Origin of the sequence: Francisella salimarina (genome assembly GCF_007923265.1) — a bacterium.
GTDB classification, from domain to species: domain Bacteria; phylum Pseudomonadota; class Gammaproteobacteria; order Francisellales; family Francisellaceae; genus Francisella; species Francisella salimarina.
On sequence record NZ_VOJA01000003.1, the window covers coordinates 576,715 to 634,385 of the forward strand.

Consider the following 57,671-nt stretch of genomic DNA (forward strand, 5'->3'; position numbering starts at 1 on the left):
AAACTTAGTTTTTTTAGTTTGATTTTGAAAGCTTCTAAGGTGTGTCGTCATTTTTAGAGCTATCTCTACAGCACAAGATCCATCACTTGCGTATAAAGTTTTATCCATACCTGTCAAATTACAAATTCTTTGACTAAACCTATCTATTTCATCATTTGTAGTATTTGCAAATATTGTATGCTCATATTTATCCAGTTGTGTCTTAAGCTTATCTATTATGTATGGGTGTCTATGTCCAAGAGACTTACACCACCAACTTGATGTAGCATCAAAAAGCTTTCTATTATCTTTAGTGTAGATATATCTCCCTTCAGTTCTATAAACATTCATAGGAGGTGATTTTTCAAAGTCTTTCATTTGCGTACATGGATGCCATATATTTGAACTATACATATTGTAAACCTTTTATAGAATATTAAGTTGACATAAATTGTACACAAGATATAAAATACTTTACAACTTTAAAACAATTTTTTATAAAAAATGACATTAGAACAAATCAAAGAAATTTACTCAAGACCATTAACAGAATTAATTTTACAAGCCTTAGAAATTCACAACAAAAACTTTGGTAATGATATTGAGTTATGCTCACTAAAAAGTATCAAAACTGGTACTTGCCCAGAAGACTGTAAATATTGTCCTCAAAGTGGCCATTACAATACTAGTATCGAAAAGCATAAACTATTAGATAAAGATAGTATATTGGCAGAAGCGAAAAATGCGAAAGATGCTGGATCCAAAAGATTCTGTATGGGTGCTGCTTGGAAGCACATTCCCAAAAAAGACTTTGATCAAGTAGCTGAGATCATCACTGAAGTCAAAAATCTTGGCTTAGAAACATGTGTAACTCTAGGAAGTATCAACGCTGAGGAAGCTACTAAATTAAAAGAAGCAGGATTAGATTATTATAATCATAATCTTGATACTTCAAGAGAATTTTATCCTGAAATAATTACCACACGCAAATTTGAAGAAAGAATTGAAACTATAAGAAACGTTGCTAACGCCGATATAAATGTCTGTTGTGGTGGTATATTAGGTATGGGCGAATCTCTAGATGATAGATTTAATTTATTACTTGAGCTATTACAATTACCCGCTGCTCCAAAAAGTATTCCTATCAATACATTAATACCTGTTAAAGGAACGCCTTTAGGAGATAAGTATACAGATGCTCAAATTGATAGTTTTGAATTAGTAAGATTTATAGCAACTACAAGAATACTATTTCCACAAGCACGCTTGAGATTATCAGCAGGTAGAGAGAATATGTCTTTAGAGACTCAGACTCTATGTTTTCTTGCTGGCATTAACTCAATATTTTATGGTAATAAGCTATTAACAGAGAATAATGCTACTGTTAATTCTGATAATTTTTTATTAGCTAAGCTTGGTTTGGAATCAAATGTCGAATTATGTTAAACCTACAAGACAAATATACTCAATATCAAAAGGATAATTTATTAAGAGAGTTAACTCCTTTTGTAAAGGATGATTCTACTATTGATTTTACAACTAGCGATTATTTAGATCTATCATCAGCACACAATCTCAAAGATGCCATAGTAACTGGCTTTGATAAGTATGGTTTTGGAAGTAAGGGATCTAATATAGTCTGTGGTTACACCGATGAGACACAGCAATTTGAATATGAGTTTGCAAAGTTTGCTAACTATCCTAGAGCTATATTTTTTAGTTCAGGGTTTATGGCAAATCTTGCAATTTATTCAACACTATTTAGTAAGCATGATAGTATCTTTGCAGATAAGTATATACATGCGTCTATTATTGATGGAATCAAACTTTCACAAGCTAAACTAAAAAGATATAAACATCAACAATTAGGTCACCTTCAAGATATATATGATGGCAGAAGCTTCACTACTACAGAAGGAGTCTTTAGTACCTCAGGTTCAATTACTCAACTTGATAAATTAGCTAAAATCACACCAGAAAAGCTTATAGTTGATGAGGCTCATAGTTTTGGAGTTTTAGGTAAAAATGGTCGTGGTGCGATCAACAGCTTTCAAATAGGTTATAAAAATTGTCCTATCTGTATTTTTCCTCTTGGTAAAGCATTTGGTGGAGTCGGTGCTGTAGTTTGTACTACAGAAGCAATTGCAGAATACCTAATACAATTTGCACGTAACTATATCTATACAACAGCATTACCACCAATGATATTAAAAGCTGCTTTGATACAACTAAAAAACCTTGAAAAGGCTAATGATAATCGAGCAAAACTTCAACAAAATATCATTTTTTTTAATGAACTTTGTGATGATAAAGATCTTGAACTAGTGTCTAAAGATTTATCACCTATTAGAAGTATCCAACTAAATGATGCTAATCTAGCGATTAGATTAAAGGATAAGCTCTTTGAAAATAAAATAATAGTGTCTTGTTTTAGATATCCTACAGTACCTAGAGATCAAGCTATATTGAGATTTTCACTGCATAGTAATAATACCTTTGACCAAATTCATCAGGCTTTAGAAATTATCTCAAAAGAGGTCAAATATGAACATATATGATCAAGTTAAAAGTAACTTTGCAAAAGCTACAGATTACTCTAAAAACTCAACTATCCAAAATCAAGTACGCCAATTACTTTTAGAGCAGACACTAAACTACTCAAGACTAGTCAGCTATAATCATACTAATAATATTCTAAATTTAGGAGTACGCGACTTATCAGAGCCATTAGAACTTAATAGGATATTTTCAGCAAAGCAAATAGATGCTTGCGATATTGCTTTAACAAAAAACTCAAAATATACAAATATAAACACACTAAAACTTAATTTTGATACAGATCTACGTCTGCTTAAAAATAGCTATGATTTAATATTTTCAAATATGTCATTTCAATGGAGTCAAGATATAGAAACATTAATTAAAAATCTAGCAAAAAAATTAAATAATCGTGCAATTTTAGCCTTTAGCACTGTTTTGGATAACAATTTTCATCAGGTAAAAGACATACTAAGAATAAATAAAATGCACAGTAGTTCTAGCATTTTAGAATTTATCAGAAAATCTGACTTAAATTGTCTACATCATGAAGATTTATATTTAGATATTAAATTCAATAACTTTAAAGAACTAACAAATCACCTAAAATCTACGGGAGTTAATACTTATACAGGAAGCAATAATAAACCTAGCTTTTCAAATATCAAAAAGTTTCTTACAAATACTGACCGTATAAACCTTAGTTATCATATTGGTTTATTTATATGTTTTAAGGAATAGTTTATGAAAAAGTTTTTTATAATTGGTACTGATACTGAAGTAGGCAAAACATATATCTCGACCAAACTCATTGAAGCTTGTGAGTATGAAAATATTAAATCACTTTGTTTGAAACCTGTAGCGTCTGGACAAAGTCAATTTTCAGATCTGTGTGAAGATGTAGAGAATATTCTAAATGCTTATAAGAACAAATTTACAGCAGATGAAGTAAACCTAATTTCATTCAGTGAAGCTGTAGCTCCACACATAGTAGCAGCAAAATCAAAAGTAGATATTTCAATTGAAAATCTCAAACAATTTATTGAAGATAAGTATACTCGTCGAGATTTAGATATTCTTTTTATCGAAGGAGCTGGTGGATTATTAACTCCATACTCAAATCATGCTACCCAGTTTGATCTAATAAAGGCTCTGCAAATACCAGTACTACTAGTATCCGCTATAAAAGTTGGTTGCATAAACCATACCTTACTAACTATAAATGAGTTAAATCGTCATAATATTAAATTAGCTGGTTGGATTGCTAATTGTAATAACTCAAATATCAAATACATTGATGAACAAATAAATACTATGGAAGAGCTATCAGGATATAAGTGTAGTGCAAAAATTTCTCAAAATGCTGATTATTTAGATTTTATAGATTTATCCAAGATACTAATATCGCCAGAAGAAAATGAATAATTCCCTTCACTACTCTTAATAAGAATTTCGCCATTATTTGCTAGGCCAACATAGTTACAGTTATTATAAGTTTTATCAACTAAAGCCAATGAAAACTCTTTATCTCTTAGATAATTAAGTGATTCAAATTCATTTTTAAAATATGTAAAACCTTTATTAATAAAAACTGCTAAATCTTCTTTAATAGCCTTGATAATTTGTATAGTTAGGTTAGTTCGATTAGCATGGCGTTGAGATTGTAACTTTATTGATGTCCAATCTTTAGAAATTTCTTCATTATATTGCATATTAACATTTATACCAAAACCTATAAATAGCTTCGCTCTACCATTAATTTCGGCACTAACATTTATAATAATACCAGCTATCTTTTTATCATCTACATAGATATCATTAGGCCATTTTAATTTAGCATCTAAATTAATATTTTTTAGAACTCTTGCAATACTGATTCCAACAACTAGGGATAATCCATTAAGTTTCGATATGTCTAACTCAACTATTTCAAGCATAGTACAGTAGATATTTTTGCCAAATGGTGAAATCCATTTACGTTTAAATCGCCCAAATCCATCTGTTTGGAATTCTGAGATGAAAATTGCATTCTCACTATACTTAGCTTGATTTTCTATTGCATATTTTGAAGTGGAGTCTATAGAATAAAAATAGTTTATATCTTTAAAAACTTTGATTAATTCATCAACTTTGATTAGATCTAATTTTTCTTGGAGTCGATATCCAACCCTGGAGTTAGAAGATACTATTATTTGATAGTTATCCTTAAGTGCTTTGATATTTTTTGAAATTGCTGCTCTTGATATACATAACTTTTGGGCAATATCTTCACCACTTACATATTTTTTATCATCTAAAAAGGTTAATATTTGCTGTTGAGTTTTGTTCATTTAACCTTGCTCTTTTAACAAAATCATAAATTGCTACTTCTATCCAAATAAACAGCTGCAGCACCAAAAACTTGGAAGTCACCTTCCGTTTCTGACCATTCTATTTTAATTTTTTTAGCTGACTGAGTAAAGGCAAATGTTTTAATCTCATCCCACATTGCTTTTTCAAAATACTCTCTAGCTGACATTATTGATCCTGCAATTATTATCACCTCTGGATCTAAAGTATACATTATAGACTTTATTGCTACTCCAAGATGTTTACCAAATTGCTTATAGATGTCTATAGCATCGCTATCATTATTTCTTGCTCGTTTAAGGATCTCAACACCTTCAATACCTATCTTTTTTATAAAGAATTGGCCACTACAATAATCCTCCAAGATTCCATCTAAATATGGCAACATGCCAAACTCTCCTGCTCCGCAATTAGAGTCTTTTAGTAAAGAGCCTTTATTGATAATACCGCCACCAATACCCGTGCCTATTGTAATACCAACAAAATTTTCATGCTCTTTGCCCTTGCCATATAGTCTTTGACCTATAGCAAAACAATTAGCATCATTATCTATAAAAACTGGTACTTTAAACTTTGCCTCTAGTATTTCTTTTAGATGAATCTCTTGCCATGATTTGATATTTTGCACATCGTATACAATTCCCTTTTCTCGATCTGCAACACTAGGAATACCAACGCCTATGCCCTCTACTTCAGAAGTGATAACTTTTGCTATAGTATCTATGACAACATCAATAACAGATTGAGCATTATGTTCTGCATCTGGCGGAATTTTGCTCAAGTAAGAGTCTAATAAATTTTCTCCACATACCCTACCAGCATTGACTTTAGTGCCACCGATATCAACACCAACCACAGTTCTATTCTTAATTTGAATTTCTTTACTCATATCACTTCAACTTATTTTTTAAATAATTCTGTTAGCTTTATAGTTTTATTGTCAATTAATGGCTTAGCTGTTATGGCTACATATAAAATATATATTATAGTTAGATATACAAAACACATTCCTATTCTTAAGCCTAAGATATCTCCAATATTACCAACCACTAATGGCACTATAGCACCACCAATTATCCCCGTACAGAATATTCCTGATACTGTTCCATGATGTGATTTTAGAGAATTCATTCCTAATGAGAAAACCCCTCCGTACATTATCGATGTTAAGAAACCACAAACAGGGAAAAATATCAAAGCCATAGTAGCCGTTCCAAATAATGCTAGAGACAATGATATTAGTTGTAAGATTAGAAATACTTTCAAAATATTTTTGACATTATATAGTTTCAATAAAACTATACCTAAAATACCGCCAACACATTGCATGATCCAGAATAATGCTACAGTAGTATTGCCTACAGTTTCGGTATTAAAGCCATGATAGTCACTCAAGAATTTAGAAATCCAGACACTAATTCCTTGTTCTTGACCAACATAAGCAAAGATCGCTAAAAAATATATTATTACGACTTTATTTTTTAGAAGATGTAATACAGTAGCAAAACCTTCTAATTTCTCATCTTCCTTCAACTGAACTTTTGGAAACTTAATTAAAGCAATAAATATTACTAGCAAAAACATTACAATTGCATTGAACCAATAAATAGCAACCCAACTAAAGTTTGTCCCTGTTAGCTTATTAAAAAATAGTAAAAAATAATTACTATCTCCAGAATATGGAAGATTCATAACTAAATAAGAAAGTACAAATGGACTAACAAATGATGCCCCACCAAAAAATACTTGCTGTAATACAGAGAAAAATGAGTAATTCTCCTCTCCACCAGCAACTCTTAATAAAGGCCAAAATGCTACCTGTAAAATAGTAGCCGCTGTCCCAACAGTAAATAAACTTACGATATAAGTAAGATAGCTAACTTTTAGACAGAATAAAATTGAACCCAGAGAGCCCAATAAAAAAGCAAATAAGATCATCTTTTTAGATCCATATTTCTCTAGCGCATAACCTGCAGGAATAGAAATAATATATGCTATAAAAAATGCAAAAGGTAATACCCCAGCTTGCGAAAGTGTCAAATGCAGATCGTTAGTTGCATCTGGGATTATAGGTCCTAAAATATTAGTCACAAATGATACAGCAAAAAAGCCAATCATCACCACAGATACTATTAAATAGTTTTTTTTCATAAAATTTGCCTCAAAAAATTTCTAAGTATGAACCCGTTGCCTTAAATTACCACTTAATAAAATTATAAGATAATCAAAAGCTTACTTTTAACAAATATAATACATAATTCAAGTTTATACTATTAAATAGATATTTTTATAGAGTATTTTTAATTCAAAAAATGGTAAATATACTTTTTAATCAAACATCTTTGAGTTATTACTATTACTAAAAAAAATATTAAAGCTTATAATATTAACTGGAACAAAAACAATTCTGGAGATCTAAATGAAAATAGAAGATGTTAAAAAAAATGTTTTTTCGATGCCGCTAGTATCACCTACAGCAAATAGAATAGCTTATAAATTCACTAATAGAGAATATTTCATAATCGACTATATGGCTGATATAGAAATCCTAAAAAAATATGTACCAGAGCCTCTTAAGCCAACTGGTCTTGTAAAATTTGAATTCATGAAAATGCATGATGCTAATGGTTTTGGTAGTTTTAATGAAGCTGGACAACTTATCGAAGTTGAATTTGAGGGTAAGAAAGGCTTATATTCTCACATCATGCTATTAGATAATTTACCATCAATTGCAGCTGGTCGTGAAATATGGGGCTTTCCAAAAAAATATGCTCACCCTACCCTTACAGTAGATTCTGATACATTATTAGGGACAGTAAAATATAATAGTGTTGATGTGGCTTTTGGAACAATGGGATATAAATATCAAGAGCTTAATAAAGATGCTATCAAAAAATCGCTAGAAGAAACCCCTAACTTCTTACTTAAAACCATACCTCATGTTAATGGTAGAGATGTAAGTATTTGTGAACTTGTTAAATACCATGTTAAAGATGTAACTGTAAAAGGTGCATGGACTGGGCCTGTAGATTTACAAGTATTTAACCATGTTCAAGCGGCTCTTCATCATTTACCAGTTTTAGAAATTGTCAAAGGCTCTCACTTTATCGCTGATGTTACATTAGGTTTTGGTGAAGTAGTTTTTGATTATCTTAAGTAGTACTTTCCTAGATTCTTTTTAAAATTGTTCTTATATTTTTTGATAGTATTATTATTGTAGCTACTATGACTATACCTATGACAGTATAAATTAATCTAGATAAGCTTATCTCATACCCGGATAAATGTGCTAATTTTAAGAGCATCGCAATAAATATTGTCAGAAAGAATACATAGCTTCCATAATGCTTAATAATACAACATATAGTAAAAAATGTTGTTATAAACAAAATCATCCAAATGGTATAAGCATTTGATAGATATATAGCTAAAGGTATAGCAAATAATGATCCTATTATAGTACCTATCAAACGATGTTTAATAGCTGTAGATGATCTAATTACATCCGGTTTAAATATTAATAAAACTGTCATAGGTACCCAGTATCCTATTTCAATGTCAAAGTAAATCGATATAAAGTTACCTATAATTAAACCAAGTGATAAACTAACCGCATAAATAGTAGAATCTATATCAGGCAGTATTCTTATACTTCTATAATTATCATCAAAAGTATCTTTTATACTTATTTTTTTTAGAATAAATACCAAAACTATTATAAATACTAATGCTCCTATTAGTGTAAATAATCCTATGAGTATTGAATCTTTAACATTAGCATTAAATCCAGTTCCTATGACATACATATCAGCAATAAAGAGAATGCCATTAGCAAAAACCAAATCTGATTTTGCAGTATAGCCAATCAAAAAAGAAAATCCTAATAGTATAAGTGAACTTGTAATTAAATCATGTGAATAATAACTACCTAAAGATATTGCTATACTCATACAAAATATAAATAATACTCCTGCATATAGCCTAAATTTAATACTATGATTGCGTATTGAAACTTGATGAAGTGCTACTACAAAACATCCTAATGCTGCAAATAAGCCGTAAATATTTTGTAGGTCTAAGACAACTTGTAAAACTGTAAAAAAACCTATTACCAAAGAGGCAGTAATGCCTAAGATAATACTGTTCTTTTTAAGACATATATATTTTGACATAAAGCATCGTTGATCTAAAATAATATAAATTATATATATGATTACTACTATTAATCTATTATTTTTTATTTATATGTCATATATCTGATGATTAGTGATATATAATAACATTATGTAATTAAAATATTTTTGTTAGGAGATTTTTATTATGTCAGTTAAAAATAAAGTGACTTTAATTACCGGAGCTGCATCAGGTCTTGGACTAGGTATGGCGACAGAATTTGCAAAACAAGGAGCTAAAGTTGTAATTGCAGATTTGGATTTAGAAAAGTCGCAAGAAGTAGCTATAAATTTATCATCAAAATATGATGTAGAAACTATGGCTGTACAAATGGATGTAACAAATGAAGACCAAGTAAAATCAGGTGTAGATCAAACTGTTAAAAAATTTGGTCGTATTGATACTGTGATTAATAACGCAGGTATTCAAATAATATCACCTATAGTAGATTTTAGTGTATCAGCTTGGAAAAAATTATTTGATATTCATATGACTGGTACATTACTTGTAACTCAAGCAGCTATGAGGCATATGATTGAACTAAAAACTGGTGGTAGAATTATAGTTGTAGGTTCTGTTCACTCAGTTCTTGCATCAAAAAATAAAGCTGCGTATGTAGCAGCAAAGCATGCTCAAGTTGGCTTTGTCAGAGCTCTTGCTAAAGAAGGTGCTGAGCATAATATATCTTCAAACCTAATTGGCCCTGGGTTTGTGCTAACTCCATTAGTAGAAAAACAAATACCAGAACAGGCAAAAGAGCTAAACATCAGTGAAGAAGAAGTGGTCAAAAATGTTATGCTTGGTGGTACTGTTGATGGTGAATTTACAACTGTTCAAGATATTGCTGATACAGCTATATTCTTAGCTGGATTTAAGACTAATGCTCTAACAGGTCAGAAGATTTTGGTAAGTCATGGTTGGGGAATGTAAACAAAGCTAATACTTCTGTGATATATTTATTATCATATTAATTATTATTCTAAAACTGTAGATGCCTACAAATTCAAATATAAGACAAAAACTAGGTCAACTAATTATGTTGGATTTTCGCTATTGGGGTGAAGATTCAAATAATCAAAGTATACCTTTTACAAAAACCAATGATATCGTCAATAAGATCTTTAAAAATTATAATCTAGGTGGTTTTATCCTTTTTAGAGAGAATATTCAAAATAATGAGCAAGTCATCTCTCTATTAAGAAATCTTCAAGCTAACACTAATACACCAATATTTTTCGCTACAGATCAAGAAGGTGGTAGAGTTAATCGCTTACAACAAGGTACTAGTGGCTGCGGTAATATGGCACTAGCTGCGACAGATAATCCTAGTAATGCTTACACTATGGCTAAAATAATTGGTGATGAATTATATTCTTTAGGTATCAATATTAATTTTGCTCCAGCTGTAGATGTCAACTCTAACAAAAATAATCCTATTATTGGTGTAAGGTCTTACTCAGATAATCCCAATGTAGTTACTGACTATGCCAAAAATGCGATAAAAGGTTATCATGATGCTAAAATCATAGACTGCATTAAGCACTTCCCTGGTCATGGTGATACTGCAACAGATAGTCATTTAGGTAATGTAATCTTAGATAAAACTTTGAAAGAATTACAGACAACAGAGCTACTACCATTTAGTAAACTTGCTAGAGATTGTAGTATGATAATGACAGCACATATTAGTGTACCAGCCCTAGATGATACCCAGTACCAATCAGTTTCAACAAGTGAAAATATTTATGTGCCAACTACTCTTTCTTATAAGATAATAACTAAATTACTAAAACAACAAATGAAATTTGATGGTCTAGTAGTATCTGATGCTATGGATATGCATGCTATTGCTAAACACTTTGGAACTATTGAAGCTTCAAAATTAGCTATCTTAGCTGGTATTGATATTTTATTAATGCCTGTTCGAGTATGGTCAGAAAGTGATCTTTATAAGTTAGAAGAGCTTTTTTGTGAACTAGAAAAAGAATATAATCAAAATCCTAATTTTGCTAATGCAGTTGATAATGCCTACACGAATATTACTGATTTCAAAGCAAAACATAAACTCGATGAAAGTTTAATATTCAAACTCTCATATGATGAGCAATTAAAATATGCTAATCAAATAGTTAATTGTAGTAAACATCAACAGGTATCTTTAGATATAGCTAAGCAAAGTACAACTGTAGTTAAAAATTCAGGTATTATTCCATACGATCTCAATATGCTAAAAAATATTTTGATTGTAGATAGTGATAACCAACGCTTAGCGGATTTTCATAGCGAGTTGCAGAAAATAGTGTTAAAAAACAACTCAACTACTATCATAAACATTGAAAATATTAATAATCAAGATATTGAAACTAGTTTTGAAAATGCTGATATAATTTTGCTAATTTCGGCAAATCTTCGTGAATATAATAATGCTTATAGTTATGTAACTTCTATAAAGCCAGAGCAAACTATAAATATCGCAGCACTTACTCCTTATGATATTAACTATATCGATAATATTATTAATTATGTTTGTATTTATGGTGCGACTTCTATGGATCAAACAAATTATACAAAGACTTCTTTGAAAATTAATATTCAAGCAGCATTAGAAAATATTTTTAGCGATAATATCCCAACAGGAAAATTACCTGTTCAGATTTAATATCTTAAACTGTTTTTGAACCAAAGAATTCATAATGAATATTTTTTTCTCTAACGCCATTTTTTAATAACTTTTCATGTATAGAAAGCATAAATTCTTTAGGTCCACAAAAGAAGTATTGAGCATCATTTTTACCTTCACTAATGTGTTGTTGGACAGTATCTATACACACTAGTCCTTGCTTTGCATCAGATCCAGAATTATCTTCATAGAAAAAAATAGTTTTAAGTCTTGGGTTCTCACTTGATAGTTTTTCTAACAGCTTAGCAAAGGGATGTTCATTTTTGTTTTTCTTACCACAAACAAAAAGTACTTGTCTTCGATTTTGTGTTTTTAGCTCCGATAAAAGCATACTCATTAAAGGTGTAATACCGATTCCTGCTGAAATTAAAACTATCGGTTTATCAAGATTTTTATTTACTTCCAAGAAAAATTCGCCACAAGGAGGTGCTATTTCTATTTTGTCACCAACTTTTATCTCATGCGATAGGTATTGAGATACATAACCTTGCCCCTCTTGTTTAACTGTTATTCTTAGATAATCCTCACCAGTAGCTGAAGAAATACTATAATTTCTCATAGTAGTCATTCCATTATATGGAACTCTAACAGTAATATATTGTCCTGGTTTGAAATCATATCTTCTAAAAAGATCATTTTTAAAATAGAAAGAATATGTGTTTATACTCTCATTTTCTTTTTTGATTACCTCAAACTCTTTAAAATTATCCCAACCATACTGCTCTAAATTCTCTTTGTATATACTCTTTTCACGATTAATCAAAATTTCAGCTAATAAATTGTAGGCTGCTGTCCAAGCTATAACTATGTCATCATTATCATTTAAGTTTAGAACCTCTTTGATTGATTCGATTAAGTTAGACCCTACTATTGGATAATGCTCCGCTTTGATTTGTAATGATGCATGTTTTTGGGCTATTAGCTCTACTGCATTGCCTAAAACTTCAAGATTCTCAATATTTTTTGCATAAGCCAAAATTGCTGCAGCTAAAGCTTCTGGTTGAGATGAGTTTTTTTGTCTTGAGGTATTAAAAAACTTTTTAACTTCGGGATTATGCCTAAACATTCTATCATAGAAATGTTTTGTTAAAGCAACTCCATTTTCTTCTAAAACAGGAATTGTTGCTTTTATAGTATCTATATTCTTTTGGCTTAACATAAGATATTTCCATATACTCAAATTATAATATGCATTATATATGCATATTATAATTTATGCAAATTTATCCTATACTTTGGAAACATCTTTTCTAAAATATTTTGTATGAATTTAACTTCTTTTACTGATTACTCTCTTAGAATATTAATAATTTTAGGATCAAATCCCAAACAAAAATATAAAACTAAGGATCTTATAGAGTTATTAGATATTAAACTTAATCATGCTACTAAAATCATTAATAAACTATCCAATCTCAACTATATAGAATCATATAAAGGTAGATTTGGTGGTGTATCAATTTCTAATGCTACATACAATATCAAATTATCAACTATTGTCAAAGAATTAGAACCAATGAACATTGTAGAATGTTTTGATAAGGATAAAGCAACCTGTCCATTAATACCAAACTGTAAACTCAAATTTATACTAAATCAAGCAAGCAATGATTTTATAGCACGATTAAATGACTATAGATTTATTGATATATGCAATATCGTGCCTTCAAATCAAAATAATGATTAAATCTTTAGACTATATTTTTATATCTTCACTAGCAACTATCGTCGCATTATCTTGACTAGAGATTACATGAAATTTACTTGGATTAAGTTGTTTTTTATAGTCAACAAAAGCTAGAGGACTATGCTCTTTAGGTTTATTTTTTACAACAAGAATATTTAATTGGTTTGAGTTGTTCCAATATTTAATAAATTTATCAAATTTCATTAAATATTTATCTACATTCGATTTAGGGAACTGTCTAACATCATCTAACTCTCCCTCATCATTTATAATAATTACATTACGTTTAGTGTAGAAGATAATATCATAAAAGCGATCACTCTCAAAAACTTGAGCATTTGGATATTTCTGATATATTTTAGATATTTCTTGAGCTGTCTTATATTTAGAGCTTGTATCAAAATAATCTCCCAATAAATAACCTAAATTTGCAACAACCATCATCATCATACAAATATAAGCAACTAATTTATTTACTGAAAAAATATTTAATTCTTTGATTAATTTAATCGTGATTATAATAGCTATTATTGCAATTGCTAATAAAATTAAGATATATCTAGAGCCAAAACTCCAATACTGAGGAAAGCATAAAAGAACTAAGGCCACAGCAGGTAGCAAAGCAAAAATAAGGATAATAAATTTAAAGCTTATACTATCCCACTTATCAAACTTTTGTAAGTCTATACTCTTAAGGTGCATAGCTACAAGTATTGACAATGGTAATATTAATGGTGCTAGATAACCAAATAGAAAAGATTTAGAAATCCCAAAAAATATAAATATAAATGTTGCCCAAATAAATAAAAACCACTTATCTGAATTTTGCTTACGATTTTTAAAAGCTTGTTTTGAGAAGAAACTCTTAAGAATTTTAGGTAAAAACAGAGTCCAAGGAAAAAAAGCTCCCATAATTGCTAACAAATAAATAATTTTAGAAACTTCTCTATTTTGCTCATCTGTTGAAAATCTGAGTATTTGTTGAACTACTATGTAGTAATAAGCAAAATTAGGATGATACTGTTCAACTGCAAATATCCATGGTAACGAAATGACTGCTACAATTACCAAACCTAAGTAAAGTCTAATATCAAGTAGCCTTTTACACTGTCCCATAATAAGAGAATATATACCTACTATAGCCATAGGAAAAACTATTCCTATCAATCCCTTGGTCATAACCGCTAACCCAGCAAATACAAAGGCTAAAGTAAGCCAATATGTACTTTTCTTGTAATCATCATATTTAAGGCTTACCCAATAGCTAAGCATAGTCATATTTAAAAATACAGCTATAGCCAAGTCCATGTTCAGATATCTACCAACAAATAGAAATAAAACTGTACTTAAACTTACTCCTACTGATAATAGTGCTGTTTGACGACAATCTAATACTTTACGTACTGTTATATATGTAAAAATTAAACATATACCTAGTAATACAGGGTTTACAAGTCTTGCGCCCCATGTATTCTCGCCAAAGATGCTCATAAATATACAAGTAATCCAATATACTAGTGGCGGCTTGTGAAAAAATATCATTCCATCAATATATGGAACTATAAAGTTATGGTTAGCGAGCATCTCTCTTGCTACTTCAGAATACCTAGTTTCATCAGGAGCATAAAAATTAGCTACACCATACATACAAAAAGCTACAATAATCGTAGCTAAAATTAGCAAAATATCTTTAAATTTATTATTCATGGAGATTAATTAGTTCTGATTTTCCTGGAAGAATTTTTTAGTAAGACAAATAGTTTTTTCGATATCTTCATCACTATGTGCAATTGATATAAAGCCTGCTTCATAAGCAGATGGCGCTAGATATACACCATTATCAAGCATATATGCAAAATATTTATTAAACATTTTAAGATTAGTTTTACCTAAATCTGTAAATGTATTGACAGCAACTTTTTCATTACAGAAAAATAGTCCAAACATTCCACCTAAATATTTCGCATGGAAATTAAAGCCATAGGCTCCAGCAGCTTCATTCAACCCATCAACTAACTGTTTAGCTTTAGCTTCCAATCTAACAAAGAAGCCCTCTTGTGAAACTTTTTCTAATGTTTTGATACCAGCTGCCATAGCAATTGGATTCCCTGATAAAGTACCTGCTTGATATACTGGTCCAGCGGGAGATACTTTTTGCATAATTTCTTTACGACCTCCAAAAGCGCCTACTGGCATACCACCACCAATCACTTTACCTAATGTTGTTAAATCAGGCTTCACATTATAAATACTTTGAGCACCACCCAAAGCAACTCTAAAACCAGTCATCACTTCATCAAAGATAAGTAAGCTATTATTTTCATCACATACTGCTCTAAGCTTAGCTAGGAAATCATCTTGTGGGAAAATCATATTCATATTGCCAGCTATTGGCTCAACTATGATACAAGCAATTTCATCTTTATACTTTTCAAAGAGCGCTTGTATTGAGTCTATATCATTGAAGCTAGCAACTAAAGTATCCTTAACTACATCTTCTGGTACACCTGGTGAATTTGGCTGACCTAATGATAGTGCTCCAGATCCAGCAGCTACAAGAAACTCATCAGCATGTCCATGATAGCAGCCTTCAAATTTTATAATTTTATTTCTACCTGTATATGCTCTTGCTAATCTAATAGCACTCATTGTCGCTTCAGTACCGGAATTTACGAATCTAACTTGTTCAATATTTGGCATAAGCTCTACTATTTTTTTAGCAAGTCCAATCTCTTGTTTACAAGGAGCGCCATAACTTAGACCATTTTTTAGCTGACATTGTATAGCTTCAAGGACATCATCATCACCATGACCTAAAATCATTGGCCCCCACGATCCGATATAATCTATATATTTGTTCCAATCAACATCGTATAAATAAGCACCTTTCGCTGATTTTATGAATCTTGGGAATTCTTGTCCAACACTTCTAAATGCTCTAACTGGAGAGTTGACTCCGCCAGGAATATATTGCTGTGCTTCTTGGAATAAACTTTGAGAGTTAATTTTATTCTCCATGTTCTTGTTCCTGCCTCATTTTATTTATTTTTTTCTCGACTGCTTGCATTAATAAGCTTGCAGCATTAACTTTTGTAGCTTTATAAATTTCTTGAATGCCTGTTGGGCTAGTAATATTTACTTCTGTTAGTTTATCTCCTATCACATCTAAACCAGCAAAGATTACACCCTCTTTCTTTAATTTCTTGGCAACTTTTTTAGCTATTTTATAGTCTTGTTCCTGAAGTTCTCTTACTTCAGCTCTAGCTCCAACTGCTAAGTTACCGCGATTATCGCTATCACTAGGAACCCTAGCTAAGAGATACTTAATAGGTTCTCCATTTACTATCAAAATTCTTTTATCACCATCTTTGATTGCTTCTTGATAATCTTGTACCATTATATATCTAGTTTCATGATGAGTTAGCGTTTCAAGTATGACATTTTTGTTTTTGTCGCCATCTTTGATCCTAAAAATAGAGCTGCCACCCATTCCATCAAGAGGTTTAACAATAATATCTTTATGCTCTGCGTAAAATTGATTAATCTGCTTATAGCTTCTAGTTATCAGAGTGTTTGGTGCAAATTTAGGATAATTTGAAATAGCTACTTTCTCATTAAAATCTCTAAGTGCTTGTGGATTATTTACTATTAACACCCCATGTTTTTTTGCCAAATCAAGCATATATGTCACATATATATACTCCATATTAAATGGTGGATCTTTGCGCATAAAAATACAATCAAGATCTAATAGTGATAAATCATGATGTTGAGATAATATTTCATACCAAGACTCTTTTGCTTTATGGATTTTTATCTTAAGCGCATCGCCTTTTGGCTTACCATTGATTATAGATAAATCATTTAAATAAAAAGTATAAATTTCCCAGCCTTTATCTTGAGCTGCTTGTAGCATCATATACGTGCTATCTTTTGAAATATTAAAAGAGTTTAAGTTATCTATTATAAATCCTACTTTCATTATTTATCCTATTTTATACCCAATATATTTATCTAAATCTTTACCATTCAAAATATCTGCAATATTTAACATTTTCTTGTTGGGAAATTGTAATTGCTTAAATCTGATTATCCTGTCATTTGTAGCAATATCAAAACCATTTTTAGTTATATCTGTAATTGCTGTAACTTCATCATTTGCCGATTTCTCAAGTATCTCAAAATCACCTACTTTGACTTGCTTGCCCTCTAGCATAAAAAATGCTGATGGCCATGGAGTAAATGCTCTAATATGACAACTAATTTCTTTGGCAGATTTTGTGAAATCTATAAGACCTTCTTGCTTAGTAATCTTATGTGCATAAGTAGGCTCACCTTGCTGAGGTTGCGACTTAATCATATCAATATTTTCTAGAGTTTCTAATAATGGTTTTATTGATAGTTTAGCGAATTTATCATGTAGTGATTGTGATGTATCTGTATCTTGTATATCAATCTCTAGAGTATTCAATATATCTCCAGTATCAAGTCCAGCATCCATTTGCATTATACAGATTCCAGTTTTAGAGTCTCCTGCTTGAATTGCTCTCTGGATAGGTGCTGCGCCACGCCATTTAGGAAGTAATGAAACATGAATATTTAAACAACCATATTTAGGAATATCCAAAAACTCCTGAGGCACTATAATTCCGTAGGCTATCACAACTATGACATCTGGTTTTAGTTCTCTAATTTGCTCAAGTACTTGAGGATCTTTCTTAAAAGACAATGGTTGAAGTACTGGTGTGTTGTTGGCTATAGCGACTTCTTTAACAGGTGAGAATTGTATTTTCTTACCACGCCCTTTTGCTCTATCAGGCTGAGTAAGCACCGCTTGAATATTGTGCTGTGATTGATATAGGTCTTTTAAAACTTGTGCTGAAATATCAGGAGTTCCAGCAAAAATTATATTTAATTTTTTCATTTGATTAGTCTCTAAAAGCGTATGCTCTCAGCTGAACACTACTTAATTCAGTAATTTGCCCCTCTGGGAACAGACAAACATATCTTATCTCATGCGCTCCATTTTGAGCAGCTAATTTTGCAGCTTCTCTTATATTTTCATTACACAGTTTTTGGAAATCTCTCTCTTTATCTATACCTATTACTACTCTTATTTCACCTATACTATCTTGTGTATCTGTCTGATAGCGTAAATTGAAAATCTTGACTTGGCTTGGGTCTGTTGCAGGTAGCTTTGCACTATATTTTGATAAATAGATACCTTTTGGTTCAGGGGTATTCTTAGAAACAAAAAAATATATACAAGATATAAAAACTATAACCAATATACCAACATACATCAAATTTTGACTGAATCGACTCATTAAAATTAAATATTACTCTAAACTAGCTAGATTTTAACACATCTAGTCTAGATTGGCTAAATATTAAGTTATTCAGATAAGTATTAGAAACAAATTGAAAATCACAACTAAAACAATTATTATATTTATATATTTAAATATATATTTATTTCAATATGTCATCCATCACAAGTTTTTTAAAAGTAATTTCTGATAAAAATAGATTAATTATTTTGTATGTATTAAACAAAAATACTCTTTGCGTATGTGATATCCAAAAACTTATCTCATTAACTCAAGGAGCGCTATCAATACAGCTAAAAAATCTTATAACTGCTGGATTGCTAGAGTCTTTTAAACAAGGCAAATGGGTGTTTTATAAACTAGATAAAAATATTCCAGGATATCAGTTAAATATTTTAAATGAGCTTTTCAAACAAATAGATAAAGACGAAGAAGTTCAACAAATAATATCTAAACTAGAAATTTCTGAAATTTGTAAAATTTAAGGAGTAATAAATGAAATTAAAGTTTCTTGATAGATTTCTGACCTTATGGATTTTTTTAGCTATGATTGTGGGTATCATTATTGGATATACTCTGCCCGAAGCTAAAAATTTTATATCAAAATTTGATATCGGATCAGGTAATTGGTTAATAGGATTAGGCTTAGTTGTGATGATGTATCCACCACTAGCAAAAGTTAAATACTCAACAATGCCTAAAATATTTAAAGATACTAAAATTTTGCTTTTATCTTTAATTCAAAACTGGCTGATTGGTCCTATCCTGATGTTTATTTTAGCAGTTGTTTTTTTCCATGATCAACCTAGCTTTATGATAGGACTAATTTTAATAGGGTTAGCAAGATGTATTGCCATGGTAATTGTGTGGAATGATCTGGCAAAAGGATCTAGAGAATATTGTGCTGGACTAGTTGCATTTAATTCTATTTTTCAAATAATATTTTATGCTGCTTACGCATATATATTTATTACAGTTATTCCAAAACTACTGGGATTTGATGCGAACATCAATATAAATATATCAATGTTAGATATAGCAAAAAGTGTCGGAATATATCTAGGAATACCTTTTGTAGCTGGAATATTAACTAGAGCTATCTTAATCTCTAAAAAAGGTGAACAATGGTATATAGATAAATTCACTACAGCGATATCACCTCTGACATTGATCGCTCTACTATCTACTATAGTGCTGATGTTTACTACAAAAGGAAATGAAATAATTAACCTACCATTTCAAGCAATCAAGGTTGCTATTCCGCTTTTGATATATTTTTTGATAATGTTTAGCATATCATTTTTTATGTCATATAAAGCTAAAGCAACTTATGAGCAAGCCGTATCTTTGAGTTTTACAGCAGCTTCAAATAATTTTGAGTTAGCTATAGCAGTTGCAATCTCAGTATTTGGCATAAACTCTACTGAAGCTTTTGTCGGTGTAATTGGTCCTCTAGTTGAGGTGCCAGTTTTGATTGGGCTAGTAAATGTGGCTTTGTGGCTGAATAAAAGATATTTTAATTAAGCCAGTTCTGCAATATTATTAAGAATATAATACCTAAATTATACATCTTCTATGCCATACGTATATCTAGTTATAGCTATAATCACTGAAGTCCTTGGGACAGTTTCATTACCATTATGCAATGGTTTTACAAGGATTGTTCCTTCACTATTTGTTTTGATATTTTATGGACTTTCATTTTACTTTTTATCATTAACATTAAAATATATGAATATTGCTTTTGCGTATTCTGTATGGTCAGCATTTGGAATTATTCTAATAGGAATTATAGGATATCTATTTTTTAGGCAAAAGTTAGATTTACCATTTGTCTTAGGAACATCGTTTATACTTATTGGAACTATTATTATTTGTGCATACTCAAAGACTATTATGCATTAAGTTTATAATTTTTATTTCTTGTATTTAATTTCCCAACAATTATGGATATTTTTGTTAGATAAAAAGTCTCTTGATAAACATTTTTTATCAATATTTTCACAGTCAAATTTAGCAATTATCTCTGATGACATTTTGAAGCGACGATAATTATTAGAGAAATATAAGACTCCATCTTTTTTGAGAGAGTCCATAGCTAAATTTATAAGTAACTCATGATCTCTTTGAATATCAAGAATATCATCCATACGTTTAGAATTTGAAAATGTTGGTGGATCTAAAAATATCACATCAAACTTCTCACTGTTGGATTTTAACCAGCTAATACAATCTGCCTGAATAAAATTATGCTTTTTAATATCTAAATTATTTAATTCAAAATTATTCTTACCCCACTCAAGATAAGTATTAGACATATCTACACTTGTAGTTTTTGCTCCTTTTAAAGCAGCATGAACACTAGCTGTGCATGTATAACTAAATAAATTCAATAAAGTCTTATTTTTTGAAGCTTTTGCCACAAGCTGTCTAATTTTACGGTGGTCTAAGAAAATACCAGTATCTAAATAGTCATCAAAATTCACATAAAATTTAGCATCAAATTCATTAATAACGTGAAAGTTATTTTTGTCATTATTTTTTTGATACTGTTCTTTGCCTTTTTGACGTTGACGAACTCTTGTATGTATATTCTCGTATTGAATATCTAGAGTTTTATGTATCTGATATATAGCTTGATAGAATCTTTGTTTAGCCATATTTTGATCAATAGTAGCATCGGCACGATACTCTTGTAAAAACACATGCTCGCCATATATATCAACAGCTACAGCAAAAGTTGGAATATCAGCATCATACAAACGATAACATTCTACTCCTGACTGCTTTAACCATGGTTTTAGGTTTTTAAGATTCTTCTTTAACTTGTTAGAAAAATCTACGTGCTCATCTGACTTTTGTGCACTTGCTTCAGCTATACGAATATTTTTCTCAAGCTGGCTTTCATGTTTAAATCTTGCATGCTCATTTATATCAAACTGATACAATACTGTTTCAATAGCACCATTATAGAATTTATTCTTCTTAGTAGTACGTAGCTGCATTTCTTTAATTGATTCATCAAAACTTGTCAAAATCGCAACTTTCCAACCATAAAAATCTTGAGATAATCTATCACCGAAACCATTAAATATGTCTAAAAGTTCATCAAGCTGATCACCATATAAACGCTCACCATAAGGAGGATTTGTAACTATCAAACCTTCACTTTCAAACTCATTTTCAAGATCACGGATATCTTGTCGTTTGATATTAACAACATCTTCAACACCTGCTTGATAAATGTTTCTATCAGCCTTATCTAAAACATTGTTATCAATATCATAGCCTTGAATAATTGCATTTGTTGGCTTTTGAGCTTTTTTTGCTATTTCTAATAAGTTACTCCATAAGTCTTGATCATGAAGCTTTGAATTGAATAGTTTAAATTCTTTATTCAACAAGACAGGAGCTATATTTTTTGCCATAAGAGCAGCTTCAATAAGAATAGTCCCAGAGCCACACATTGGATCAATGAATATAGGCTGTTCTTTTTTAAGCTCATCTAACCACCCTGCTTTGATAAGTATCGCTGCTGCTAAAGACTCTTTTAGAGGTGCTTGACCCTGAAACTGTCTATAACTACGCTTATGTAGGCTCTCTATATTTAAGCATAAAAACACATTCACATACTGCTTATGTAAATGTAATTTTATTATATTATCGGGATTATCAGTATCAATATTTGGTCGTTCATTAGTTTCTCTACGAAACTGATCGACTATAGCATCTTTTGTTTTTTGAGAAACAAACATAGTATTATTAAAATCATAATGCTTACCTGAGATTATGATCTTAAAAGCTGTGTTAACATCAAAGTAATCTAACCAATTTATTGATGATATAAAATCATATAAAGCTTGCTGATCTGTAGCTTTTTGAGTAGCTATTTTTAGCATAACTTGGCTTGCTAGATGAGAGTAAATACAAACTTTGTAGGCATCTTCAAAAGATCCCTCAAACTCAACTCCAGCAAGTTTTTCAGATGATGATATGCCTAACGCATCTAGCTCATCTTTTAATAAAAGCTCGATACCCTTTGCACAGCTAGCGAAAAATGTAAAATTTTGCATAAGAAATTATAAAATATAAAATATGTGTTAAATAATATATTAATTCCAATAAATAACAATTAATAAGCGAAAATCTATTGATTTTATAAGATATAAAATTATAATATCTATTCTAAATACTCGCATAGCTCAGTTGGTTAGAGTACTACCTTGACATGGTAGGGGTCACTGGTTCGAATCCAGTTGCGAGTACCATACTTAGATTAACTCTCTATATGGTTCTAAATACTTAAAGTTCTCTACATATACATATTATAATTGACAGTATTAATATCGATAAGATACTATAAAGCAGATTATTGAATCTAGAAATTTTTATTAAAAAATAATGTTCAAACAGATTAAAAAATTAAAATTACTTATCCTATACATATTTATTATAACAATATTTTCCTCATGTGTTGTTTATAAAGATGGTTACGATAACCTTATTTCAAGCACAATCACTTATCAGGAGATGGAAGAACCTTCTTTCGGAAAATTTAGCATAAAATTTCCCAATTCTGAAATTACTCTAGATTCAAAAGATACCTCAATAGAATGGACTTGTCCAGCTCCAACGGTAGTACCATCAGCACTTATATCTAATATACCTTATAATAGAGAAAAAGAGACTTTAAGATGTATCGCTGTTGGTGGTTGCGATACTTATTCAGCCACTGCAATACGTCAGAAATCTTCTAATAAATGGTCTATAGAAGATGATAAAGTTGCTGTTACATATACACAAAATGCAACTGTACCAATATACAATAATACAATTAATAGTTCAGGAGATACTAAACTTAGTATCATTTGCGTACCAAAATCTCAAGTTGACTATTGGGAATAGGCAAACTTTGATAAATATAAAATAAGGAATGATAGATTATGAAAAAAGTTACAATTAAAGGCTTACTTACATTAACAGCAATGATGCCATCAATATTATTTGCTTCTTTTGAAAGTGTAAGTGATAGCTTTAATACAGTATCCAACTCAGCCCAAAAGACAGCTGAGATATCAAATCAAACTCAAGCAAATATAGATAAAGCAAAAAATTTACCTAATAGTTATGATTCTGATGCGAAGCAATATGCGACACAAGAACTTGATAAGCATACAAATAATAGTATATCCAAGACTCAACAAGCATCTAATAATATAACCCAAACTAGAGATACTATAGCTAAAACAAGCAAATCATTAAATAATCTTTTTTCATAAGATTTAAATATTAATAAACCCAATACTCTAAAAAAATACTTTGGCTCAATTTGCTTACTTGCTATACTAAAATTATTAGATTTATTTATACTAGTAACCAATAATGTCTACCCCACTAACGATAGAGTTATTCAATGAGTCTACAACTTTAGATTTACAAGTTAATGAACTAACCATCAAATCAGCTATTAATGAACTCTTTGAAGTTAGCCTTAGCTGTGGTGTTCCAGTTAGTGATGATTTACTTGCAAAGTTAGATAACTATGCAGATTTTATCCTAAGCATAAATGGCGATTTCGGTAATCCTAAATTTGAATTAGAATTACAATCTTACGATATTAATTATCAACCTAATACCGATATTCAAATCTTAGAACTTAAACTAACAGATAGATATGCTAAGTTTAGAAAACTAGACTATAAAGGAGCTTTTTATTATCATAATCTCAATGATATTTGGTTAAAGTTTTATGATGGGTTTAAAGATAGACTTAATAGAAAAATATCAGATAATATATTATTTGACTCTAATAATACTGACAAATACCCTACCCATCCTATTTATGTACAATATAATGAAACACATTGGAATTTCTTAACTAGAACTCTGCTAGAGCACGGTGTTAATTATAACTTTGTTGCTAGTCAAGATGGTTTTAATTTTGTTATGTATAATACTAATGAAGATATAACTAAATTTATCCAAAGTGACAAATCTAATAGCATAGATGAACTTTATAGTTACAATCTCAAACTCGATGCTAATATCAAAAATAAAGATGATACGGTTCTAGCTTACAATATTATCCCAGCAAAATCTGGGTATGTGGCAAATAAAGATATTAAAGACTTTTGTAATTATCATAATAAAGAAAAACAACGACTTACTCTTCGTCCCAAGAAATTCATAAAAAATATTAACTTTATTCATCATAATCCATATACTCCTGAAAGTTTTTTGATTAGTAAAGCGACTTTGGATTCTAAATTCCCTATAACTCAAGACTTTAAATCTAGATTTAATACTCTTACTCAATCACAATTAGATGAATGCTTAGATACACAAAAGAATGTATTAAGTAGCTTAGATGCTGAACAGCTTATTTGTAATATTAGTAAGGTATTTTTATTGGCTGGGGCTAAACTAGATATATCTGGCAATAACAAACTTGAATCTAGAGAACATATTGTAACTTCAAGTTTAGTTAAGTTATCAGCTAGTACATCAACCGATAAAGTTATTGGAGCTACTCCTAAAAAGAACTACAATGTTATAACTACACTAATATCTCAAGATATTCATATAGACTATCATCAAGAAGCTCCCGAACAACCGCAGATTAGTAGTTTAGTGGGAGTATTTCCATATCTTGCCGAGTCTAGTACAAATCATGATGTAGTTGATCCTGATGATATAGGTAATGTTAGAGTTAAATTACCTCTAGATTACGAAGTTTGCCCTAATAATGAAAAAGATATTCGTTATTATGTACCCCGTATATCAGATTATGGAGATACTAACTCTAGTCATAGTGTACAGTTATATCGAGAAAGTGAGCTACTATTGATGTTTATAGATGGTAATCCTAACAAACCGATTATTTATGGTGCTTTATCACATGGTCAAACATCTGACCAATCAATGAAAGATCATCATAATAGACATGTTAAAGAATGGGGACAAGGCTCTGGTTTTGGATATTCATCTGATGCTAAAGGTACTAATGATATATTTATCAAATCTCAACATAATGATGGTATAGCTTGGGTAGCTCAAAGTAATCATGGTTCTAAGAATGAATTATCTTTAGATCAGCTATTTGCTAGTACTTCAAATAGAAGCGATTCAGCTATTGGAGAATATCAACACTTCTACGGCTATGATGACAATACAAACTTTGCTGCCAATCATCATAAATCAATCAAGCCAAAAACTGCGGTTGAAGATATGCTCAAAACAAAGCAAGAAACTTTACAAAATAAAAAATAGCTCTTCTAAAAACTATCTTTTATAAATTTATAAACAACAAGTTTAGCTTAACTTTAAAATATTAAATATACTAGCCTAACTTTAATTTAATACAAAAACCTTGATATTTAATTCCCAAAAGCATCACATTTTATATTATTTTTTGCTATGATGTAACTATATTGTAAGTTTTTCTTTTAAATTATGGCTGGAATCATTAATACAGTAGGAAGTGGTATATACTTTAGTTTAGAGCCTGTGATGTATGGTCCTTTTTTGGGAATTGGGACGTCGACAGCTACTCAAATAGGAGCTCAATCGCAAAGTACCGTTTTTTTTGAGAACGCTCCAGTAGATGCATCAGATACTATACACCCTGTTACGTTGTCTTTACCAATGCTGCCAGGAGCCATTACTGGAACAACATGCATGCCTGCTCAAAAAGTAACAGATGCTAGCAATATTTTTTCAATAAATAATCAAGCTGTAACAAATAGTGGTACACACAAAGTCCAAAACATCGGCAATTGTCCTACTGCTCCAATGATTTTATCAACAAGCCATCAGGCTAGATTCTACATATCCAAATAAAAGGAGAAATAATGTCTGTTTTAGTAGAACTCAAAACTTTAGTAAAGCAATTAAATAAAAAACTAACAGTTTCATTAGAATCTGCAGTTGGCTTGTGTATGTCACAAGGTAATTATGAGATTACTTTAGAGCATTGGTTAATAAAAATTTTATCAGATGAACAACCAAATGATTTTACTCAAATCTTAGAACATTATGATATATCAATTCCAGATGTAGTTAGAGAGTTACAAATTAATTTAAGAGACTTTGAAACTGGAAACTCTGGCAAGCCTTTATTTTCACCTCTTCTTTTAGAAATTATTCAAGATGCTTGGACTATAGGATCACTGCAATTTCATGCGGAAAACATTAGGTCTGGCTATGTTTTTTTAGCTTTATTAAATAAAAAAGCTCTTTTATCACAAATGAATCTGCTTGAGTCACTTAAGATAATATCTAAAAATAAGCTTATCGAAGATTTTGATAACTTTGTTGCTACTAGTTCAGAAAAAGATCAAGTTAAAAAAACTACTAAAGTAGAATCTTCTAAAGATAGTGACTCAGCAATAGAAAAATACTGTGAAGATTTAACTCAAAAAGCATTAGATGGTAAAATTGATCCAGTATTTGGTAGAGAAACAGAATTAGATCAAATGCTTGATATATTTTGTCGTCGCCGAAAAAATAATCCTATATTAGTTGGAGAACCCGGAGTAGGTAAAACAGCCGTTGTTGAAGGTCTGGCTCTGAGAATAGCTGAAAATGATGTTCCTGATGTTCTTAAGAATACAAAAATTTTATCATTAGATATCACCCTTCTTGAAGCTGGTGCAAGTGTCAAAGGAGAGTTTGAAAAACGTTTAACTGCTGTAATAGATGAAATAAAATCATCTGAAGTTCCACTTATTGTATTTATCGATGAAGCTCATCGATTAATTGGAGCTGGTGGTCAAGCAGGTAATGATGCTGCTAATATTTTAAAACCAGCACTTTCAAGAGGTGAGTTAAGAACTGTTGCTGCAACCACATGGAAAGAGTACAAACAATATTTTGAAAAAGACCCTGCTTTGACACGTAGATTCCAATTAGTCAAACTAGATGCTCCAAATGATGATATGACTGTGACTATACTTAGAGGTCTAAAATCAAGATATACTCAAAATCATGGTGTAGTTATTCGAGATGATGCCTTGAGAATGGCTGTGAATCTTTCTTCTAAATATATAACAGGTAAAAATCAACCAGATAAAGCTATTGATTTGATTGATACTTGCGCTGCTAGAGTTAAAGTTTCAATGAGTTCTAGCCCTAGTATCATTAATCATGCTATTAAAGATATTGGAGCATATGAAAGAGAGCTTGAAGGTCTACTAGAAGATGAGGCTAGAGGCGTAGATACAGACAAGAATAGTATAGAAGCTCTAAAAAATAAAATTGATAACCTAAACCAGCAAATTAAAATCAATCAAGAGCAATGGCTAAAAGAAAAGGAAATAATACAAGAATTACAAAGTGTTCATGATTTGATATTAGAAACTGATGATGAAACAATCTTGTCTGAACTAATCGAACAGCGTAGCTCCTTGACTAATCAATTAGAGCAAGCTCAAGATGATGCTCCTATGGTATTTTTTGAAGTATCTCCTGATACTGTTGCTAAAGTTGTTTCTGACTGGACAGGCGTCCCCCTTGGTAAAGTCCTAAGAGATGAGTCTCAGAGTTTGCTGACGTTGGATGAGACATTATGCAAACGAATAAAGGGTCAAGATCAAGCAATGCTTCAAGTTGCTCAACACTTGAAAATGTCTAAAGCAGGTCTTAAAACACCAGAGCAACCTATGGGAGTGTTTCTCTTAGTTGGACCAAGTGGTGCTGGTAAAACTGAGACAGCACTAACTGTAGCTGATACTTTATTCGGTGGAGAAAGCTCCATGTGTACGATTAACATGGGAGAGTATCAAGAAAGGCATACAATTAGTAGATTGATAGGATCTCCTCCAGGATATGTAGGTTTTGGTGAAGGTGGCGTGCTTACAGAAGCTGTTCGTCAAAGACCATATAGTGTTGTTTTATTAGATGAAGTTGAGAAAGCTTCTTTAGATGTTATGAATCTTTTTTATCAGGTATTTGATAAGGGCTCTTTAACAGATGGAGAAGGCAAAGAAATTGATTTTAGCAATACTGTTATTTTTCTAACAAGTAATCTTGCAACTCATGAAATTACTGAACTAACATTACAAGATCCTAATATTTCTATGCAAGATTTAGTTGCAAAGATCAGGCCAGTCTTAAGTAATTGGTTTAAACCAGCACTCCTAGCTAGAACAACAATTATTCCATATTTCATATTGACTAATGAAGCACTAAAGGAGATAGCTACACTTAAATTAAACAAATTTGCAAAACAACTAAGAAAAACAAATAAAATAGAACTTACATATAGTAATAGTGTCTTAGAAAATATTGCAGATAGATGCAAAGAAGTAGAAACAGGCGCAAGAAATATCGATATGATTCTAAAAGCTAATGTAATGCCAAAACTTTCTGAAAAGCTACTTTTGGCCATGTGTGATGACGCACAAATAAAATCAATCCATATTGATATTGATGAAAATAGTGAATTTATATATGAAATCAAATTTAATTAATATAGGACACGGGTAAATGGCTGAAGAAAATAATAATCAAGAAGAAAATAAAAAAACAACTACAGCTAAGCGTAGTACTACAAAAAAGCCTACTTCGGCAACTACTAAAAAAACAACAAGTACTACAAAAGCTAAAACCACAACAGCTAGAGCAAAATCAAGTACTACAAAGACCACAGCTACTAAAAAAGCTACGGGGACCACAAAAACTAAAAGCGCTGCAACTAGAGCAAAATCAAGTGCTACTAAAACTACAGCTGCTAAAGCTAAAGGGAGTACAAAAACCACACCTGAATCAAGCACCACTACAGTCAAATCTATAACTGAAGATAAGATTTCTAAACCTGAACGAAATGCTTCTGGGTTAGCGAGTGATTTTTTGAAAAAGCAAGCTACAGGCAAAGTAGCAAATATTACTAGTAATAAAGCTGATTCAAATTTAACGAAAGAATCTTCTACTCAAGTCAAAGATGAAAAAGAAGAACCAAAAGATAAATCTAAAATAGTCAAAGCAGACACCGATAAAACCATTACTATCATTGAACAGCCATCCAAAAGTAAACCTAAAATTCAACAAAAAGAATCAAAAATTATTAGCATTGATAGCGATGCTACTTTAACTGCTGGAACAAGCACAAACCTTTCAATAGGTAATAAAGATAAAAAACTTGCCTATCAAATGCTTGATGAGAAAAGAGTTTTGAATGATAGATTTCAACTAGAGGATATCATTGGTATTGGTGGTATGGGGATAGTATATCGAGCTACAGATATTATCCGTCAGCAGGTAAAACCAAACAACTGCTCTGTTGCTATCAAGGTACTTAGCCAAGATGTCAAAAAATATAAACAAGCATTTTTAGCTCTACAAAGAGAAGCTTACAAAGAACAACAATTATCTCATCCTAATGTTATTAAAGTATATGATTTCAATAGATGCGATGATGCTGTATATAAGGTTATGGAGCTAATCGATGGTATTCACCTTAAAGAATGGATGAAAGAAGCTCGCAATAGCGGAAAAGCAAAACCTAATTGTGAAAACTACATCAAACAAGTCAAACATATTATAAATGAGGTGGCTAAGGGACTAGAGTATGTACATAATCAAGGTATTGTACACTCTGATCTTAAACCATCTAATATTTTTGTGCTAGAAAATGGCGATATTAAGATTTTTGATTTTGGTATTGCAAGAACAATAAAAACAACAAATTTTAATCAAAAAGATCCTGATGCTTCTATTTTTGATCCAACAACATTTGCCGCATTCACTCCTAAATATGCTAGTTATGAAATGCTAACTAGACAAGCACCCTCTCCTGCTGATGATGTGTATGCACTAGGGTGTATCATGTATGAAATGCTTACAGGACATCACCCGTATAATGGCAAAAATGCCAAAGATGCTTTAGAACTAGAGATGTCCCCAGAGAAGCCGAATGATATAGATAGTGATCTACAAGATTTAGTTATGTCTATGCTTGAACTCAAAAAAGAAGATCGTATACAGAGTATGACAGAAATTTTGGATAAATTAAATCAACAATATTTGCCTAGCCTTGAAAATCAAAATCATTATGATACCTCATATACTGTTGATACGAATTCTCTGATTATAAATAAGCCTTTTATCTTAACTATTTCACTATTACTAGGGGTCGCTAACTTATATGGATTAAGCACATGGTTTAAACCTAAGAGTGAAACTTATGTTATTACTGATCCAGTAGAAGTAAAAGAAGCAGTTGCTGAAAATACTACTGAAAGTAGGCAAATAATAGGTACAACACCTGGGTGTGAAAGTATAATTTCCTCAGTAGACCCTAATGGTGAAAAATGTCTGTTATCTCTAAAGACTGATAATGGTAACGTTTATAGACTTAATATGTTAGTTTTTAGTGGAGAGGATGGGAACTATGCAATATCAAAAGATCCATTGAATAATATTAGTGTATCGTCTTTAGGAGAGCATCTAACAACTGAGGAGCAAGAAAATCCTCTAGCTGTACATAAATTCACAAAACAAAGCTTACAAACATTCTATATACGTACAGTTTCTTTATATGGTAATTTAGGTTTAGCGACACCTAAGCAAATTGTATCACTTTCTAATAATGGTCAAAAAATATGTGATAACTCAGCATCTTCTCCTAATAGTTTAGACTTTTTGGGTAGGGACTATGGAGAGGCTGTTATCAAGGGAGGGAGTAGCTTTGATGTATTATCTGTTACTAAAGACTGTAATATCAAGTCAACTCCTCTAACAGATTATAATGGTAAAAATATTATTACAAGACTGGTTTGGAAGCCAACAAGATAAAAGGTAAAATTATGACAACGAAACAAAGAATGAAAATGACTTATCTGTTATATATTTTTAGTGTGTTTTTTATCCCTTTAATGGCTTTTGTACTATTTTTTGCAAATAAAGAAAGAAAACAGCAACCAAAAAAATGGTTAAAAACTCACTGTAATACTCTAATAAGATATACATTACTAAATCTTGCTTGGATAGTTACAACCATACTAATTGTTTATATCGCTAGTTTAATCGGGGGCAAAATATACACATTCTTCTTATTACTTAGTTGGGTTGGTATGATATGGTTATGGGCTTTTAATCTAGACCAGTACTTCACACTTGTTGTGGCATTTTTAGTTGAAAGAGAACTTGGTACTCCTAGATATTTCACTGAAATGAAAGTTCTTGCAAAGCTTATGTACAAATCAATAGTAGAGAAATTTCAAAGAAGAAAAATTAAAAGATTATAACTTTACTTTTTGAATATAGTATATAAAAGGTTGTAAAAATCATGAGTATCCAAAGACATTTAACTTTAAGTATAGATGATCAAAAACTAGAGCTAGAAGTAGCTAGCTTTGAGTATCTAGGTAAAATCAATAATGGCTATGATGTAGAGTTTATAGCATATACTGACGAAAATATTCAGAGCTTCATAGGTTGTCGCTTTGATTTTAGTTACTCAGGTGTTGCTATCACCGGTGGCTCTATACGAGGATATGTTAAAGAGGCTATTTTGGGCTATGACTCAAAACAAGCTCGTCAGATGTATAGAATTATCTGTAGAAGTGTTGTTGGTTTTCTTAAAGATTACTATCTAAAGAAAATGTTTAGTGACTCTTCAAATCAAGCAATAATTACAAATATGTTAGAAACTTTATGTAGTACTCAAGCTGACTTCATAGGGTTATTTGATTCTCTAGAAATACAACAAAATAGTAGCCAACTATTAAATGGTAATGCTTTTGAATTTTTTAATTATCAATTTAATAACTATGGTTTTTATATAGCTAATGACAAATTTTTAGATAGAGATGTTGTTGATATATATAGCCAGCCTAATGATTTGATAGGAATGAGTGGTAGCTATAATGTAACTAAATCAGCTAATCAAACTGCTATAAATCAAGTCAAAAGCTTCAAAAAACATACATATAAACATTTACCAGATCTAGATATACTTGGTTATGATATAGATCTTGGACAAGATGCAACAATCGCAGATTCTCCTTTTGCAATCACTGAAGAAAATGCTGCTAGAATTTTTTATGATAATAATTTCAAACAAAACGATGCCAAAGAACTAACCAAACGTATTAATCTTAGTATTAATAGTTTGAATGGACTAAGTCAGCTAACTCTTGAAAATATAGTGCATCGTGAAGGAGATATTATTGAACTAACTAGTGGTGTCGAAACTAAAAAATATTGGGTATATAGCTCTCATATCAGAGCAAATGTTGAAGAAACCAAACATTGGGCTATAGAGACTCATCTAAATATTTTGGAATTAACAGATAATCCTTGGTACCCTCCTCTAGCAGCTAAACCACTAACTAAGGTTGTGGAAGGGTTTAAATATAATAGTCAACAAGGACTAGGAAAATATAATAAATTACCCATAAAATCCGATATACCTTTTAATCAAGATAAAGATCTTAGCTATACTAGAAATGTAAGCTTGAGTAGTTCAAAAACTGGTGGTGTATATAGTAGTCCACAAAGTGATAGTAGACTGGTATTAGCAACTAGTGATAATAATCGTGAATATGTAAGTTTAGGATTTAGTAGTGATGCTACAGCAGATGAGCATGTAAGTAGCAAGAACATCCAAGATAGTGGTATATATAGTGCAGGTAATGTTGGACTAGGTTTCACACGGACTAGAGCTGGGCAAGATTACTCCAAAGTTAGTTTATATGGTCAAAGCTCAGAGGGCAAAGTTAGTGAGTTAGGTTTAGGTGGTGAGAATACTACTAGTCATAATGATGACTTTACTCGAAATACTTTCTCAAATGATTACCCTAACCTTGAAGGAATTATCAAGCGTAGTATAAATAGTGCTATAGATATAGCAGCTGGAGATATAGCCCTAAACTATGGCGATATAGAGAATATAACTGTAGATAAGAGAACTACTTCAGATAAAGCTACAGATCATTATAGACATACTATAAATAGTGATAATTATCTACATAGATATTTCATCAAAAATTTCAGTGAAAATAAATCAGCTACTAATGCTGTAGATACTAATTTTATTACAGATTTTAAGCTTAATACTGCAAAGATTAATGATAATTATCAAACTACAGTTATTTGGGCTACCGAGAGACCAACTGCAAACAAGATAGAGCTAGATGGTCAACAAGAAAAATTAACAAAACAATACTATAGCTTTGAAAAAAAGCAGAATAACTATAATTTTAAGATTACACTTGATAATCAAACTCAGCTAATAGCACAAGGAACGAATCTTGATGAAAATATCAAAAGTATAAGTATCCAAGCAGAACCTCTTAGCAAAACAAAAACTTATGGTTTAGTAGTTGGTTGGAGTATATTTGGCAAAGGTAGTTTAGAGATATCTGGAAATAGTGTTGAGATATCCAAGCAGCGAGTTTTTGTTGAGTTAAAAGATGCCGAACCTTTGGTATTTAAATTCGACATAAATGGTAATACTAGCACACTGACTGTACAACTATGTCAGCTCAAAGCTATCAAATCTGACTTGGCTCCCCTACCCGATGCTGATGAAATCATAACTGCTGATGATAGTGGTATCAATTATCAATCAAATCTAGAACAACATATAGTCTATACAGACAAGCTAGTAGCTAGTGATGATAATCCTGAGACAGATATCCTAACATGGCATGATAACTACACATCGCAGAACTATAATAATACCAATTCTTCAAAGCTAGTAGGTCAATATCAAGCTAATAAATTAGCTCAAGCTAAAAGCTACCATACAGATAGTTTAGCTAAAGCCGAAGATATATCTACCGATGCGATCTACAAGCGAGATCATCAAGGTAATCTAAGTGTCATTCATAATGCTAAGTTTGAAGAAACTAAAAAATTAAGTGACCGCTATGAAACTAAAAACATAGCCGAGAATGAAATAAAAAAACATACAGAAACCGTACAACTAGAAGACTATACCAAAAAAGCAGAGACGAATATCAAAGGCGATATAACTATGCAGTCAAACAAAGCAACTAGAGGTTATGCTGAATATAGTTTGACTGGGCTACAAGGTATGAATTGGGAAATAGAAAAACTAGAGTTAAATGCAAAAGAATCTAAGATAATTGCTAAAGAATATAATATTGGTGAGCAAGACGATGGGCAATAGTAAATTTACTGATATATCAGATAAGAAATTTTTGACATCAACTATGAATTTTTACAATAACTGTAAAAGTTCAGATGTAAAAAAAATGGATGATTTGGATGATCTTGTTAATAGTCTAGTAGCAGATGCTGAAGCAGGAGCTGATGGAGGTCTTAGAAAATCAGACTTAAAAGATGGTTTACAACATCTACTAGTAACACCAAGATGGCGTAAGAACACTCCCAATAATACACCAAAAGCAGATACTACAAGCAATATAGCGGTATTAAGTAGACTATCTACAGGGCAACAAGAATATATACTAAGAGAGATAACTAATCTATATATACCTGATTCTGCAGATCAAGATAAGTTAATAGAGCTACCAACAGACTATAGTAATTTGGATCAGTTAATTGATAATGGAGTTAAAAATTACGTTGTAAAAAAACAAGCTGCAATAGCTGAGGTTGAAAAACAAAAAGCTTCCTTACAAACTCAAAAATCAAAACTTGAAAGAGATCAAAGGAATACTCAATTTGCTATTGGAATGTGCAAAAGCTCAGGCGTTAGTGAATCAGATATCCAACTACGTGAACAAGCTTTAGCAGACATTAATAGTAATATTGCTAAACTTGAAATAGAGATAAACAAACTTAATAGCAAAAAAAATGCTCTAGAAGAAGATAAAAAATCTAATCAAACCAAAGTATCTACAATAAAAAAATATTTACAAGGTCAGATTATAGAAGACTTACAACCTATAAATGCTGAAACTATGGCAGAGGGATATGTTTATATCTTCCTGCAAGATAGCAAAGTTGAGGGTTATGCGGAATTATCTTTGTACAAAGAATATAAATCTAGTATTACTAATGATAATACATTCTATGCAGAGGTTGATATATCAGAGTATAAAGACTGTGACTATCGTGTAGCAGATGCAGATAGTGCCAAAGCTCAGATTCCCCTACCAGCGTGTTATGCAAAAGATCAAGCAACTTATAAGCTACAAAAAGTAGTTGTACTATTTAGTACTGTACAATTATCATCTGCTAGATTATCTAAGATAGAGACAGATTCTGACCTACAAAATCTTCATGCACAGAGTTTAAAAGTAGCTAATCTCAAAGATAGCTTTGATATGAGTCTAGTAGAGAATATCTCTCATGCCAAAGCTAAAGCTCGTGATATCAAATATAACTATCAAGATAATGGTGCAACTCAAACACAGTGGACAAAGCTAGAAGCCTACCCTATCTATAACTATAACCATAAAACTATAGGTTGGAATCTGCTATTAGACAATCCTCTTGGAGTCATGAATAATAATAACTTCGCTATAGACTGGTTACAAACTCAACTAAGTAATGTTTGTGTCCAAATTCAAGCTAATAACTATGGCAAAAGCTCTATTTTGATAGCAAACTTCCTATTTAATCCGCAAGCTAGTGGTTTGTTGGATGTTGACTTTGGAGGTATGGATACTGATAGTCTTTTAAATAAAATATTCGTAAACCCTTATTTCTCAGATGATAATGTAAAAAAGACCTATAAAGAAAAATTAACAACTTGGAAAGCAAAAAAAGATAAACTAGATGAGGTAGATCGTACCAAAGGTACTATTGATTTAGATCGCCTAAAATATAACCTTAGATCCAAAGTACGTGAGCTGATGCGTAATCTAATGGAAGCATTTCAAAAGCAAGGATTAAAATGGGTGGATCCTAATGATAGCCTGATAGAGTGCTGGCGAGATATATTCAGTCAAGGAGCGTATGGCTATAGTAGTAGCTTTGAAAAATGGTTTGATACTGTCAATCATCTTAGCTTAGATCCCAAAGATACTGATAGCTTGTATGATGTAATTAGTAATAGACCTGTAGATAAGCTAGAGGTACAAGTAGATATCCCGACACCAACTATTTATGACGCTATGTCTACAACAGATAGTGACTTTACTAGGCAGGATGCTACTTTAAAAGGCTATACACTGACAACTTATGAGTATCATATCTATTATTATAAAAAAACTGTCAAAACTTATGATGAGAAACTCAATCTCAAAGGAGATCCTGAAGTTACTTATGTACAAAAGGATAATCCTAAGACAGTAATTACAGATATAGGTGCTTATGCAAAAGGCAAAGCTCCTGATGGTTTGAAATATATTACTAGAGCATTGAAGCCTGCTAACAGCGACCCTGATGATATAATTCGCACATGGATAGCCAACAGCCTAACACAAATTACAGGTAAAAATTTAAACACCTTCTTAGAGGGAGGTAAACCAGAGGTATCTGAACTACTAATACCAAGTGATACTGTACCAGCTGATAAATCACAAGGTCTTTATGATGCTAAGAAACTAGCTCTAAGTAATAGTGTTGAGCTAATACTATCTCAAGCTAAAGATACTCCTGTACCTAGAAACCAGTTTAATGAAGCTGTGATGAAATACTCTGAAGAGTATATGAAAAAAGGTGCTAAAAAAATAGCTGGGGAAACTAGTGTTACTACTTATGAACTAGTTGATAGTATTATCAAGGGTAAGGATATCCCTTCTGCTACTATTAGCCTTATCACAGATGAAAAAGTAGAAACTGCTATAACTAGCTTTATAAACAAAGTACATATCAGATATGCTAATAATGAATTTACAAGGAATATCCTTAGTGACAAAGCACTAAAAGATAAGTTCACACAGATGGTAGAAGATAGCTTTGAGGTTAAGAACTTCTTTGGTGCACCGAATGGTAAATCTATCACTAGAATATTACTAAGTAGTAAATTTGATACAAATGTTAGTATAGCTCAAGAAGTTAGCCCACTATTAGCTAAAGCTGCTAGTGAGAGAAATATAGCTGTAGAGACTAGATATTATAAAGGAGAGACTCACTACTTCGTAGAGGAAAACTCTTATAGAGAGTTTCAACAGCAAGTACATACTGAGACTAATGATTATCTCAAGAAGCTAGATGAACAGAATAAACTAAAAACTAAAAATCTAATAGATAAAGCACAATATGAAGAGCTGAAAACTACATCTATTGGTAGTTTAAGATTTAAGTTTGTAAAAGGAATTATGGAGAGTTGTTATGGTACATATAGTGCTATTGATGAGCTAAATGAAAAGTTACAAAAACTACAGCAAACAGAAGGTGTAGATAATGCTATAGTATGTTTGGGATTGTATAAGCAGGTATTTGATATACAAAAGAACTGTGTTGAGATAGTTAACAAATGGAATAATCACAAGCTGAGTATGATGCTAAAAGTAGTACCATGCACAGAGCTATTTGGCAGTATAGAGACAGAGACTACCAAAAAGATAGATAACTTAATGACTAAGAAAAAAGATATTAGTCAACTACTCAAGATGAATGATGTAGTAACTGGTACATTAGGGCTAGGTATAAGTACCCTACAGCTGATACAAAGTGTTCGAAGCCTTGCTGAGAGTATGAACCAAAATGATGAGCATATTATACGTGCTGATATGGCTAACTTTATAAATGCTGGTGCTACTACTGTGTCTTCTGCTAAAGCTATCGCTGATACGCTTAAAGGCGCTGAGAAAGCCGCTGAAACTGGAGCTAAGGATGGAGCAGAAAAAACAGCTTCAATTTTTGCTAAAAAAGCTGGTACTCGTACTGCTCTTGCTGAAGCTGGAGAATCAAGATTACTATATATGATCGAAAGACTTGGAATAAGAGCAGCTGGATTTTTAAGTATTCCATATTTAGGAGAGATACTATTAGTTATAGACATCGCTACCACTTTATGGGCTGCTTGGGAAGAAGCCCATAAAGATAATATATATCAACAATGGGTGAAGTTATCAAACTTATATCCATAATTAAAATACAAAAATATAAATGTCATACTAAGGCTTGACCGTAGTATCCAAAAAAAGGAAAATACAAAATGAAAAAAACATTATTTATTACATCACTGCTAGCAATTTCAACTTACTCATTTGCGAGTATGGAAGATTGTACAATTGCTTCTTTAAAAAAAGATTACAATAAAGCTATTGAAGAGTGTCTACCATATGCAGAAAAAGATAATATAGATGCTCAAGTTTTAATAACAAATGCGTATGCTCAAATTGAAGATTACAAAGATGCTTTAAAACATGGGTTAAAAGTAGATAATTACTATAGTAAAAAAACAGTTCCAACAAATAAAAATGAATTGAAATCATATACTGGAACATTAACAGGTATAGGCAATATCTACTACTTTGGACAAGCTGGCAAAGCAGATAAAACTAAAGGGCTAGAATATATAACTAAAGCCGCTAATTTGGGTAATGATTATGCTCAGTATCAATTAGGCACGTTTTATGTAGTTGATGAAAGCGACCCAAGCCAAAATATAGCTACAGCTTATAAGTGGTTTAAAATATCAGATATAAATAAAAATCAAGAAAGTAAAAGCGATAGCTATACAAATCAGCTAATGCAGTTTGCAAAAGATAAGCCAATGTCATACTGTATAGCTATGGGCGAACAATTAGTAGCACAGGCATATATAGATGGTTCTGCTGGACTACCAAAAGATAACTCAAAAGCTAAAGAATATCTAAATCAAGCTATAGTACTATACCAAGATAACAAACCTACAGCTGAAAACACTAAATACTGCCCTACTGGTGCTGACAAACTAAACCTAGAATCTGCTAAGAAAGAGTTGGATAGTTTGTAACCAATTCCCCTTCAAGTGTTGAAGGGGTGGATTGCGTAGCAAGACGGGGTAGTACTTTAAAATAACCACACCCCGCCAACAAGTTGGCACCCCTCTCAAGAGGGGAATTTGTACTAAAGTAATGTTTTATGAAGGTGAATCATGGGCCAGCTAATATCTGAAATAAACTCTTTAATTGAGCTAACAAATAATATTAAAACACAATCTATTATTGTCATAGTAATAGTCATAATATCAGTATTTTTATATAAACACTTTAGAAACCCTTTTTCAAAAGAAAATAGAATATATAAAAAACTTGAAAGATTAAATAACCTATCTACAAACATAGCTAATAACCCTAATACTTTTTTCAAAAAAACAATTGAATTAAAATTATTGCTTTCAGCTGGTCAGCTATTATATTCAAATTTCAAAATCACTATATATAATCACTATGAAACTAATTTGCTATTTAAAGCCCTTGAGGTTTTAAAACCTTTTGAAATCAAAATACTTGGTTCGTCCGGAATACTCCATTTTGAAAAAGATAAAATTCTTATCAAGAAAGGGCAAGCTTCTAAGTACAACAAGTTTTTGAAAAAAATTAGACTTTTATACGCTTTTTTAATGATACTTTTTTTATTTATTGGTTATTTACTTTTAATGTTTTTTGAAAAAAATTACTTTATGATATTTTTTAGTATCTTTTTAATGATAATAGGAATTCTTTTTGAGGTTCTTGCTCTGAATATAGCAGATAAAATTGTAAGAAAAAGAGCCTATAAAAATATATTAAAAAAGATCAAAAAAAGTGAATATATCTTTTTAAAATAATTAGCTAATATTAATATTCAAAAATTGATTAATCATTTCTATCAGTATAAATTAAAACTATGAACATTTATTTGTAGTGAAAGATTTTTTATGACTGAAAAACACTACTTGGGCTACATTAAATTTATTCAACAAGTTATTTTTCTTTATTATTTAAACACCTTCTTAGAGGGAGGTAAACCAAAGGTATCTGAACTACTAATACCAAGTGATACTGTACCAGCTGATAAATCTCAAGGTCTTTATGATGCTAAGAAACTAGCTCTAAGTAATAGTGTTGAACTAATACTATCTCAGGCTAAAGATACTCCTGTACCTAGAAACCAGTTTAATGAAGCCGTGATGAAATACTCTGAAGAGTATATGAAAAAAGGTGCTAAAAAAATAGCTGGGGAAACTAGTGTTACTACTTATGAACTAGTTGATAGTATTATCAAGGGTAAGGATATCCCTTCTGCTACTATTAGCCTTATCACAGATGAAAAAGTAGAAACTGCTATAACTAGCTTTATAAACAAAGTACATATCAGATATGCTAATAATGAGTTTACAAGGAATATCCTTAGTGACAAAGCACTAAAAGATAAGTTCACTCAGATGGTAGAAAATAGCTTTGAGGTTAAGAACTTCTTTGGTGCACCGAATGGTAAATCTATCACTAGAATATTACTAAATAGTAAATTTGATACAAATGTTAGAGTAGCTCAAGAAGTTAGCCCACTATTAGCTAAAGCTGCTAGTGAGAGAAATATAGCTGTAGAGACTAGATATTATAGAGGAGAGACTCACTACTTCGTAGAGGAGAACTCTTATAGAGAGTTCCAACAGTAAGTATATACTGAGACTGATGATTATCTCAAGAAGCTAGATGAGCAGAATAAGCTAAAAACTAAGAATCTAATAGATAAAAAGCAATATGAAGAGCTGAAAACTACATCTATTGGTAGTTTAAGATTTAAGTTTGTAAAAGGAATTATGGAGAGTTGTTATGGTACATATAGTGCTATTGATGAGCTAAATGAAGAGTTACAAAAACTACAGCAAACAGAAGGTGTAGATAATGCTATAGTATGTTTGGGATTGTATAAGCAGGTATTTGATATACAAAAGAACTGTGTTGAGATAGTTAACAAATGGAATAATCACAAGCTGAGTATGATGCTAAAAGTAGTACCATGCACAGAGCTATTTGGCAGTATAGAGACAGAGACTACCAAAAAGATAGATAACTTAATGACTAAGAAAAAAGATATTAGTCAACTACTCAAGATGAATGATGTAGTAACTGGGACATTAGGGCTAGGTATAAGTACCCTACAGCTGATACAAAGTGTTCGAAGCCTTGCTGAGAGTATGAACCAAAATGATGAGCATATTATACGTGCTGATATCGCTAACTTTATAAATGCTGGGGCTACTACTGTGTCTTCTGCTAAGGCTATCGCTGATACGCTTAAAGGCGCTGAGAAAAAGACAACTGAGACTATTGCTAAAGGCTTCGCTGAAAACAGATCTAAAACTGTAATAAAATTTGGTGCCGAAGTCGCAGAAGAAGCAGCAGTATCTGGATTAAAGCGATTAGGAATAGAAGCAGTAGCTTTTTTAAGTATTCCATATTTAGGAGAGATATTACTTGTAATAGACATCGCTACTACCTTATGGGCAGCTTGGGAAGAGGCCCATAAAGATAATATCTATCAACAATGGGTAAAACTATCTAATCTATACCCATAGTCAATTCCCCTTCGAGTGTCGAAGGGGTGGCAGTCGTTAGACTGACGGGGTAGTACTTAAAAAATTAAACAAATTGTCATACTACGGCTTGACCGTAGCATCCAAAAAAGGAAAATACAAAATGAAAAAAACATTATTAATAACATCATTACTGGCTATATCAACTTACTCTTTTGCTGATATAGAGGATTGCTATAAAGCTGGTTTAGCATCTGATGAAACTAAAATTGAGAAATGTTCTCCTTATGCAGAAAAAGATCCTATTGCTACTGGTATTTTAATTGGGATATATGCAAAAAATGAAAATAAAGAAAAAACTTTAGAATACTCTAATTGGATTGTTGATTACTACAATAAAAATGGTATTCCTCAGAATAAAAATGAATATGAAGGATATACATATGCTGTCTATTTAATTGGAGATATATACTACTTTGATCAAAATAATAAAGAAAATAAAACTAAAGGATTAGAGTATATAACTAAAGCTGCTAATTTGGGTAATAATTTCGCTCAAAATCAACTAGGGGATTTTTATAATTCAAATGACAAATTTCCTGGTCTTAATGTAGCTCAGTCTTACAAATGGTACACATTAGCATCTGCTAATGGTAATACTCAAGCAGATCAAAGTGGTCTAATGTCTGTAATAGATTCTGTAACCAAACAAGCTCCATACTGTATAGCCATGGGCGAACAGTTAGTAGCCCAAGCATATATAGATGGTTCTGCTGGACTACCTAAAGATAACTCAAAAGCTAAAGAGTATCTAAACCAAGCTATAGCACTATATCAAGATAACAAACCTACAGCTGAAAATACTAAATACTGCCCTACTGGTGCTGATAAACTAAACCTAGAATCCGCTAAAAAAGAATTGGATAGTTTGTAGATTTCAAAAAAGTACTACCCCGTCAGTCTAATGTCTGCCACCCCTTCAACACTTGAAGGGGAATTTGTAGCAATAAAATTTTTTAATATTTATTCTTATTAACTCGAGTAAAAGAATATTAATCAAGGATTTTAAAATTAGTACTAATACGGTAATATTTTATTAGAAAACAAATATAAGTTTGTATTTAGTTCTATTATTTTTAGAATTACATTTAGTCTTAGATAGGAAGTTAATATGGCAAAATTTGACAATTCGGAGCAACAATTAGAAACATGTATGACTATATTTAATCCATTGGATATAAATATAGATATTAACAATGATGCTAAAGTTGATAAGCAAATGAATAAAGCTCCTAATGCTCCTTCTGAGGAAATTTGGGAGTCTGCTATAGATAATGCTCTCTACACAGAAAAAACAACTGAAATAACAGTAAGTCTTGAATGTCCTAAATTTGCTGAAGATCCTAAGAATATAGAAGTTATATTTGATGTGTATGCTGTAGATAGTACAACTATATTAAATTCAAAAGTTGATTTTAGTTATAGAATACCTATAGACACTAAACAAATAGAAAGTTTAGGGGCTGGTGGGGATACTTTACTTAAAAGTATAACAAGAGATAATTTAGTAACTGTATATAGTAAAGTAAATAGCTATTTACAAAATAAGATACAGAGTAAATTTCATTATGATATGACACAAAAGTCATTAAAAAATACTATATCAAAGGAGTTAGGTACTGTAAAACTATACGCCCTCGCCTATATAGTTATTGATAACAAAATCAAGAAAGGCGATGAAGAAGTAACTATCAAATCAACAAGACCTAATATAGCAATGCATAAATATAAACTTGATGAGCAAGCTAAGACTAACTATGATAATTTTATGCTAGAAACTGTAAAAAATAACATAGACAAAGAATTAAAAGATAAGGTTTATTTCTTTAAAGCTTTTAAAGAAATCAAGGGGCTAAAAGTAGAAGATATCTTAAAGGATAACTTAGTAAACTCTAAACCTGTACCTAGACAAGAAGATAAGTTTTTTGTGAAAATTGGGTGATTTTATGCTTGAGTGTGTAAAAAAAGGCATTAAAAGTGAGTTAAAAGATAAAGCTTATTTCTTTAAAAAATATCAAGAAATAACAGAAATAAACCTTATTAAAGAATTTAAAGGTCAAAATATACCTGCTCAAAATATATCTAAAAGCGATAATAGTCTCTTTCAAATTAAAAATACTTAATATACTAGTTATTAGTTAGATCTTTCTCAGTTAGTGGTTTTATTTGAGCTTGAGAAGTCTTTTTAAGCTGATTATCATCAAATCCTTGAGGCAAATTTGCATACGCATATATTAGCTTCTCTAGAGTACAGTTTTGAATAGAGCTATTAACGATAAAGTCAGTTGCTGTAAAATTAGCTTGTGCAAAATCACAATCAACAAGCTTACAGTTCGCAAGTATCCCAGTAGCGAAGTTATCTCCAGCACCCTTAACTCCAACCAAGTCCGTATCATGCATTTCTACTTGACTAAAATCATTATTTAGCATTTGCGAATTTTGAATCTCAACTTCCCTCCACTCACTATCACTGAAGTTACATTGTTGAATATTTTCATTATAAAGTAGAGACTTATATATACTATTACCATTAGCAAAGCCCACTTTTAACCATGAGTTATTATTTAGCTCTGTATTTTGGATCTGGCTTGCAAAAAATGTAACTTTTAAAAAGGAACTATCAGTTAATTTTGAAGAGTCTACCAACATCCCACTAAACTGACTTTTATTAAATACTGTCTTTGATATACTAGTTTTTAGTATATTGCCCTTATACCACATCTCTGAATTAAATTTAGATTGTATAATATTACAATTATGTAAGTCAGTAGTATGAAGCTGTGTACCACTAAAGCTACATTTAGTAAATGTGCAATCTTCAAAGACAATACTCTTAATAGTAGCTTTATCAAAATTAACATTATCAAATGTACAATTAGTAAATGCACTTTGACCTAATTCAGTAGACTCAAATTGACTATTTGTAAAACTACAATTTTTATATTTGCATCCTACTATTTTTGCATTATTAAATTTAGCAGCTGAAAAATTAGCTCCTGTATATTTATTAGATACGATTGCACAGTCTTGAGCATTTAAATTAGTAAAGTCAGTGTCTTGATGATCTATAGTATCTATAGTCTTATCTTGCCAATCTTTATTTAGTTTTTGAACCTTATCTAGTAACAGATCATACGCTGGCTTTGTCCATAATTTATCGTATACAAAATTATTTATACTACATAACTCGACAGGATATTCTAATAGCTCATCGACCATATCAGGACCTAATGATACATTATATAAAGGAGGCTCTGCACCATACTCACCCTTATGATCTATCTCTTGTATAGATGGGATACTATCACAATAATCATCCAATGGTCGTTTTTCTTGTTCATTTGACATTATAGCATCCTCTAAATATTTTCATTTTGCATAGATTTTGGCAACAAATCAGTTTCTTTTAATCCAGTTTCACTAGGATTTGCAATTCTCTCATCTATATATTTTATATTCTCTGAAAGTAAATGCGGATTATTAGCATCATTAAGCTGTATCATAACCGTATCTAGTTCATCAGCTAAAACCATAGAATTTGTTTCAAATACAAATCTTGTAACGATTATCCCAGCTCCTAAATTTGGTAATAAGACCAAAGTATCAGTCTTTCCATCATATTCTTTGTATTTAGCATTATTATCTTTAGCAATGATATTTACCCTATAATCAGGAACCACCCCCACTATTTCCTTATTACCAAAGCCTATAAGCTTGTATTTGGTATCAGGCTCTAAATTATCTAGCCATTGATCTGGAGAACTCATCATAAAATATCTTTGATCCATAGGTTTTGGAAAGGCAGGTATTGCAGCTATAGATTTTTGCTCACTTCTACTATATTTTCCTAAAAATGTTCGTCTAGAAGCACATAATACATGTTTTCCAGACAGTCCGGCCGGTTCAATATTTCTATCTATAGGAGTATTTACTTGATTAGATTTATATTCAAATATTGGTAACTCTTGAGACATTTTTTTGCCAAAATATCCTTGTCCAAATGGGTTTTTAGAATATTCTGGACTTCCATAAGCTTTCGTATAACTCAATGGTACAATTTCTGTTGAGTTTGATTTTTCAATCACATAGCTCATACCACTTTTTTTCCAAATTCTCTTTGGCTGTTGGATGATCTTTTTTGTATTATCGCCTACAGAGACTATTAGCTCTTTAGGAGCTTCTACTGCTGGTAAAACTGCATATACTAAATATTCTGGCTGAGGCTTATCATATCCCTCATCGTAACCTATCTTTTGGCTCTCTAGTAATTTGTTCAGCATTGTACTAAGACTGTTAATAGGTATCAAATTCTCAGAAGCTTCTAAATCAAAACCATAACTTACACTTACAACATGTTTGAATTTACCAGATTTACTATCATAATAAACATTAGGTTGAGCATGAGCATAACTTGATATATATTGTTGCATAATGCTATATTCCTTCTAAATATATTGTTTGAGGCTGCTCTTGGCTGGTAACCATCGTTGTCCAGCCTAAATAAACATTATCTGCAGATAATGTCATTGGGATATTTTTTGGTAAATGTAAAGATATCGAATATAAAATATGATGTGGCAATAAAAATTTTATAAGCTTATTTAAAAGAGCATTCTTACTTCCATTAGGAAGATACTCTTTTGCATCTTGTAAATATATATGAATCATACAGCTATTCTGGATATCAACAGTTTCATTACCGAGCACAAATCCTCCATCAAAATCGCTATTTGCTTTGGATAATCTTGTTAAATTATTAGCCTTTAACTCTATAACTCTAGGTACAAAACTTTCTATATATACTCTGTCAAATTCAAAGAAATTTTCTATTAATTTTGCTGAATTATTAGAAGATATACGATTACCAAATAACAAAGGAGCACTATTCATAATACGATAAAAAACTTGTTTATCATCACTATACACTTGTAGAGCTAATCCAAGAATATTAGGCCAAATATCATTTATAATATTATTTCTAGCAAGTACATTTTTATAAAAACTCTCAGCTAAAAGCTCAACAAGCCTATTATTAAAAAAATTATAAAAATCATTTAACTCGTTACTGTCATTATTAACATCATGCACTATTTGCTCATGAAGATTTAGAGGTAATGGACTATTTACACTTTGTAATCCAAAAAAGTTTATATGAATTATAAGCTCAATAAACTCATCATCAGATACTTTCCAACTAATATCATCTATCTCTCTAGCTGCAAATGCTAAACTAGCATCACACTTATATCCAATTTTAATCTTATTCTCATATTTCGAATTGATTGATAGAACTTTCTTTACAACAACTTCTAATGATTTATCAATATATATCTTTTTAAGTTGTTCTAATTCTATTAGTAATAAGTCATCTATGACAGACATACTTGCCACTCCATGACTGAACCCTTTTCCATACCTATCATTCTCACACGATTATATGTATTCACATCAGCTAGACTACTATATATTTGGTTCAAAATTGATCCAAAAAGATATATATCTCCTTCATTTAAAAAACTTTGTTCGTTAATTATTATCTCAATAACATTTCCTCTAATAACTCGTCCTTTATAATATTCCTGCTCTATTTCTAAATTAATTTTATTAATAGCATTACATACTTTCTGAGTTAGTGATTTTTGCTGAGTTTTCCTATGTAATTGAATATCATTAAATAATATTATCAATTGTCTAAGAGTTTCTACTGTAGTTAATTTACCCAAACGCACAGAGAAGAAATTTATTAGTTGCCAAAGATTCCTATCAGAATAATCAGGAATAATAGGTGCTGTAACATGAGTGATATTTTTATATGTATAAGCTAACTTTTTAGTAGTAGAACTAATATTACCTTCTCCTAGTATCTCATGAGTATTTAAACAGAAGCTCTCCCCCTCTATCGATATATATGAGTTATCCAATACACTACTTTCAAAAGTTAGATTAAATTCGGGCTTACCATTTACAGCATTATTACTAATAAATTGTTTATATAAAGGTTTATCATTGAAACTACTTTCAAAATCATTCCATAAAAATATTTCGTTTTTCTTAGCAGAATTTTTACTAAGACTACTTACTTTTGTAATCTTATTAATAGCTTTATTTTTATTATCATCTAACCTAATTTTATGATTCTTAGTCTTATTATTATAATGTATAGGTGAAATTGATGCTTTTTCTACATTTATAATAGGTGTTGTATACAGAGCAAAGTTTTTCATAGTCATTGGAATATACTCAATTCCATCTAGAGCTACTGTTATTCTCAATTTAAACTTATCAATATTTATTCGAGATCTAGAGATACCTTTCTTGACTAACTCAAGATTTATATAATTGAATAACTCTGGATAACGAAAATAATGAGTAATCAACCTAAAAATATCTGGCTGAGTTGATTCTACCCCTGCTTTTTCTAGTAAATCGACATCTGAGAAACTGGCATTATATCCTCCAATAAGATTATTATTAGAATCAAGTAACTCTAAGTTCATAACTTTTTTCTTCAATAAGTATGCTATTTGCAAACTAGTTGATTGATTGCCTAATATGTATATTGGTAGCTTTATTTCTTCAAAATCGAATAATGACATTTTATAATCAATGTCAAAATGTAACTCTATAATCTCCTTGTTATTATATATATCAGAGCTTACTTTAGTTAAATTAATTGGGTAAATATCAACATCTGCAAAAGTTCTAAAACTTAAATCTATTTCTTTATATTTTCCAGATATTATTTTACTTTTTGGAATCGTAAGTTTTTCTTCTTTGGGTTTATCATTTAATCCAAATTTTAAAACTGTAATTGAGGGATATGGCTGTAAAAATTTTGGCCATATCGTTTGTAAAATGTTTTGAGATAATTCAGGTACTCCATCATCAAGGCGCTTTTGAACTTTTGCAGTTAAAAATGCAAAAGCCTCTATCAACCTTTCAACATCTTGGTCTTGAGAATGATTTTCTAAAAAAGGAGCTATATTAGGAAAACTCTTAGCATACTCCTTTGCTGTATTTCTTATATGAATTAATTCTTTTTCATATACATCTTGAAAGCTCACTAACTACTCCTCACCATCACTCTTCCAGTATCTGTCATCACTGTTTGATATTCTATATAGTGTTTTTTATTTTGATACAGTACATATCCCTCTAATATAAAAAGTATTTGTCCTGGATTCTTTTTAGAATCTATAGTAGTTTTTATACTTTTAACTTGCATTCTTTTTTCATACTTATTAACTATCCTAATTATTTCTTTTTCTAACGCTGATAGCTCTTGATAAATATTATGGGTGATCCCATTAAAATCAGGTATCCCATATTCTAAATCAATTAAAGTAGCTCCCTGCTTTGTATTTAATAGCAACTCTAAATTAGTAGAAATTTGAGATAACAAGTCATTGAATCCAGCTTCGCTGTAAGAAAAATCTTGGGATTTAATACGATTAAATAAGCTCTTAGCATGCATAATCTCATCCCTGTTTTAATAAGTATTACTTTAAAGTTTAAATCAATTAACCCTTTTGTTCATCTAATCGACCAACTAGAGATAAAGTAACATCAGCACCTTGATATTTAAAGTGTGGTCTCACTAGAATCTTCACAGTATACCAACCAGCATTACCAGGAACATCACTAACTGTTACTTTAGCTTCTCTTAGTGGCTTTCTACTACGAATTTCTGCAGTAGGATTATCTTGATTTGCAACATATTGAGATAACCATTCATTTAACTCTCTAGAAAGATCTGTAGCATCTTTCCAACTACCTAGCTGTTCTCTTTGCATTACTTTAATGTAGTGAGCTATTCTAGATATGACAAACATATATGGTAGTTGTGTGCCTAATCTATAGTTTAGTTCCGCAGCTTTACCTTCTTCAGAGATCCCAAAAGTTTTAACTTTCTGAACTGAGTTTGCAGAGAAGAAAGCAGCATTATCACTACCTTTTCTATACGCTAAAGGAATAAAACCAAACTCTGACAATTCATATTCCGTACGATCAGAAATAAGAGTCTCTGTAGGAATCTTTGTTTCTATATCACCCATAGATTCGAAATTATGTATTGGAAGATCTTCTACCGCACCTCCACTTGTCGGACCAATAATATTTGGTGACCAGCGATACTTAGCAAAACTTTCTGTAATTCTACTAGCAAATGCAAAAGCTGTATTACCCCAGCTATAGTCATTATGTTCTTTAACTGTTTCTTTATAGTTAAAAGATTTTATAGGTCTTTCTTCAGGATCATACGGTTCTCTCAATAAAAACTTCGGCATTGTTAAGCCTACATACTTAGAGTCTTCAGTGTCTCTAAATGCATTCCACTTAATATATGCTTTCTGCTCAAATAACGATGTCAAATCTTTTATTGTTGATAACTCAGTAATATCATTTATACCAAACATTTTTGGTGAAACCGCTGCTATAAAAGGTGCATGTGATATAGAACCTACAGCAGCAGCATTCTGCAACAGCTTCACATCAGGAGTTGAATGTGAAAAATCATAATTAGCTATGATAGCCCCATATGGTTCACCACCAAATTGACCATATTCTTGAGTATATACTTTCTTATAAAATCCAGATTCGCTTATTTCAGCAGCATCTTCAAAATCGTCCATCAAATCTTGTTTTGAAAGGTTCATTAACTCAACACGAGTATTCTCTCTAAAATCAGTTCTATTGACTGTGAAATGTAAACCTCTCCAAGCAGATTCTAACTGTTGAAATTTTTCATTATGGACAATCTGATCAACTTGTTTGCTTAATTTTTCATCTATCTCCGCTATGAACTTATCAATTAATGAACGATCGATTTTTTCTTCCGCATCTTGATGTTTAACTATCTCACCTAGTAATGCCGTTAAACCCAATTTTGTTTCATCTATCTGTTCGCTATTGCTCTCATCATAAGAAACATCTTCTAATAAACTCTCTAACAAAGAACCTTCATGGCTATGTTGTGTAGACATTATTCTATCTCTCCTTTAAAAACTATAAAATATTACTTTTCAGTATTAGACTCTATTCCTAGTTCTTGACATAATTTATCTAATGACTCTTTATCTTTAACTAAGCTTTGTAGATTTCTTCTGAATTTTGGCACATTACCAAGAGGGCTCTTAAGAGCAACTAGAGCTTCTCTCAACTGCTTCAATTTTTTTAATTCATCAACTTGCTCAACAATCGAGTCAGGATTAAAATCTTTTATAGAATCGAATTTAAGTTTAATACCAAGTTCTGAATCTTTTTCATCTTCATTTATTTTATTTTCAACAGCCATATCTAGTGATAAATTATAGCTCTTCATAACATCATCAAAATTTAACTTATTTATATTTACAGCCTTTCTATCTTCTACAGGAGTATCATCCTCTTTTAAAGTAAAGTCACCAACAGCAAGAAGCTTTAGTGGAAGTTCTTTTTCTTCGACTTTATCACCATGACTACGGTATTTGATATTTATTCTTTCTTTTGGTGCAACACTACCTTCTTTTGATATCCCTTTTGCCATAAAACACTCCTTTCTAGTTAAAATTTATGTATATATAAATTTGATTATAAGTTAAATAATCATCTTCTAAAAGCTTAGAAACTAATTTTTTTCATTATCTCTTCTTTTCTTTTTATTAAAGATTGATCTGATGTGTCAACTATATATTCTTCGTACAGGTTATTTAAACTCCTGAAGACCTCTCTTAGTTCGATATTATTATCAATACATTGATCTACCAAAGAGTCATCACAAACAAATTTTTCAATAACATTTATTTTAGAATAGTTACTTAAATGTGGATTATCACAAGCATATAACAAGAAACCCATTTTTAAATTCAAGAATTTGGATTTCTTTACATACTCTATAACTTTATTATATTGCATATCCACATCATAACATTCAATGTATTCCTCAAATTTTTCTCTAATAATAGATATATCATCTACTAATTGAGTAAAAACCCAGTCGTAAATATACTCTGGAATACAAACTCTATCTTCATAAGATAACTCAAAAATATTTGGAATTTGGCTTATTAAAAAAGCTAATTCAGCAGAAATAAAATCACTGATTTTTTTAAATACTTTATCATTAGATTTCATGTACATATCATCTAGTATTTGTATCATATACATTTGTATATCCAACAAAAAAGGATTTTTTATAAATAACTTCTCTAACTCACCTAATTTTAAAATAGGATCCGAAATGCATAGTATTTGATTTAATTCTGCTAAATCAGGTGAAGTACTAGTTTCTATGGTTTCCTCATACAAATCATTATAATAAAGAGTATTCCACAAGATTTTTCTGGATTGGATTAGCAATGTAAATAAATCATCTTGATTATCTTTACAAAATGCTAACCTATCAAGTAATTCAGATCTAGCATACTCTTTAACACTAGTAAAATCGTCTATTGCTAACTCTTTAGAACTAAGGTCTTGCTCTTCTATTTCACTCTCAACATATTGTGTCTTGGCTAAATCTCTGTCTTCTTGCTCTTGTCTTTGCCTTTCTAAAGCCTCTTCTTGTTCTTGCTTTAGCTTTTCCTGTTCTTGTCTTTGCCTTTCTAAAGCCTCTTCTTGCTCTTGCTTTAGCCTTTCTTGCTCTTTTTGAGCTAATACAGTTTTTTGTTCTTGAATTCTTTTTTCATTCTCTAAAGTCTTCTTTGCATTAAGAAACCAATCATAAATTTGTAATAATGCTAAATTGTCATCATCTGCATGAAACTCATTAAACCAATTAATCACATCTTGTTTAGCTTGATCTACTCGATCTAAATCTTTTAATTGCAAATCTTGAGGATTTCTATCTCGATAATCTGCTATGAACTTTACCATCCATGTTATCAAGTTTATTCGAGATTTTTTCCTTTTCCCATATGGCATAATAGCATCTTTTTCTTGAGTCAAAATGTTAGAAAACATATATAAACCAGCAAGTAGTCCACCTACTTTATATTTCTGATATAGTGCTACTATTATATAAGTGATAATTTTAAGATGCTTACCTTGTGTAGTTAAAACCACCTTCCCATTTTCAATAATTAATTGCCAATCAGGTGTTTCAGGTACTACATTTTGTAACTTCTGTATCTCATTTTCAATAGCTTCAAATTCTTGACTATATTGAACCTCTGATATATCTAAAGGCTCAATACTATTTGTAACATCGACTATATAATTTTCTAAAAAACCTAACATTTTTCTCTCTTAAAACTTACATTGTAAATTTTCTAAGCTTCCTAAACTATTTATACTACCTTTACCTTTTGTAGATATTTTATATGTTGCGAAACTCTTATTAAACTTGATAGTATAAGTATCATCTTTTTGATTATATTCAAAATGCGATAAGAAGTTTATCAATCCCCAAGGTCCAGTATAAACATTTTTGACATCTTCTTTATTTTTATAATGCCATATTATTTGTACTGTACCACTAGTACTACTATCTTTTGCTGGCCAATAAAAATCTTGCTGATATTGAGGACCATTGAAATAACCATATTTTTTATTATCATATATAATATCGACTCCAGATAAGTCACTTGAAAGGAGTACTGGCGTTAGTCCAACTGTCATATTTAACTTATCTTCTGACGAATTAGTATTGTTATTTTTTGTTAACGCATTTAGCTGTGAAATCACATTAATTTGTTTAAATAAATGCTTATCAAAAGGAAACTTAACATTATTAATTTCTTTAATGGTTAACAAACCAGATTTATCTTTTATAGCAAATGGTAAAACATTATTATTTATATAATTCATCAAATCACTAGACTTAGACATAAGCTGTTTATATTCATTTAGACCTAACTCATCTTTTGAATTTGCAAAAGGATAATTTGATGCTAAATTACTAGAGCAAAACTGTGAAAGTTCATTATTCCATAAATCCGTATCATAGATAGCACCAGCATCAAACATACTATAAGTGAAACTACTCAAATAGCTATCAACTAAGAATGTCATTGATGTAGGTAACTCTTTAACCATTTCCTTAAGTCCTATTAAAGAATCTTGTTTGTTTGTAGCTATTAATTCAGATACAACAAAAGCTTGTTCTTGATTCGTACTTGAATTGCTGCTCATTATCATAACTAACTTTTCGAGTAAACTAATCTTTTCGTTAAGCTGATCAACTCTATATCTATTATTAACAAAGTTAGCCAGAGAAGATATCATTTTCTTATCGCTACCATTTGTTGATGAAACCACATCTGAAGTTAAGTTAGTTTTCAACTGGGTAAATATTTGATCAAAAACAGATATATAGCTATTATTTCTACTATCATTATACTTTTGCTGGAAATTTGTCTTCCTGAATTTGATACTTTTCAAGGCGTCAACCCATACACTCGCATAATCATTCCAGTAAAGATCAAATATTTTTGATTTTGCTTTTGTCGCATCAAATTTGGATTTTTGATCTATTGAATCAAAAACCCACTGGTCTTTCTCAGCTATTTCTAGTTCTTTAACTAAGTTTTCTTTTGAATAATTCTGCCATCCATCTACAGTATAAACATAATTAATACTTATAGGTTTTTCAAATAAATTCACATACTGTAGACCGCCTATTATTACAGGCCTATAGTTTGCTTTTTGCTCTATATTTTTTTGTTTAAACTGTTCATAAGCTCTATAAACATAAATATCACCACCCAACACATTCTTTGCTTTTTCTATCAAAGAGTTATCTAGTTTACTATGTAGAGCATCTGATGGTAGTAAAAGTAAATCATCTAAATAAACCTCTAGTGAATTTAACGTCTCACTATCATTATCATATAAGTTTTTCCAGTAACTATCTAAATTATCTTTTATAAATTTAGTATTCATATGTTGTGTTTTATCAAACATCACATACATCATTAACCAGTTATATAAAGTTTGCATTTTTTGAGCTTTATCAACAGTCTCATTATCACCAGTATTTGAGATTTTATCCATTAAAGATTGAATATTATTCTTGATTTCTTGTAAAATGTATGGCCTAAATACTTCTTTCAACTCTATATTATACTGCTCATTTAATGCCTTGTCTGTTAGCGTAGGAAAACTAAAACCAAAATGATGCCAGCTTGCAAATTTTGTATTTCTTAGTTTTGCTAAATATTCTAACTTTTGCATACGTTCCCAATAGCTTGGAGTATATAAAGGGGCTCCTATTATAGGCTGTAAAGTATTATTGGTATGTTTAACTTCTGCTAAATAGTATGATGCTTGTGTATATCCTGTTATCCAAGACAATACCAAGCCAACAGCAGTAATACCTGAAATAGAATAAACATAGTTTTTATGTTTTGATAGAAAGTGGACAGTATTATCAATAAATGTTGCTTTTCTACCCTCTTTTAATATGACATCTTTCATTATATTTTTTAAGAAATAGATATCAGATCTAGCTTTATCAAAATGATGTATTTTATTTGTACTAACCGCAGTAAAATAAACACCTCTCAAATATAAACTCTTTGTGTAGTTATTTTCATATACAGCATCTGCTAATAAAGAGTTTAACTTTTCACATAGATATGTAAAGTATCTGACAAAATAAAATGCTCTATCATTATCTATATTTGAATTTTTCTTTCTAATACTAGAGAAAACATTTTCATTGATATTATTAATTATATTATTAAACTGATCATCAAGCCAATCAAGTGGTTCTGAAGTATTTGAAGATGGTAATGTTACTCCTAAAATATTATTTGTAACATCAAAACTTTTAGGATCGAAGTATTCTACAAATCCAGGTACTTTATCCATATTAGTTAAAAATATATATATAGGAATATTCCTAATACCACTGTTATATATCTTTTTTAAAATAATTTTATATTTATTAAAATCTCTTTCTAATTCATTAGGTGTCTCAGTAATGAGACGCTCAGCATTTATATTTAAAATTAATCCATCTAATGGCTTAAGACGACGATTTCTTTTGATTAAGTCTATAACACTATCAAATAGACTTGTTTCCTCGACTCTAGAAACTTCTGTTAGTTTAGAATTTATATCTATGAAAGTTACATCTGGTGAACTATACCAATCGAAAGTTGGCTTATTTGATTTTGCGCTAGTTTCACTGTATTTTGAATTAAAATGTATATTGCAGTTTTTAACTATAGTGGTTTTTCCACTATCAGATAATCCAAGTGTCAGAAACCATGGTGATTTGTATAATCCTCGCCCTCTAAAAAATTTAATATTTTTTGTCTGTAAATAAATAAGTTCTCTTAAGGCTTCTGAGAACTTAGATAAATAACCATTATATTCTTGATCTGCAATATTAAAATTAATTTTATAATCTTTATGTGCTTTAATTACATAAAAAGTAATAAAGTATATACAGGTCAAAAATAATTTAACTACCTCACTAGCAAAAAGATCGTAGCTAGATAATTTAAAAAAAGGTAATAATATCCATATAATAATTAAAGCACTAGCATGGCTTATTATCGTTTTTGAAACTAAATCTCGCTTCATTTATTTACCTCATTAGAGTTATCAATGTTATCAAACACATGTAGCTTTTTAAAAGTTTCAAAACTAAACTTGTCATCTAAGCTACTGGTTTTTAATATGTATTCTGCTAAAACAGTTTTGTCATTATAGATTTTAAATATATTAACGCCTTTCTCATCATTGTAGCTAATATTACCTTTTTCCAAAAATTTAAATAGTCCCCATTCACCATCAAAATTTATCATATTTGTTTCATTATCTTTTGATGTATAGCTTATCGTAACAGGAGACTTACTGACATTAGTAGTTGGCCAGTCAATAATAAAATCTTCTTGAGGCCCATTAGCGTAGCTATATGATTTATTTGCATAATTTATAGTCAGCACAGATAAATTTTTAGCCAAAAACTCAGGTGTTAAAAATAATTTAAAACCAACACCATCATTAGAGAAAAACATATTTTCTATCATATTAAATGAATTAATCATTTCCAAAAAGTTCTTATCATAAGCAAATGGTTCGCCATAATATTTTTTCCAAACATAACCGTTAGAATTAGAGCTTTTCTCAATAAGTGATGACATATTTTCTTTTATGAACTTTTGCATGACACCGCCTTTTTTAAAGAACTCTATAAAAGACTTTGTTGAACTCTCTTTATGTGATTCTAATTTTATTGGATATCTATCTTTTAGATAGCTATTGTAATATGTTAATGGCCCTTTCTGCCAACGCATATTTATTTCTTTTATTGCCATATCATTTAAGACTCTCGTTGTAATATTTACAAGTTGAGATGTCCATTTTTTTACAGGCTGTGGAGCATTATTGCCCATCTCCCATAAACTTGCAAGATTTTTAAATATAGCCGAATCCTTTTTGTTTTGCACTAATAAAAATGCATCTAAATCAGGCTGACTAGATAATGATATTACCACAAGAGAATTGCGAATATCTCCCAACTCACCTGCTATCATAGATATGGTTCCTGAGCCTTTAGATGAATCATTTTCACTAGCTTGAGATTTTTTATATTCAGCAAGAGACTTAATAAGT

Annotated in this window: 49 protein-coding genes and 1 tRNA gene (2 of these 50 only partly in view); 28 read left to right on the top strand and 22 right to left on the bottom strand. The window is 30.7% G+C overall.

The annotated features are described in order from the left end of the window. Positions 1 to 393, bottom strand: the 5' end (the start) of a protein-coding gene (gene bioA, locus FQ699_RS05190) for an adenosylmethionine--8-amino-7-oxononanoate transaminase (RefSeq protein ID WP_146421419.1). It extends 894 nt beyond the left edge of the window; the window shows 393 of its 1,287 coding nt (coding positions 1-393); it begins with the start codon at positions 391 to 393; the stop codon falls past the left edge of the window. A 90-nt stretch (positions 394 to 483) separates the two neighbouring features. Between bioA and bioB the strand changes: the two genes are divergently transcribed. From bioB to bioD, 4 genes are read left to right on the top strand one after another with little or no spacing between them, the layout of a single operon-like run. Beyond that, the gene (gene bioB / locus FQ699_RS05195) at positions 484 to 1,425 is read left to right on the top strand and encodes a biotin synthase BioB (protein ID WP_146421420.1); all 942 of its coding nucleotides are present in this window, start codon (positions 484 to 486) and stop codon (positions 1,423 to 1,425) included. Beyond that, on the top strand, positions 1,419 to 2,537 hold the full coding sequence (locus FQ699_RS05200; protein ID WP_146421421.1) for an aminotransferase class I/II-fold pyridoxal phosphate-dependent enzyme: 1,119 nt from the start codon (positions 1,419 to 1,421) through the stop codon (positions 2,535 to 2,537). The genes bioB and FQ699_RS05200 overlap by 7 nt, the downstream gene beginning before the upstream one ends. Continuing rightward, positions 2,524 to 3,258 (top strand): methyltransferase domain-containing protein, encoded by a 735-nt coding sequence (locus FQ699_RS05205; RefSeq protein WP_042518439.1) that lies wholly within the window; start codon positions 2,524 to 2,526, stop codon positions 3,256 to 3,258. Before FQ699_RS05200 ends, FQ699_RS05205 begins: the two co-directional genes overlap by 14 nt. Before the next feature lie 3 nt (positions 3,259 to 3,261). Continuing rightward, positions 3,262 to 3,942: a dethiobiotin synthase gene (bioD, locus tag FQ699_RS05210; protein ID WP_146421422.1), complete on the top strand. Its 681-nt coding sequence runs from the start codon at positions 3,262 to 3,264 to the stop codon at positions 3,940 to 3,942. On the opposite strand, the gene FQ699_RS05215 is transcribed toward bioD, so the two are convergent. The 3 genes from FQ699_RS05215 to FQ699_RS05225 are packed head-to-tail and all read right to left on the bottom strand — an operon-like array spanning position 3,885 to position 7,017. Then, complete coding sequence (locus FQ699_RS05215; RefSeq protein ID WP_146421423.1) at positions 3,885 to 4,847, bottom strand: biotin--[acetyl-CoA-carboxylase] ligase; 963 nt, start codon at positions 4,845 to 4,847, stop codon at positions 3,885 to 3,887. The genes bioD and FQ699_RS05215 overlap by 58 nt on opposite strands. A gap of 23 nt (positions 4,848 to 4,870) precedes the next feature. Then, entirely contained in the window at positions 4,871 to 5,755 is an 885-nt protein-coding gene (locus tag FQ699_RS05220; protein WP_146421424.1) for an ROK family protein, read from the bottom strand. An 11-nt stretch (positions 5,756 to 5,766) separates the two neighbouring features. Next, positions 5,767 to 7,017: a sugar MFS transporter gene (locus FQ699_RS05225; protein ID WP_146421425.1), complete on the bottom strand. Its 1,251-nt coding sequence runs from the start codon at positions 7,015 to 7,017 to the stop codon at positions 5,767 to 5,769. A 268-nt stretch (positions 7,018 to 7,285) separates the two neighbouring features. Between FQ699_RS05225 and FQ699_RS05230 the strand changes: the two genes are divergently transcribed. Further along, positions 7,286 to 8,026 (top strand): acetoacetate decarboxylase, encoded by a 741-nt coding sequence (locus tag FQ699_RS05230; RefSeq protein WP_146421426.1) that lies wholly within the window; start codon positions 7,286 to 7,288, stop codon positions 8,024 to 8,026. Between the two features lie 7 nt (positions 8,027 to 8,033). Here FQ699_RS05230 and FQ699_RS05235 read toward each other — a convergent pair whose 3' ends face one another. Then, a complete protein-coding gene (locus FQ699_RS05235; protein ID WP_146421427.1) occupies positions 8,034 to 9,038 on the bottom strand; it encodes an FUSC family protein in 1,005 nt (334 codons plus the stop codon). 148 nt (positions 9,039 to 9,186) lie between these two features. Here FQ699_RS05235 and FQ699_RS05240 point away from each other — a divergent pair, with 148 nt between their 5' ends. Both FQ699_RS05240 and FQ699_RS05245 read left to right on the top strand, forming a co-directional pair. Beyond that, positions 9,187 to 9,969, top strand: a complete 783-nt coding sequence (locus FQ699_RS05240; RefSeq protein ID WP_146421428.1) for a 3-hydroxybutyrate dehydrogenase — start codon at positions 9,187 to 9,189, stop codon at positions 9,967 to 9,969. A 61-nt stretch (positions 9,970 to 10,030) separates the two neighbouring features. Next, positions 10,031 to 11,698, top strand: coding sequence for a glycoside hydrolase family 3 protein (locus FQ699_RS05245; protein ID WP_146421429.1), 1,668 nt, complete (start codon positions 10,031 to 10,033; stop codon positions 11,696 to 11,698). A 4-nt stretch (positions 11,699 to 11,702) separates the two neighbouring features. On the opposite strand, the gene hmpA is transcribed toward FQ699_RS05245, so the two are convergent. Further along, complete coding sequence (gene hmpA / locus FQ699_RS05250; protein ID WP_146421430.1) at positions 11,703 to 12,878, bottom strand: NO-inducible flavohemoprotein; 1,176 nt, start codon at positions 12,876 to 12,878, stop codon at positions 11,703 to 11,705. Positions 12,879 to 12,983: 105 nt separating this feature from the next. Here hmpA and FQ699_RS05255 point away from each other — a divergent pair, with 105 nt between their 5' ends. Next, positions 12,984 to 13,406: an Rrf2 family transcriptional regulator gene (locus FQ699_RS05255; RefSeq protein ID WP_146421431.1), complete on the top strand. Its 423-nt coding sequence runs from the start codon at positions 12,984 to 12,986 to the stop codon at positions 13,404 to 13,406. A gap of 9 nt (positions 13,407 to 13,415) precedes the next feature. On the opposite strand, the gene FQ699_RS05260 is transcribed toward FQ699_RS05255, so the two are convergent. The 5 genes from FQ699_RS05260 to fvfA are packed head-to-tail and all read right to left on the bottom strand — an operon-like array spanning position 13,416 to position 18,733. Further along, complete coding sequence (locus tag FQ699_RS05260; protein ID WP_146421432.1) at positions 13,416 to 15,113, bottom strand: phospholipid carrier-dependent glycosyltransferase; 1,698 nt, start codon at positions 15,111 to 15,113, stop codon at positions 13,416 to 13,418. Between the two features lie 9 nt (positions 15,114 to 15,122). After that, positions 15,123 to 16,424 (bottom strand): glutamate-1-semialdehyde 2,1-aminomutase, encoded by a 1,302-nt coding sequence (gene hemL / locus FQ699_RS05265; RefSeq protein ID WP_146421433.1) that lies wholly within the window; start codon positions 16,422 to 16,424, stop codon positions 15,123 to 15,125. Then, positions 16,414 to 17,388, bottom strand: a complete 975-nt coding sequence (gene gshB, locus FQ699_RS05270; protein WP_146421434.1) for a glutathione synthase — start codon at positions 17,386 to 17,388, stop codon at positions 16,414 to 16,416. Before gshB ends, hemL begins: the two co-directional genes overlap by 11 nt. Before the next feature lie 3 nt (positions 17,389 to 17,391). Continuing rightward, positions 17,392 to 18,330, bottom strand: a complete 939-nt coding sequence (fmt, locus tag FQ699_RS05275; protein ID WP_146421435.1) for a methionyl-tRNA formyltransferase — start codon at positions 18,328 to 18,330, stop codon at positions 17,392 to 17,394. Between the two features lie 4 nt (positions 18,331 to 18,334). Further along, on the bottom strand, positions 18,335 to 18,733 hold the full coding sequence (gene fvfA, locus FQ699_RS05280; RefSeq protein ID WP_146421436.1) for a Francisella virulence factor A: 399 nt from the start codon (positions 18,731 to 18,733) through the stop codon (positions 18,335 to 18,337). Between the two features lie 155 nt (positions 18,734 to 18,888). On the opposite strand from fvfA, the gene FQ699_RS05285 reads away from it, so the two are divergent. Genes FQ699_RS05285 through FQ699_RS05295 form a run of 3 tightly spaced genes read left to right on the top strand, consistent with a single transcriptional unit; the run spans position 18,889 to position 20,641 of the window. Beyond that, positions 18,889 to 19,221 (top strand): ArsR/SmtB family transcription factor, encoded by a 333-nt coding sequence (locus tag FQ699_RS05285; protein ID WP_146421437.1) that lies wholly within the window; start codon positions 18,889 to 18,891, stop codon positions 19,219 to 19,221. Positions 19,222 to 19,231: 10 nt separating this feature from the next. Continuing rightward, the gene (gene arsB, locus FQ699_RS05290) at positions 19,232 to 20,260 is read left to right on the top strand and encodes an ACR3 family arsenite efflux transporter (RefSeq protein ID WP_146421438.1); all 1,029 of its coding nucleotides are present in this window, start codon (positions 19,232 to 19,234) and stop codon (positions 20,258 to 20,260) included. 51 nt (positions 20,261 to 20,311) lie between these two features. Next, positions 20,312 to 20,641, top strand: a complete 330-nt coding sequence (locus FQ699_RS05295) for a DMT family transporter (RefSeq protein WP_146421439.1) — start codon at positions 20,312 to 20,314, stop codon at positions 20,639 to 20,641. An 11-nt stretch (positions 20,642 to 20,652) separates the two neighbouring features. Here FQ699_RS05295 and rlmKL read toward each other — a convergent pair whose 3' ends face one another. Next, positions 20,653 to 22,809, bottom strand: coding sequence for a bifunctional 23S rRNA (guanine(2069)-N(7))-methyltransferase RlmK/23S rRNA (guanine(2445)-N(2))-methyltransferase RlmL (gene rlmKL / locus FQ699_RS05300; protein ID WP_146421440.1), 2,157 nt, complete (start codon positions 22,807 to 22,809; stop codon positions 20,653 to 20,655). 118 nt (positions 22,810 to 22,927) lie between these two features. Here rlmKL and FQ699_RS05305 point away from each other — a divergent pair. From FQ699_RS05305 to FQ699_RS09685, 17 genes are all read left to right on the top strand, one after another. Next, positions 22,928 to 23,004, top strand: a tRNA-Val gene (locus FQ699_RS05305). A 133-nt stretch (positions 23,005 to 23,137) separates the two neighbouring features. Continuing rightward, positions 23,138 to 23,641, top strand: a complete 504-nt coding sequence (locus tag FQ699_RS05310; RefSeq protein WP_179951667.1) for a hypothetical protein — start codon at positions 23,138 to 23,140, stop codon at positions 23,639 to 23,641. Between the two features lie 38 nt (positions 23,642 to 23,679). Continuing rightward, on the top strand, positions 23,680 to 24,015 hold the full coding sequence (locus tag FQ699_RS05315) for a hypothetical protein (RefSeq protein ID WP_146421442.1): 336 nt from the start codon (positions 23,680 to 23,682) through the stop codon (positions 24,013 to 24,015). A 103-nt stretch (positions 24,016 to 24,118) separates the two neighbouring features. Next, on the top strand, positions 24,119 to 26,005 hold the full coding sequence (locus FQ699_RS05320) for a contractile injection system protein, VgrG/Pvc8 family (RefSeq protein WP_146421443.1): 1,887 nt from the start codon (positions 24,119 to 24,121) through the stop codon (positions 26,003 to 26,005). Between the two features lie 183 nt (positions 26,006 to 26,188). Beyond that, entirely contained in the window at positions 26,189 to 26,575 is a 387-nt protein-coding gene (locus FQ699_RS05325; protein WP_146421444.1) for a hypothetical protein, read from the top strand. 11 nt (positions 26,576 to 26,586) lie between these two features. Next, positions 26,587 to 29,205, top strand: a complete 2,619-nt coding sequence (gene tssH / locus FQ699_RS05330; protein ID WP_146421445.1) for a type VI secretion system ATPase TssH — start codon at positions 26,587 to 26,589, stop codon at positions 29,203 to 29,205. Positions 29,206 to 29,221: 16 nt separating this feature from the next. Then, the gene (locus FQ699_RS05335; RefSeq protein WP_146421446.1) at positions 29,222 to 31,528 is read left to right on the top strand and encodes a serine/threonine-protein kinase; all 2,307 of its coding nucleotides are present in this window, start codon (positions 29,222 to 29,224) and stop codon (positions 31,526 to 31,528) included. Positions 31,529 to 31,539: 11 nt separating this feature from the next. After that, a complete protein-coding gene (locus tag FQ699_RS05340) occupies positions 31,540 to 31,980 on the top strand; it encodes a hypothetical protein (protein WP_146421447.1) in 441 nt (146 codons plus the stop codon). A gap of 41 nt (positions 31,981 to 32,021) precedes the next feature. Next, positions 32,022 to 34,871, top strand: a complete 2,850-nt coding sequence (locus tag FQ699_RS05345) for a hypothetical protein (RefSeq protein ID WP_146421448.1) — start codon at positions 32,022 to 32,024, stop codon at positions 34,869 to 34,871. Beyond that, positions 34,861 to 38,709, top strand: a complete 3,849-nt coding sequence (locus FQ699_RS05350; protein ID WP_146421449.1) for a hypothetical protein — start codon at positions 34,861 to 34,863, stop codon at positions 38,707 to 38,709. The genes FQ699_RS05345 and FQ699_RS05350 overlap by 11 nt, the downstream gene beginning before the upstream one ends. A 68-nt stretch (positions 38,710 to 38,777) precedes the next feature. Continuing rightward, positions 38,778 to 39,560: a tetratricopeptide repeat protein gene (locus FQ699_RS05355; protein WP_146421450.1), complete on the top strand. Its 783-nt coding sequence runs from the start codon at positions 38,778 to 38,780 to the stop codon at positions 39,558 to 39,560. A gap of 141 nt (positions 39,561 to 39,701) precedes the next feature. Continuing rightward, positions 39,702 to 40,376: a hypothetical protein gene (locus FQ699_RS05360; protein ID WP_146421451.1), complete on the top strand. Its 675-nt coding sequence runs from the start codon at positions 39,702 to 39,704 to the stop codon at positions 40,374 to 40,376. Between the two features lie 90 nt (positions 40,377 to 40,466). Beyond that, the gene (locus tag FQ699_RS05365; protein ID WP_146421452.1) at positions 40,467 to 41,207 is read left to right on the top strand and encodes a hypothetical protein; all 741 of its coding nucleotides are present in this window, start codon (positions 40,467 to 40,469) and stop codon (positions 41,205 to 41,207) included. 144 nt (positions 41,208 to 41,351) lie between these two features. Continuing rightward, positions 41,352 to 42,110: a hypothetical protein gene (locus FQ699_RS05370; RefSeq protein WP_146421453.1), complete on the top strand. Its 759-nt coding sequence runs from the start codon at positions 41,352 to 41,354 to the stop codon at positions 42,108 to 42,110. 121 nt (positions 42,111 to 42,231) lie between these two features. Then, positions 42,232 to 43,002: a tetratricopeptide repeat protein gene (locus FQ699_RS05375; RefSeq protein ID WP_146421454.1), complete on the top strand. Its 771-nt coding sequence runs from the start codon at positions 42,232 to 42,234 to the stop codon at positions 43,000 to 43,002. 237 nt (positions 43,003 to 43,239) lie between these two features. Further along, positions 43,240 to 44,070 (top strand): hypothetical protein, encoded by an 831-nt coding sequence (locus FQ699_RS05380; protein WP_146421455.1) that lies wholly within the window; start codon positions 43,240 to 43,242, stop codon positions 44,068 to 44,070. Between the two features lie 4 nt (positions 44,071 to 44,074). Then, complete coding sequence (locus tag FQ699_RS09685) at positions 44,075 to 44,251, top strand: hypothetical protein (RefSeq protein ID WP_179951668.1); 177 nt, start codon at positions 44,075 to 44,077, stop codon at positions 44,249 to 44,251. A gap of 4 nt (positions 44,252 to 44,255) precedes the next feature. Here the strand turns inward: FQ699_RS09685 and FQ699_RS05385 are convergent, their stop codons facing one another. From FQ699_RS05385 to FQ699_RS05430, 10 genes are all read right to left on the bottom strand, one after another. Next, the gene (locus FQ699_RS05385; protein WP_146421456.1) at positions 44,256 to 45,476 is read right to left on the bottom strand and encodes a pentapeptide repeat-containing protein; all 1,221 of its coding nucleotides are present in this window, start codon (positions 45,474 to 45,476) and stop codon (positions 44,256 to 44,258) included. Positions 45,477 to 45,487: 11 nt separating this feature from the next. Continuing rightward, positions 45,488 to 46,558 (bottom strand): DUF2169 domain-containing protein, encoded by a 1,071-nt coding sequence (locus tag FQ699_RS05390; protein ID WP_146421457.1) that lies wholly within the window; start codon positions 46,556 to 46,558, stop codon positions 45,488 to 45,490. A gap of 4 nt (positions 46,559 to 46,562) precedes the next feature. Beyond that, positions 46,563 to 47,510: a type VI secretion system baseplate subunit TssG gene (locus tag FQ699_RS05395; protein ID WP_146421458.1), complete on the bottom strand. Its 948-nt coding sequence runs from the start codon at positions 47,508 to 47,510 to the stop codon at positions 46,563 to 46,565. Next, a complete protein-coding gene (gene tssF / locus FQ699_RS05400; RefSeq protein WP_146421459.1) occupies positions 47,498 to 49,192 on the bottom strand; it encodes a type VI secretion system baseplate subunit TssF in 1,695 nt (564 codons plus the stop codon). The genes FQ699_RS05395 and tssF overlap by 13 nt, the downstream gene beginning before the upstream one ends. After that, positions 49,192 to 49,602, bottom strand: coding sequence for a type VI secretion system baseplate subunit TssE (gene tssE / locus FQ699_RS05405; RefSeq protein WP_035735910.1), 411 nt, complete (start codon positions 49,600 to 49,602; stop codon positions 49,192 to 49,194). The genes tssF and tssE overlap by 1 nt, the downstream gene beginning before the upstream one ends. A gap of 46 nt (positions 49,603 to 49,648) precedes the next feature. Then, positions 49,649 to 51,109: a type VI secretion system contractile sheath large subunit gene (gene tssC, locus FQ699_RS05410; protein WP_146421460.1), complete on the bottom strand. Its 1,461-nt coding sequence runs from the start codon at positions 51,107 to 51,109 to the stop codon at positions 49,649 to 49,651. A gap of 32 nt (positions 51,110 to 51,141) precedes the next feature. After that, on the bottom strand, positions 51,142 to 51,651 hold the full coding sequence (gene tssB / locus FQ699_RS05415) for a type VI secretion system contractile sheath small subunit (protein ID WP_218961589.1): 510 nt from the start codon (positions 51,649 to 51,651) through the stop codon (positions 51,142 to 51,144). A 74-nt stretch (positions 51,652 to 51,725) separates the two neighbouring features. Beyond that, entirely contained in the window at positions 51,726 to 53,342 is a 1,617-nt protein-coding gene (locus tag FQ699_RS05420; RefSeq protein ID WP_146421461.1) for a type VI secretion system ImpA family N-terminal domain-containing protein, read from the bottom strand. A gap of 9 nt (positions 53,343 to 53,351) precedes the next feature. After that, a complete protein-coding gene (locus FQ699_RS05425) occupies positions 53,352 to 56,636 on the bottom strand; it encodes a type VI secretion protein IcmF/TssM N-terminal domain-containing protein (RefSeq protein ID WP_146421462.1) in 3,285 nt (1,094 codons plus the stop codon). Beyond that, positions 56,633 to 57,671: the final stretch of an ImcF-related family protein gene (locus tag FQ699_RS05430; RefSeq protein WP_146421463.1), read on the bottom strand. Its footprint extends 2,396 nt past the window's final position; only the last 1,039 of its 3,435 coding nucleotides appear in the window; its start codon lies beyond the right edge, outside the window; its stop codon occupies positions 56,633 to 56,635. Before FQ699_RS05430 ends, FQ699_RS05425 begins: the two co-directional genes overlap by 4 nt.

Coding starts and splice junctions, on each gene's coding strand:
- bioB (WP_146421420.1), top strand. CDS start 484: ATGACATTAGAACAAATCAAAGAAATTTACTCAAGACCATTAACAGAA.
- FQ699_RS05200 (WP_146421421.1), top strand. CDS start 1,419: ATGTTAAACCTACAAGACAAATATACTCAATATCAAAAGGATAATTTA.
- FQ699_RS05205 (WP_042518439.1), top strand. CDS start 2,524: ATGAACATATATGATCAAGTTAAAAGTAACTTTGCAAAAGCTACAGAT.
- bioD (WP_146421422.1), top strand. CDS start 3,262: ATGAAAAAGTTTTTTATAATTGGTACTGATACTGAAGTAGGCAAAACA.
- FQ699_RS05215 (WP_146421423.1), bottom strand. CDS start 4,847: ATGAACAAAACTCAACAGCAAATATTAACCTTTTTAGATGATAAAAAA.
- FQ699_RS05220 (WP_146421424.1), bottom strand. CDS start 5,755: ATGAGTAAAGAAATTCAAATTAAGAATAGAACTGTGGTTGGTGTTGAT.
- FQ699_RS05225 (WP_146421425.1), bottom strand. CDS start 7,017: ATGAAAAAAAACTATTTAATAGTATCTGTGGTGATGATTGGCTTTTTT.
- FQ699_RS05230 (WP_146421426.1), top strand. CDS start 7,286: ATGAAAATAGAAGATGTTAAAAAAAATGTTTTTTCGATGCCGCTAGTA.
- FQ699_RS05235 (WP_146421427.1), bottom strand. CDS start 9,038: ATGTCAAAATATATATGTCTTAAAAAGAACAGTATTATCTTAGGCATT.
- FQ699_RS05240 (WP_146421428.1), top strand. CDS start 9,187: ATGTCAGTTAAAAATAAAGTGACTTTAATTACCGGAGCTGCATCAGGT.
- FQ699_RS05245 (WP_146421429.1), top strand. CDS start 10,031: ATGCCTACAAATTCAAATATAAGACAAAAACTAGGTCAACTAATTATG.
- hmpA (WP_146421430.1), bottom strand. CDS start 12,878: ATGTTAAGCCAAAAGAATATAGATACTATAAAAGCAACAATTCCTGTT.
- FQ699_RS05255 (WP_146421431.1), top strand. CDS start 12,984: ATGAATTTAACTTCTTTTACTGATTACTCTCTTAGAATATTAATAATT.
- FQ699_RS05260 (WP_146421432.1), bottom strand. CDS start 15,113: ATGAATAATAAATTTAAAGATATTTTGCTAATTTTAGCTACGATTATT.
- hemL (WP_146421433.1), bottom strand. CDS start 16,424: ATGGAGAATAAAATTAACTCTCAAAGTTTATTCCAAGAAGCACAGCAA.
- gshB (WP_146421434.1), bottom strand. CDS start 17,388: ATGAAAGTAGGATTTATAATAGATAACTTAAACTCTTTTAATATTTCA.
- fmt (WP_146421435.1), bottom strand. CDS start 18,330: ATGAAAAAATTAAATATAATTTTTGCTGGAACTCCTGATATTTCAGCA.
- fvfA (WP_146421436.1), bottom strand. CDS start 18,733: ATGAGTCGATTCAGTCAAAATTTGATGTATGTTGGTATATTGGTTATA.
- FQ699_RS05285 (WP_146421437.1), top strand. CDS start 18,889: ATGTCATCCATCACAAGTTTTTTAAAAGTAATTTCTGATAAAAATAGA.
- arsB (WP_146421438.1), top strand. CDS start 19,232: ATGAAATTAAAGTTTCTTGATAGATTTCTGACCTTATGGATTTTTTTA.
- FQ699_RS05295 (WP_146421439.1), top strand. CDS start 20,312: ATGCCATACGTATATCTAGTTATAGCTATAATCACTGAAGTCCTTGGG.
- rlmKL (WP_146421440.1), bottom strand. CDS start 22,809: ATGCAAAATTTTACATTTTTCGCTAGCTGTGCAAAGGGTATCGAGCTT.
- FQ699_RS05310 (WP_179951667.1), top strand. CDS start 23,138: ATGTTCAAACAGATTAAAAAATTAAAATTACTTATCCTATACATATTT.
- FQ699_RS05315 (WP_146421442.1), top strand. CDS start 23,680: ATGAAAAAAGTTACAATTAAAGGCTTACTTACATTAACAGCAATGATG.
- FQ699_RS05320 (WP_146421443.1), top strand. CDS start 24,119: ATGTCTACCCCACTAACGATAGAGTTATTCAATGAGTCTACAACTTTA.
- FQ699_RS05325 (WP_146421444.1), top strand. CDS start 26,189: ATGGCTGGAATCATTAATACAGTAGGAAGTGGTATATACTTTAGTTTA.
- tssH (WP_146421445.1), top strand. CDS start 26,587: ATGTCTGTTTTAGTAGAACTCAAAACTTTAGTAAAGCAATTAAATAAA.
- FQ699_RS05335 (WP_146421446.1), top strand. CDS start 29,222: ATGGCTGAAGAAAATAATAATCAAGAAGAAAATAAAAAAACAACTACA.
- FQ699_RS05340 (WP_146421447.1), top strand. CDS start 31,540: ATGACAACGAAACAAAGAATGAAAATGACTTATCTGTTATATATTTTT.
- FQ699_RS05345 (WP_146421448.1), top strand. CDS start 32,022: ATGAGTATCCAAAGACATTTAACTTTAAGTATAGATGATCAAAAACTA.
- FQ699_RS05350 (WP_146421449.1), top strand. CDS start 34,861: ATGGGCAATAGTAAATTTACTGATATATCAGATAAGAAATTTTTGACA.
- FQ699_RS05355 (WP_146421450.1), top strand. CDS start 38,778: ATGAAAAAAACATTATTTATTACATCACTGCTAGCAATTTCAACTTAC.
- FQ699_RS05360 (WP_146421451.1), top strand. CDS start 39,702: ATGGGCCAGCTAATATCTGAAATAAACTCTTTAATTGAGCTAACAAAT.
- FQ699_RS05365 (WP_146421452.1), top strand. CDS start 40,467: ATGACTGAAAAACACTACTTGGGCTACATTAAATTTATTCAACAAGTT.
- FQ699_RS05370 (WP_146421453.1), top strand. CDS start 41,352: ATGGAGAGTTGTTATGGTACATATAGTGCTATTGATGAGCTAAATGAA.
- FQ699_RS05375 (WP_146421454.1), top strand. CDS start 42,232: ATGAAAAAAACATTATTAATAACATCATTACTGGCTATATCAACTTAC.
- FQ699_RS05380 (WP_146421455.1), top strand. CDS start 43,240: ATGGCAAAATTTGACAATTCGGAGCAACAATTAGAAACATGTATGACT.
- FQ699_RS09685 (WP_179951668.1), top strand. CDS start 44,075: ATGCTTGAGTGTGTAAAAAAAGGCATTAAAAGTGAGTTAAAAGATAAA.
- FQ699_RS05385 (WP_146421456.1), bottom strand. CDS start 45,476: ATGTCAAATGAACAAGAAAAACGACCATTGGATGATTATTGTGATAGT.
- FQ699_RS05390 (WP_146421457.1), bottom strand. CDS start 46,558: ATGCAACAATATATATCAAGTTATGCTCATGCTCAACCTAATGTTTAT.
- FQ699_RS05395 (WP_146421458.1), bottom strand. CDS start 47,510: ATGTCTGTCATAGATGACTTATTACTAATAGAATTAGAACAACTTAAA.
- tssE (WP_035735910.1), bottom strand. CDS start 49,602: ATGCATGCTAAGAGCTTATTTAATCGTATTAAATCCCAAGATTTTTCT.
- tssC (WP_146421460.1), bottom strand. CDS start 51,109: ATGTCTACACAACATAGCCATGAAGGTTCTTTGTTAGAGAGTTTATTA.
- tssB (WP_218961589.1), bottom strand. CDS start 51,651: ATGGCAAAAGGGATATCAAAAGAAGGTAGTGTTGCACCAAAAGAAAGA.
- FQ699_RS05420 (WP_146421461.1), bottom strand. CDS start 53,342: ATGTTAGGTTTTTTAGAAAATTATATAGTCGATGTTACAAATAGTATT.
- FQ699_RS05425 (WP_146421462.1), bottom strand. CDS start 56,636: ATGAAGCGAGATTTAGTTTCAAAAACGATAATAAGCCATGCTAGTGCT.